Origin of the sequence: Peribacillus sp. NPDC096622 (genome assembly GCF_044762665.1) — a bacterium.
GTDB lineage: Bacteria > Bacillota > Bacilli > Bacillales > DSM-1321 > Peribacillus > Peribacillus frigoritolerans_B.
Genome location: NZ_JBIWES010000021.1, coordinates 1 through 57088, shown reverse-complemented (window position 1 = coordinate 57088; position 57088 = coordinate 1). Strand labels below are relative to the sequence as shown.

At 41.4% G+C, this 57088-nt stretch carries 58 protein-coding genes, 2 tRNA genes and 1 rRNA gene; 3 read left to right on the top strand and 58 right to left on the bottom strand.

The window, feature by feature from the left end:
- Nucleotides 1-426: 426 nt before the first annotated feature.
- From lysS to spoIIE, 16 genes are all read right to left on the bottom strand, one after another.
- A complete protein-coding gene (lysS, locus tag ACIQYG_RS23800) occupies nucleotides 427-1926 on the bottom strand; it encodes a lysine--tRNA ligase (RefSeq protein ID WP_402843200.1) in 1500 nt (499 codons plus the stop codon).
- Nucleotides 1927-2113: 187 nt separating this feature from the next.
- Nucleotides 2114-3112, bottom strand: a complete 999-nt coding sequence (gene dusB / locus ACIQYG_RS23795; RefSeq protein ID WP_402843194.1) for a tRNA dihydrouridine synthase DusB — start codon at nucleotides 3110-3112, stop codon at nucleotides 2114-2116.
- Between the two features lie 24 nt (nucleotides 3113-3136).
- Nucleotides 3137-3349, bottom strand: coding sequence for a helix-turn-helix domain-containing protein (locus ACIQYG_RS23790; RefSeq protein ID WP_402843191.1), 213 nt, complete (start codon nucleotides 3347-3349; stop codon nucleotides 3137-3139).
- Complete coding sequence (gene folK / locus ACIQYG_RS23785) at nucleotides 3301-3828, bottom strand: 2-amino-4-hydroxy-6-hydroxymethyldihydropteridine diphosphokinase (protein ID WP_402843188.1); 528 nt, start codon at nucleotides 3826-3828, stop codon at nucleotides 3301-3303. Before folK ends, ACIQYG_RS23790 begins: the two co-directional genes overlap by 49 nt.
- A gap of 2 nt (nucleotides 3829-3830) precedes the next feature.
- Nucleotides 3831-4190, bottom strand: a complete 360-nt coding sequence (gene folB, locus ACIQYG_RS23780) for a dihydroneopterin aldolase (RefSeq protein WP_402843185.1) — start codon at nucleotides 4188-4190, stop codon at nucleotides 3831-3833.
- A 1-nt stretch (nucleotide 4191) separates the two neighbouring features.
- Nucleotides 4192-5028 carry a dihydropteroate synthase gene (folP, locus tag ACIQYG_RS23775; RefSeq protein WP_402843183.1) on the bottom strand — a complete coding sequence of 279 codons (837 nt, stop codon included), beginning with the start codon at nucleotides 5026-5028 and terminating at the stop codon, nucleotides 4192-4194.
- Between the two features lie 163 nt (nucleotides 5029-5191).
- Complete coding sequence (cysK, locus tag ACIQYG_RS23770) at nucleotides 5192-6118, bottom strand: cysteine synthase A (RefSeq protein WP_402843180.1); 927 nt, start codon at nucleotides 6116-6118, stop codon at nucleotides 5192-5194.
- Between the two features lie 130 nt (nucleotides 6119-6248).
- Nucleotides 6249-7145: a peptidyl-prolyl cis-trans isomerase gene (locus ACIQYG_RS23765; protein WP_402843177.1), complete on the bottom strand. Its 897-nt coding sequence runs from the start codon at nucleotides 7143-7145 to the stop codon at nucleotides 6249-6251.
- 18 nt (nucleotides 7146-7163) lie between these two features.
- Nucleotides 7164-8045 carry an Hsp33 family molecular chaperone HslO gene (gene hslO, locus ACIQYG_RS23760; protein ID WP_402843175.1) on the bottom strand — a complete coding sequence of 294 codons (882 nt, stop codon included), beginning with the start codon at nucleotides 8043-8045 and terminating at the stop codon, nucleotides 7164-7166.
- A 26-nt stretch (nucleotides 8046-8071) separates the two neighbouring features.
- Nucleotides 8072-8851 carry a type III pantothenate kinase gene (locus tag ACIQYG_RS23755; protein WP_402843172.1) on the bottom strand — a complete coding sequence of 260 codons (780 nt, stop codon included), beginning with the start codon at nucleotides 8849-8851 and terminating at the stop codon, nucleotides 8072-8074.
- A gap of 166 nt (nucleotides 8852-9017) precedes the next feature.
- On the bottom strand, nucleotides 9018-11078 hold the full coding sequence (gene ftsH / locus ACIQYG_RS23750; protein WP_402843169.1) for an ATP-dependent zinc metalloprotease FtsH: 2061 nt from the start codon (nucleotides 11076-11078) through the stop codon (nucleotides 9018-9020).
- A 117-nt stretch (nucleotides 11079-11195) separates the two neighbouring features.
- Complete coding sequence (gene hpt / locus ACIQYG_RS23745; RefSeq protein ID WP_048690059.1) at nucleotides 11196-11735, bottom strand: hypoxanthine phosphoribosyltransferase; 540 nt, start codon at nucleotides 11733-11735, stop codon at nucleotides 11196-11198.
- Between the two features lie 32 nt (nucleotides 11736-11767).
- Complete coding sequence (tilS, locus tag ACIQYG_RS23740; protein WP_402843167.1) at nucleotides 11768-13162, bottom strand: tRNA lysidine(34) synthetase TilS; 1395 nt, start codon at nucleotides 13160-13162, stop codon at nucleotides 11768-11770.
- Between the two features lie 93 nt (nucleotides 13163-13255).
- Nucleotides 13256-14254: a protein kinase domain-containing protein gene (locus ACIQYG_RS23735; RefSeq protein ID WP_402843164.1), complete on the bottom strand. Its 999-nt coding sequence runs from the start codon at nucleotides 14252-14254 to the stop codon at nucleotides 13256-13258.
- On the bottom strand, nucleotides 14220-14957 hold the full coding sequence (locus tag ACIQYG_RS23730; RefSeq protein WP_063235926.1) for a VWA domain-containing protein: 738 nt from the start codon (nucleotides 14955-14957) through the stop codon (nucleotides 14220-14222). The genes ACIQYG_RS23735 and ACIQYG_RS23730 overlap by 35 nt, the downstream gene beginning before the upstream one ends.
- A 190-nt stretch (nucleotides 14958-15147) precedes the next feature.
- Nucleotides 15148-17622, bottom strand: coding sequence for a stage II sporulation protein E (spoIIE, locus tag ACIQYG_RS23725; protein WP_402843160.1), 2475 nt, complete (start codon nucleotides 17620-17622; stop codon nucleotides 15148-15150).
- Between the two features lie 327 nt (nucleotides 17623-17949).
- Between spoIIE and ACIQYG_RS23720 the strand changes: the two genes are divergently transcribed.
- Nucleotides 17950-18023: transfer RNA gene (locus ACIQYG_RS23720), tRNA-Met, on the top strand.
- 20 nt (nucleotides 18024-18043) lie between these two features.
- Nucleotides 18044-18115, top strand: a tRNA-Glu gene (locus tag ACIQYG_RS23715).
- 165 nt (nucleotides 18116-18280) lie between these two features.
- Here ACIQYG_RS23715 and ACIQYG_RS23710 read toward each other — a convergent pair.
- From ACIQYG_RS23710 to metG, 30 genes are all read right to left on the bottom strand, one after another.
- On the bottom strand, nucleotides 18281-18736 hold the full coding sequence (locus tag ACIQYG_RS23710) for a S1 domain-containing RNA-binding protein (protein WP_214794723.1): 456 nt from the start codon (nucleotides 18734-18736) through the stop codon (nucleotides 18281-18283).
- 81 nt (nucleotides 18737-18817) lie between these two features.
- On the bottom strand, nucleotides 18818-19204 hold the full coding sequence (locus ACIQYG_RS23705; protein WP_101225919.1) for an FtsB family cell division protein: 387 nt from the start codon (nucleotides 19202-19204) through the stop codon (nucleotides 18818-18820).
- A 14-nt stretch (nucleotides 19205-19218) separates the two neighbouring features.
- A complete protein-coding gene (gene yabQ / locus ACIQYG_RS23700; RefSeq protein WP_402843157.1) occupies nucleotides 19219-19851 on the bottom strand; it encodes a spore cortex biosynthesis protein YabQ in 633 nt (210 codons plus the stop codon).
- A complete protein-coding gene (gene yabP, locus ACIQYG_RS23695; protein WP_034316308.1) occupies nucleotides 19848-20156 on the bottom strand; it encodes a sporulation protein YabP in 309 nt (102 codons plus the stop codon). Before yabP ends, yabQ begins: the two co-directional genes overlap by 4 nt.
- A 76-nt stretch (nucleotides 20157-20232) precedes the next feature.
- Complete coding sequence (locus tag ACIQYG_RS23690) at nucleotides 20233-20496, bottom strand: RNA-binding S4 domain-containing protein (RefSeq protein ID WP_034316386.1); 264 nt, start codon at nucleotides 20494-20496, stop codon at nucleotides 20233-20235.
- A 23-nt stretch (nucleotides 20497-20519) separates the two neighbouring features.
- Entirely contained in the window at nucleotides 20520-21992 is a 1473-nt protein-coding gene (gene yabN / locus ACIQYG_RS23685) for a bifunctional methyltransferase/pyrophosphohydrolase YabN (protein WP_402843154.1), read from the bottom strand.
- Nucleotides 21985-23607: a putative polysaccharide biosynthesis protein gene (locus tag ACIQYG_RS23680; RefSeq protein WP_402843151.1), complete on the bottom strand. Its 1623-nt coding sequence runs from the start codon at nucleotides 23605-23607 to the stop codon at nucleotides 21985-21987. Before ACIQYG_RS23680 ends, yabN begins: the two co-directional genes overlap by 8 nt.
- A 176-nt stretch (nucleotides 23608-23783) precedes the next feature.
- A complete protein-coding gene (gene spoVT / locus ACIQYG_RS23675) occupies nucleotides 23784-24320 on the bottom strand; it encodes a stage V sporulation protein T (protein ID WP_402843148.1) in 537 nt (178 codons plus the stop codon).
- A gap of 188 nt (nucleotides 24321-24508) precedes the next feature.
- Nucleotides 24509-28045, bottom strand: a complete 3537-nt coding sequence (gene mfd / locus ACIQYG_RS23670; protein ID WP_402843145.1) for a transcription-repair coupling factor — start codon at nucleotides 28043-28045, stop codon at nucleotides 24509-24511.
- A gap of 152 nt (nucleotides 28046-28197) precedes the next feature.
- Entirely contained in the window at nucleotides 28198-28428 is a 231-nt protein-coding gene (gene fin, locus ACIQYG_RS23665) for an anti-sigma-F factor Fin (protein ID WP_034316319.1), read from the bottom strand.
- Between the two features lie 105 nt (nucleotides 28429-28533).
- On the bottom strand, nucleotides 28534-29094 hold the full coding sequence (pth, locus tag ACIQYG_RS23660) for an aminoacyl-tRNA hydrolase (protein ID WP_402843142.1): 561 nt from the start codon (nucleotides 29092-29094) through the stop codon (nucleotides 28534-28536).
- A gap of 263 nt (nucleotides 29095-29357) precedes the next feature.
- On the bottom strand, nucleotides 29358-29996 hold the full coding sequence (locus tag ACIQYG_RS23655; protein ID WP_402843139.1) for a 50S ribosomal protein L25/general stress protein Ctc: 639 nt from the start codon (nucleotides 29994-29996) through the stop codon (nucleotides 29358-29360).
- A 173-nt stretch (nucleotides 29997-30169) separates the two neighbouring features.
- Nucleotides 30170-30922: an ATP-binding cassette domain-containing protein gene (locus tag ACIQYG_RS23650; protein ID WP_402843137.1), complete on the bottom strand. Its 753-nt coding sequence runs from the start codon at nucleotides 30920-30922 to the stop codon at nucleotides 30170-30172.
- A gap of 13 nt (nucleotides 30923-30935) precedes the next feature.
- Nucleotides 30936-31709, bottom strand: a complete 774-nt coding sequence (gene ssuC, locus ACIQYG_RS23645) for an aliphatic sulfonate ABC transporter permease SsuC (RefSeq protein WP_402843135.1) — start codon at nucleotides 31707-31709, stop codon at nucleotides 30936-30938.
- Nucleotides 31684-32850 carry an FMNH2-dependent alkanesulfonate monooxygenase gene (gene ssuD / locus ACIQYG_RS23640; RefSeq protein ID WP_402843132.1) on the bottom strand — a complete coding sequence of 389 codons (1167 nt, stop codon included), beginning with the start codon at nucleotides 32848-32850 and terminating at the stop codon, nucleotides 31684-31686. Before ssuD ends, ssuC begins: the two co-directional genes overlap by 26 nt.
- A 13-nt stretch (nucleotides 32851-32863) precedes the next feature.
- A complete protein-coding gene (locus ACIQYG_RS23635; RefSeq protein WP_402843129.1) occupies nucleotides 32864-33844 on the bottom strand; it encodes a sulfonate ABC transporter substrate-binding protein in 981 nt (326 codons plus the stop codon).
- Between the two features lie 311 nt (nucleotides 33845-34155).
- Entirely contained in the window at nucleotides 34156-35109 is a 954-nt protein-coding gene (locus ACIQYG_RS23630) for a ribose-phosphate diphosphokinase (protein ID WP_034316329.1), read from the bottom strand.
- A gap of 15 nt (nucleotides 35110-35124) precedes the next feature.
- Nucleotides 35125-36498, bottom strand: coding sequence for a bifunctional UDP-N-acetylglucosamine diphosphorylase/glucosamine-1-phosphate N-acetyltransferase GlmU (gene glmU, locus ACIQYG_RS23625; protein WP_402843126.1), 1374 nt, complete (start codon nucleotides 36496-36498; stop codon nucleotides 35125-35127).
- A gap of 581 nt (nucleotides 36499-37079) precedes the next feature.
- Nucleotides 37080-37376: a septation regulator SpoVG gene (gene spoVG, locus ACIQYG_RS23620; RefSeq protein ID WP_034316332.1), complete on the bottom strand. Its 297-nt coding sequence runs from the start codon at nucleotides 37374-37376 to the stop codon at nucleotides 37080-37082.
- Nucleotides 37377-37567: 191 nt separating this feature from the next.
- Nucleotides 37568-37942, bottom strand: a complete 375-nt coding sequence (locus ACIQYG_RS23615) for a RidA family protein (RefSeq protein ID WP_034316334.1) — start codon at nucleotides 37940-37942, stop codon at nucleotides 37568-37570.
- Between the two features lie 13 nt (nucleotides 37943-37955).
- Complete coding sequence (gene purR, locus ACIQYG_RS23610) at nucleotides 37956-38780, bottom strand: pur operon repressor (RefSeq protein ID WP_048690004.1); 825 nt, start codon at nucleotides 38778-38780, stop codon at nucleotides 37956-37958.
- 61 nt (nucleotides 38781-38841) lie between these two features.
- Nucleotides 38842-39711 carry a 4-(cytidine 5'-diphospho)-2-C-methyl-D-erythritol kinase gene (gene ispE / locus ACIQYG_RS23605; protein ID WP_048690002.1) on the bottom strand — a complete coding sequence of 290 codons (870 nt, stop codon included), beginning with the start codon at nucleotides 39709-39711 and terminating at the stop codon, nucleotides 38842-38844.
- A gap of 323 nt (nucleotides 39712-40034) precedes the next feature.
- Nucleotides 40035-40211, bottom strand: coding sequence for a small, acid-soluble spore protein, alpha/beta type (locus tag ACIQYG_RS23600; RefSeq protein ID WP_034316340.1), 177 nt, complete (start codon nucleotides 40209-40211; stop codon nucleotides 40035-40037).
- A gap of 151 nt (nucleotides 40212-40362) precedes the next feature.
- Entirely contained in the window at nucleotides 40363-40614 is a 252-nt protein-coding gene (veg, locus tag ACIQYG_RS23595) for a biofilm formation stimulator Veg (protein ID WP_034316343.1), read from the bottom strand.
- 314 nt (nucleotides 40615-40928) lie between these two features.
- Nucleotides 40929-41807: a sporulation peptidase YabG gene (gene yabG / locus ACIQYG_RS23590; RefSeq protein ID WP_402843121.1), complete on the bottom strand. Its 879-nt coding sequence runs from the start codon at nucleotides 41805-41807 to the stop codon at nucleotides 40929-40931.
- Between the two features lie 200 nt (nucleotides 41808-42007).
- Nucleotides 42008-42886 (bottom strand): 16S rRNA (adenine(1518)-N(6)/adenine(1519)-N(6))-dimethyltransferase RsmA, encoded by an 879-nt coding sequence (gene rsmA, locus ACIQYG_RS23585; RefSeq protein WP_402843118.1) that lies wholly within the window; start codon nucleotides 42884-42886, stop codon nucleotides 42008-42010.
- A complete protein-coding gene (gene rnmV / locus ACIQYG_RS23580) occupies nucleotides 42879-43442 on the bottom strand; it encodes a ribonuclease M5 (protein ID WP_402843116.1) in 564 nt (187 codons plus the stop codon). Before rnmV ends, rsmA begins: the two co-directional genes overlap by 8 nt.
- Before the next feature lie 250 nt (nucleotides 43443-43692).
- Nucleotides 43693-44847 (bottom strand): ubiquitin-like domain-containing protein, encoded by a 1155-nt coding sequence (locus ACIQYG_RS23575; protein WP_402843114.1) that lies wholly within the window; start codon nucleotides 44845-44847, stop codon nucleotides 43693-43695.
- Nucleotides 44848-45126: 279 nt separating this feature from the next.
- Nucleotides 45127-45894 (bottom strand): TatD family hydrolase, encoded by a 768-nt coding sequence (locus ACIQYG_RS23570; protein ID WP_402843113.1) that lies wholly within the window; start codon nucleotides 45892-45894, stop codon nucleotides 45127-45129.
- A 208-nt stretch (nucleotides 45895-46102) separates the two neighbouring features.
- Complete coding sequence (gene metG, locus ACIQYG_RS23565) at nucleotides 46103-48064, bottom strand: methionine--tRNA ligase (protein WP_402843110.1); 1962 nt, start codon at nucleotides 48062-48064, stop codon at nucleotides 46103-46105.
- A gap of 624 nt (nucleotides 48065-48688) precedes the next feature.
- On the opposite strand from metG, the gene ACIQYG_RS23560 reads away from it, so the two are divergent.
- Nucleotides 48689-48973, top strand: coding sequence for a transition state genes transcriptional regulator AbrB (locus tag ACIQYG_RS23560; protein WP_048689982.1), 285 nt, complete (start codon nucleotides 48689-48691; stop codon nucleotides 48971-48973).
- Between the two features lie 45 nt (nucleotides 48974-49018).
- Here ACIQYG_RS23560 and rsmI read toward each other — a convergent pair whose 3' ends face one another.
- From rsmI to rrf, 12 genes are all read right to left on the bottom strand, one after another.
- The gene (gene rsmI, locus ACIQYG_RS23555) at nucleotides 49019-49900 is read right to left on the bottom strand and encodes a 16S rRNA (cytidine(1402)-2'-O)-methyltransferase (protein ID WP_402843107.1); all 882 of its coding nucleotides are present in this window, start codon (nucleotides 49898-49900) and stop codon (nucleotides 49019-49021) included.
- Nucleotide 49901: 1 nt separating this feature from the next.
- On the bottom strand, nucleotides 49902-50162 hold the full coding sequence (locus tag ACIQYG_RS23550; protein WP_402843105.1) for a GIY-YIG nuclease family protein: 261 nt from the start codon (nucleotides 50160-50162) through the stop codon (nucleotides 49902-49904).
- Nucleotides 50149-50892, bottom strand: a complete 744-nt coding sequence (locus tag ACIQYG_RS23545; protein WP_402843102.1) for a tRNA1(Val) (adenine(37)-N6)-methyltransferase — start codon at nucleotides 50890-50892, stop codon at nucleotides 50149-50151. The genes ACIQYG_RS23550 and ACIQYG_RS23545 overlap by 14 nt, the downstream gene beginning before the upstream one ends.
- Nucleotides 50893-51069: 177 nt before the next feature.
- Entirely contained in the window at nucleotides 51070-51408 is a 339-nt protein-coding gene (gene yabA / locus ACIQYG_RS23540; protein ID WP_402843197.1) for a DNA replication initiation control protein YabA, read from the bottom strand.
- 50 nt (nucleotides 51409-51458) lie between these two features.
- Complete coding sequence (locus ACIQYG_RS23535) at nucleotides 51459-52289, bottom strand: PSP1 domain-containing protein (protein WP_048689969.1); 831 nt, start codon at nucleotides 52287-52289, stop codon at nucleotides 51459-51461.
- A gap of 1 nt (nucleotide 52290) precedes the next feature.
- The gene (gene holB, locus ACIQYG_RS23530) at nucleotides 52291-53295 is read right to left on the bottom strand and encodes a DNA polymerase III subunit delta' (protein ID WP_402843100.1); all 1005 of its coding nucleotides are present in this window, start codon (nucleotides 53293-53295) and stop codon (nucleotides 52291-52293) included.
- Nucleotides 53296-53303: 8 nt separating this feature from the next.
- Nucleotides 53304-53744, bottom strand: a complete 441-nt coding sequence (locus tag ACIQYG_RS23525) for a YaaR family protein (protein WP_402843097.1) — start codon at nucleotides 53742-53744, stop codon at nucleotides 53304-53306.
- 24 nt (nucleotides 53745-53768) lie between these two features.
- Nucleotides 53769-54098 carry a cyclic-di-AMP receptor gene (locus tag ACIQYG_RS23520; RefSeq protein WP_402843095.1) on the bottom strand — a complete coding sequence of 110 codons (330 nt, stop codon included), beginning with the start codon at nucleotides 54096-54098 and terminating at the stop codon, nucleotides 53769-53771.
- Between the two features lie 101 nt (nucleotides 54099-54199).
- Entirely contained in the window at nucleotides 54200-54841 is a 642-nt protein-coding gene (gene tmk / locus ACIQYG_RS23515) for a dTMP kinase (RefSeq protein ID WP_402843093.1), read from the bottom strand.
- A gap of 39 nt (nucleotides 54842-54880) precedes the next feature.
- Nucleotides 54881-56335, bottom strand: coding sequence for an aminotransferase class I/II-fold pyridoxal phosphate-dependent enzyme (locus ACIQYG_RS23510; RefSeq protein ID WP_402843090.1), 1455 nt, complete (start codon nucleotides 56333-56335; stop codon nucleotides 54881-54883).
- A gap of 239 nt (nucleotides 56336-56574) precedes the next feature.
- Nucleotides 56575-56793 carry a sigma factor G inhibitor Gin gene (locus ACIQYG_RS23505; RefSeq protein ID WP_402843087.1) on the bottom strand — a complete coding sequence of 73 codons (219 nt, stop codon included), beginning with the start codon at nucleotides 56791-56793 and terminating at the stop codon, nucleotides 56575-56577.
- A gap of 209 nt (nucleotides 56794-57002) precedes the next feature.
- A 5S ribosomal RNA gene (gene rrf, locus ACIQYG_RS23500) occupies nucleotides 57003-57088 on the bottom strand; the annotation flags it as partial.

Sequence of the window (57088 nt, the reverse complement as noted above, 5' to 3'; positions counted from 1 at the left end):
AGAAATGTTTGACTTGCTCATTTGCTTTTTGATAGTGTGTGCTCACTTAAAATTTAACGTTGGCGCTTTGTTTTGTTCAGTTTTCAAAGAGCAATGTCTTTCGGAACAGCTTATTTATAATAACATTTTCATTACTCTGAGTCAACAACTTTTTTTAAACTTTTTAAAAGTTTGTAATCTGTTTGCAACTCGTTCGTAACGACAGATATAAATATAACATCATTACGTTAACTGCGCAATACCTTTTATAAAGTTTTTTTGAGATAATGTTGTTTTTCTTTCAAACCCTAGAATCCAAACTTTTAAAAGATAAGAAATTATAATTAAAAAACAAAAACCGAATTGGACTTACCAGGATCAGGAGCTACACCCCAATGATCCCAGCCATCCGAATTCGGCCATGCAATCAAAACTCTTTTGCTTATATTAACGATGTCTCATTAAAGGGAATAACAGGACGTCACGTATAGAAGGAGAATTGGTCAATAGCATAACCAAACGGTCAACACCAATTCCCAGTCCGCCAGTCGGCGGCATTCCGTACTCTAACGCCTCCAAGAAATCCTCATCCATTTCATGAGCTTCATCATTACCTTGCTCTCGTTCTTTTAATTGAGCTTCAAAGCGTTGACGTTGATCAATAGGGTCATTTAGTTCCGTGAAGGCATTTGCATGCTCCCTACCTACAATGAATAACTCAAAACGATCTGTGAAACGGGAATCTTCCGGATTTTTCTTTGCCAAAGGAGAGATTTCCACTGGATGTCCATAAATGAATGTAGGTTGAATTAACTTATCTTCAACCTTTTGTTCAAAGAATTCATTTACGATATGGCCGAACTCCATGGATTCCTTAACTTCAATCCCATTTTCTTTAGCAAGCTGATGGGCTTCTTCTTTACTCATTTCAGTCCAGAAGTCCACACCAGTATATTCTTTTACAGCGTCAACCATGTGAAGTCGTTTCCATTCCGGCTTTAACTCTATCTCATACTCCCCATACTGGATGGTAGTCGTGCCCAGAACTTCTTGAGCTATATGCGCAATCAGATTTTCCGTTAAACTCATGATATCTTGGTAATCCGCATAAGCCTCGTATAATTCGATCAATGTGAATTCAGGGTTGTGCCTTGTGGATACTCCTTCATTTCTGAAAACCCGGCCAATTTCATAAACTTTCTCCAATCCGCCAACGATTAAGCGTTTTAGATGAAGTTCAATGGCAATCCTTAAATTCAAAGGCATATCCAAAGCATTATGGTGAGTAAGGAAAGGGCGTGCAGCAGCTCCACCAGCAACAGAGTGCAATAGCGGCGTCTCCACTTCAAGGTATCCATGATCATCCAAATACCTTCTCATGGCTTGTACAATGCGACTGCGCATGATCAATGTATTTTTGCTTTCCTCATTTGTAATTAAATCGACATAACGTTTCCGGTAACGCTCTTCAACATCTTTTAGGCCATGAAATTTATCAGGCAGCGGGCGAAGCGCTTTAGCAAGGAAAACATATTCTTTAGCTTTAATGGAAAGTTCCCCGACTTTGGTTTTGAAAATAACGCCAGTTACCCCTACGATATCGCCAAGATCCGTTTGATTGAAAATTTGGTAAGAATCCTCACCTATGTTATCCAAACGGACGTAGATTTGGATTTGACCGCTAATATCCTGGATATGGGCAAATCCCGCTTTTCCTTTTCCACGCTTCGTCATGACACGGCCAGCGATCGTAACTTCAATTTCTTTTTCTTCAAGATCTTCTTTTTCTAATTCACCATAAGCACTGATTATCTCCTGAGTGTTATGTGTGCGCTCGAACCTGCTCCCGAAAGGGTCTTGTCCATTATCCATCATGGCCTGCATTTTATCGCGCCTTACCTGCAGTTGGTCATTCAATTCTTCATGACTCACGAAAATCATCTCCATCTTTATTAATAAATGCTTTATATAATTAATCAGAAATTCTTTTGCATACATATTTATTCTTACATAAAGTAAAGGAATTCAACAGCTTTTTATCTTAAAACATTGTTTATGTACATATAAAAACTGCCAGGATTACTGGCAGTTTAAGATAAGCGTATTATAGGAAAATAGGAAGGTGATGTCAAACTCAGACCATTTGGATATTTTGTTGCTTCGCTTCAACTTCATCAACAAGTCCATAAAGAAGCTTAACAACATCCTCCCTTGTTTCACAATCATTAATTCCTTTGCGGGCCTGAGCATTCCCTTTAACACCCTTTAAATACCAAGAAGCATGCTTACGCATTTCGCGAACGGCGACATTTTCATTTTTCAACGCAATCAGACGATCCATATGAAGCACGCAAACGTCCATCTTTTCGCGAACTGAAGGCTCATCCATCAGTTGACCGGTTTCAAGATATTTTACAGTCCGGTAAATCATCCACGGGTTACCTAGGGCTGCACGTCCGATCATGACTCCATCAACACCCGTTTCCTTCAGCATTCTTTCCGCATCTTGTGGAGTTTCCACATCACCGTTACCGATAAGGGGAATATTAATCGATTTCTTCACTTCACGGATGATGTCCCAGTTAGCTTTCCCTTCATACATTTGAACGCGTGTTCTGCCATGCATGGAAACAGCTTTCCCACCTGCGCGTTCAACAGCCTGAGCATTTTGAATCGCAAAAACATGTTCATCATCCCAGCCTATGCGCATTTTTACCGTTACCGGCTTTTCAACAGCATCGACCACCGCTGAAACCATCTCATAAATTTTGTTTGGATCGAGAAGCCACTTCGCACCCGCATCACATTTAGTGATTTTAGGGACAGGGCAGCCCATGTTGATATCGATGATGTCAGCAGTTGTATTTTTATCTACAAATTGTGCAGCTTCGACCAAAGATTTCTTTTCACCGCCAAAGATTTGCAAACTTAACGGCTTTTCTCTTTCATCTATATAAAGCATATTCATCGTTTTAGCATTTTTAAGAACGATTCCCTTGTCACTGACCATCTCCGCACAAACAAGACCAGCACCAAATTCCTTGACGGTCAAGCGGAATGCCGAGTTACAGACTCCCGCCATCGGTGCCAGCACTACCTGATTCTTCATTTCTATATCGCCTATTCTTAACAATTTGTGACCTCCTGTAACATTCGTTCATTTATCCTCAGGCGGCTGTAGCTCCTCAATGGAAACACGAAGAATTTCCGCCACTTCCAGTAAAAAAGCCTCTGAAGGGTTACGGTTCCCTCGTTCAACTTCTCCCAGCAAGGAAACGGAAACACCTATTTCTCTCGCAAACCCTTCCTGGGTATAACCCTTTAACTTTCGAAAAGCGCGAATACGCCTTCCCCATTTTTCACCTTCCATAATCGAACTCCTTCTTTATCCGAAATCTGTTCAAGCAGGTCGCTCAAAGGTGCATGCATATTCGGAAGTGATATATCTGGGTCCACTTCCATTAAAGGCACGATAACAAAAGCCCTCTCGTGCATACGAGGGTGCGGGACTGAAAGATTCTCTGTCTCAATATTTTCATGATTATATAACAAAATGTCAAGGTCTAAAGTACGGGGGCCCCACCTGATTTCCCTTTTTCTCCCTAAATCTCGTTCAATTTTCATACAAGCGTGAAGTAATCGTTCGGGTTCTAAATCGGTTTTCACTTTAAGGACAGCATTTAAAAAACAGTCCTGGTCTTCATATCCTATCGGATCTGTTTCATATAAAGAGGAGCAGGCCACCAACTTGATATGCGGATTATCAGACAATAATTGGAAAGCCCTTTGGAATGTTTCAAGGCGATCCCCTAAGTTCGACCCTATTGAAAGGTAAGCAATATTTAACACAATCAGCGTCCCCTTACAATCTCTATAGCAACCGAATCATAGTGACCTGCTATTGGAGGATCTGGTTTATAAACCTTGACGGTGCATGTCTCGATGGAAGTATATTTATTAAGTAGTTCAGAGGCGATTTTTTCAGCGACAGCTTCCACTAACTTAAAAGGTTCTCCCTCAACAACACTTTTACATACTTCATATAACTCGCCATAGTTGATTGAGTCTTCAAGGTTGTCACTCTTCCCTGCCTTGGCTAAATCAGTCTGGACGATTAAATCCACTTTAAACCGCTGACCAAGCTTCGTTTCTTCCGGAAAAACTCCATGATAACCGTAAAACTCCATTTTATTCACATATATCTTATCCATTTCATTCACCTTTTCCTAATAGAGCATCCATCATCTTTGCAGTACGTGCCATTTCCTTCACATCATGTACTCGAACCATTTGACAGCCTTGTTGAATGCCATGGCAGATCGTGGCGGCCGTTCCTTCCATCCGCTCACTAGGCGGCAGGTCCAGAACATGTCCAATCATGGACTTTCTTGATGTGGCTAACAGTACGGGATAACCTAACGATACCAGCTTATCAAGATTCCTCATCATTTCCAAATTAAACTTTAAATCTTTCGCAAAGCCAATTCCTGGATCGAGAATGATGTTTTCATCCTTGACTCCCGCATCCTTCACCAACATGATGCTTTCAAATAAATCTTGAAGTACATCCCGAACAAAATGTCCATATTCCATGTTACCCCTGTTATGCATCAAGATGATCGGCACCTTATATTCTGCAGCAACCTTCGACATCAAGGAATCGGCTTTACCTCCCCAAATGTCATTTAATATATGGGCTCCTGCTTTTAACGCCGCTTCCGCTACTCTTGATTTATACGTATCAACCGATATCGGAACCTCAATATTACGGGATATGGCCTCTATAATCGGGGCAACTCTCTCTATTTCCTCTTCATCCGATATCCTCTCATAGTTAGGCCGGGTGGACTCTCCGCCTACATCCAATATATCCGCTCCATCGTTGACCATCTGTTCGGCATGCTTCAATGCAGAATCTATCCGATTATATTTCCCGCCATCCGAAAAGGAGTCCGGCGTAACATTCAAAATCCCCATAATTAAGGTTTTATTGCTGTAATCCAAATCAAATGAACCGCATTTTATTTTTGACGCTCCAGCTAATGACATCCAACGTTCTCCTTCACTTAAAGAAATCTATATATACGAGTTTACCCATTTACACAGGCATAGTGCAAGCTCCATGAAGAATCGGAACACCTCTGCAGGCTTTTCTGCAAAAAGAAAAGCAAAGCCCCTAAGGAACTTCGCTTCTCATTTTTAGTGTCTTGTCTTACTCAAAGTTATATAATGGCGTACTTAAGTAGCGTTCACCATTACTTGGTATGATGGCAAGTACCTTTTTGCCTTTTCCCAGTTTGTCAGCCACTTTAATGGCAGCTGCGATAGCACCTCCAGAAGAAATTCCGCCAAGGATTCCTTCTTCTTTTGCTGCGCGGCGTGCATAATCAAAAGATTCCTCTGTATTGACTTGAATGATTTCATCATAGAGATCTGTATTCAATATACTTGGAACGAAGCCTGCTCCGATTCCTTGGATTTTATGAGGTCCTGGAGTCCCACCCGATAATACTGGAGAGTCCGCAGGTTCAACAGCGTAAATTTTGATGTCAGGGAATTTTTCACGCAGGACTTCACCGGCACCCGTAATGGTTCCGCCAGTACCGATTCCGGCAACGAATGCATCCAGGCCATCATCTCCAAAGGCTTCAACGATTTCAGGGCCTGTAGTGTTCCGATGTACTTCAGGATTGGCTTCGTTTTCGAATTGCTGTGGAATGAAGTAACCTTTTTCTTTAGACAGCTCAGTCGCCTTTGCGATTGCACCCTTCATTCCTTCAGGACCAGGAGTAAGGACTAATTCTGCGCCATAAGCGCGAAGCAAGTTACGGCGTTCCAAGCTCATCGTCTCCGGCATAACCAGAATTGATTTATAGCCCTTTGCCGCAGCTACCATCGCCAGGCCTATTCCGGTATTTCCGCTTGTAGGTTCAATGATCGTATCACCTGGCTTAAGGGTACCATTTTTTTCTGCCGCTTCGATCATCGCAAGGGCGATACGGTCTTTTACACTGCTACCTGGGTTAAAATACTCAAGTTTCAAATAAATATCTGCACTGTTTTCATTTTGAAGCTTGTTTAACTTAACAATAGGTGTTTGTCCAATTAAATCGATTACAGAATTAGCTATACGTGCCATTTTCTCCACTCCCTTATCATTTCAATGCCGAGTATGTTTATTGGTTTTATAATTTTAAAGTTACCAGTTTTAATAGTTCATTGTCAATGATTATATACTATATTCTAAATTTTCTCACAAAACAATTGACCTACTTTTCTTCCTTCAATCCATAAAACCATTCTACATCAAATTCGTCCCAGAAAATTTTCCCTGAGACCGGTGCCTGAATCTGTTCAAGGGCTATTTGGCGGTGAATTTTGTCTTTAACTTCTTCATATTCATACTGCTTGCCCTCTATTCTTTCATGCAGGTAGAGAACGGCCCAGCCATCCTCCGTCTGGATTGCATCACTCCACTTTTTCACCTTCAATTTCTCGGCAGCGGTAATGTATTCCTTGGAGACTTGCTCGTTATCCTGTGATATATAACCCATGTCGCCCCCTTGATTGGCAGTAAACTCATCATGGGACTTTTCCATCGCCAAGACATCAAAGGAGACACCTTTCTCCAGCTCACGTATGACTTGGTCTGCCTGCTTTTGTGTAGACGTGGTAATATGGGATATATGGAAAGCAGTAGGGATTCTATAGATATCCTTATTATCATCATAATAATTACGCATTGCCGTTTCGGAAACCGATACGTCCTTGGTGAGGAGCTTCTCGAGGAGGAGACTCGACTGAATTTCCTGCCTCAGTTGATCGTTACTTTTGTTAAGGTTCTGACCGGCAGTCCCATACATCGTTTTCATCATTTTAAGTTCCCGATCAAGCTCTTCATCCGAAATTTTCACTTTGTACTTTTCAGCTGCCTGTTTCACTACCTCTTTATCGACCATTTCCTCAAGTACATCTTCCCCATATCTTTTTTCGAGCTCATTAATCCATTCGTCCCGGGAAATATCCTTCGATCCAACCTTTGCGGCCGTTTCTTCCCCAATGACGGATTTTGAAATGATTAGTGGTTTTATGACAAAGATAATGATAGTCAATAGGTTCAACAAGGCAAGCCCAGCAATAATCGCCCGAAGCTTTTGTTTTGGCAAACCCTTATCCCCCGTAAATTATTTTTTGGTTTCCGCTTCCAGTTCCTCGAGTTCTTCCTTCGAGAATTGGTAGGTCTGATTACAAAAATGACAATGCGCCTCCGCTTGTCCCTCTGTCTCAATGATATCCCGAATCTCAGCTTGCCCCAGGCTGATCAATGCATTAGCAATTCTTTCCCTGGAACATTGACAGGAGAATTGGACATCCATTTTTTCTAATATATTCACATTGCCCTCACCTAAAATTTCGGTTAGGATTTCTTCAGGAGTCATGCCGCTTTGAATCATCTTGGAAACAGGAGTTATCGTGCTTAGTCGTTTTTCGATTTTGGAAATCGTATCTTCGGATGTACCTGGCATTAACTGAATGATAAATCCGCCCGCTGCAAGGATTGAATTATCCGGATTCACCAGGACCCCAACCCCCACAGATGAAGGCACCTGTTCGGAAGTAACAAAGTAATAAGTGAAATCTTCACCCAATTCTCCCGATACAAGCGGTACTTGCCCCGAAAAGTAATCACGAAGACCAATATCTTTGACAACAGTCAACAATCCATCGGTACCCACCGCTCTCCTTACATCCAGCTTACCTTGCTCATTCAAATCAAAGTGGGTTTGCGGGTGAGTGACATATCCGCGGACTTCTCCCTTTGCATTGCTGTCGACCAGGATGGAACCAATCGGACCGCCGCCCTCAATTTTGATCGTCAGCTTTTCTTCACCTTTTAACATGCCACCCATCATAACGCCTGCCGTCATAGCCCGTCCAAGGGCAGCTGAAGCAGTAGGCCATGTATAATGGCGTCGCTGAGCTTCTCCTACGGTGTCTGTCGTTGAAACGGCATATGCACGAACCTGTCCTTCATAACCTAACGCCTTTATTAGATAATCCTTCATTCATTTTGCTCCTTTCATACTTTGTGTTACTTCTTCACTTGCTCACGATTACGTTTATAAATCAGCTGCAGCCCCTTCAAGGTCAAAAATGGCTCCACAACGTCAATCACAGTGGACTCATTAGCAATTAAGGTAGCCAGTCCGCCTGTCGCTATTACCGTTGGTTCTAGATTACTTTGCGCCTTAATTCGATTAACGATTCCTTCTACCTGTCCAACATACCCATACAAAATGCCAGCCTGCATGGCGGACACCGTATTTTTCCCGATAATCCCTTCCGGCCGGCTGATTTCTATTCTTGGAAGTTTGGCTGCCTTTGAATAAAGTGCCTCAGTAGAAATATTTATACCCGGAGCAATGGCTCCGCCCATGTATTGTTTATCCTCATTTATGTAGCAATATGTCGTTGCCGTACCAAAATCCACGATAATGAGAGGGCTTCCATATTCCTGAATGCCTGCAACAGCATTAACGATTCGGTCCGCTCCAACCTCACGGGGATTTTCGTATTTAATATTCAAACCAGTTTTTATTCCAGGTCCAACTATTAGCGGTTTAATTCCAAAGTATTTTTTGCACATGCGTTCAAGCGCAAACATAATTGGCGGAACTACCGAAGAAATAATGATTCCATCAAATTGATCAAACGAAAGACCTTCATGTTGCAGCAAAGACTTTATGACCATTCCATACTCATCTTCTGTCTTGTGACGGCTAGTCTCAATTCGCCAATGATATTTTAAAATATCTTCATCGTATACGCCTAATACAGTATTCGTATTCCCAACATCCAATACAAAAATCATCGTTTCATCACTCCGGTAAATTATTCTCCAACATCATACCACACTGTTATTTCCCACGCTATCAGTCGCACTTTTCGAAAGATATCCCAGAAACTTTATCATAATTAATTTAAGAGTTAAGAAAAGGGTATTTCCGAGGCGGAAATACCCTTTTGAATTTAGTCAATTAAGACTTTTTATTGTCGTCTTCGTTCGGGAAGGAAAGCGGCTGATCTTGAGGAGCACCTTCTTTGATTGGAGGGGTATTCAATCCTTCCTCCGTTATTTCAAGGTCCTCAGGTCCTCTCTTATCCAATGGATCTAATAGGGCCTCTTTTTCTTCCTTCTTCTTATTGATGTTCACCTTGACATTCTCATCAGTGGTTAAATTCCCGTTCAGAGCCGTATAATCCCGTTCTGGCAATTTACCATTATGGAATAAACCTTTGATTTGTTCCGCATCAAGTGTTTCCACTTCAAGCAGGGTTTTTGCAACCAAATCAAGTTTTTCACGATTTTCAGTAAGGATCTTCTTACATCTTTCGTAAGCTTCCTTGATGATACGTTGAATTTCAAGATCGATTTCATATGCTATTGCATCTGAATAGTTTTGATCATTGTTGAAATCGCGGCCTAGGAAGACCTGACCTTGAGAATTACCGAATTGAAGCGGCCCGAGCTTACTCATTCCATATTCCATAACCATGCTCCGAGCTATGCCCGTTGCACGCTGGAAGTCGTTATGCGCACCGGTACTCACTTCCCCGAATGTAACTTCTTCGGCTACACGGCCACCCAATAGTCCTACGATTTTATCTTTAAGCTCAGGTTCCGTCATGAAGAAACGATCTTCTTTCGGCAGCATAACTGCATAACCGCCAGCTTGACCACGAGGGACTATCGTAACTTTATGAACGACTTCGGCATCATCCAGAACCAACCCAATAATGGTATGGCCTGCTTCATGCCAAGCTACGATATTTCTTTCCTTTTTGGAAATGACACGGTTCTTCTTGGCAGGTCCAGCGATAACACGATCCGAAGCTTCATCCAAATCGGACATGTCGATCTTCTTCTTATCTTGACGGGCAGCAACAAGCGCCGCTTCATTCAGTAAGTTTTCAAGATCTGCACCAGAAAATCCTGGAGTACGCTGAGCGATCGCTTTCAAATCGACTGTTTCTGCTAATGGTTTATTGCGTGCATGCACTTTCAGCACTTCTTCACGGCCCTTAACATCAGGGCGGCCTACCGTTATTTGACGGTCGAAACGTCCTGGACGCAATAATGCCGGATCCAATACATCAGCACGGTTAGTCGCAGCGATGATTATGATTCCTTCATTACCACCGAAACCATCCATTTCCACCAGTAGCTGGTTCAATGTCTGTTCTCGTTCATCGTGACCGCCACCAAGACCTGCGCCACGTTGACGTCCGACTGCATCAATTTCATCGATGAAGATGATACATGGTGCATTCTTCTTAGCATTTTCAAACAAATCACGAACACGGGATGCACCGACACCCACAAACATTTCAACAAAATCAGAACCACTGATTGAGAAGAAAGGAGTTCCGGCTTCACCAGCTACTGCTCGTGCAAGTAAAGTTTTACCTGTACCAGGAGGCCCGACTAAAAGTACCCCTTTAGGAATACGGGCTCCAAGCTCGGCATATTTGCGAGGATCTTTCAAGAATTCAACAACCTCGACAAGTTCCTGCTTTTCTTCGTCCGCTCCGGCAACATCATTGAAGCGAACTTTTTTCTTATCATCATTATACAATTTCGCCTTACTTTTCCCGAAGTTCATGACGCGGCCACCACCGCCGCCTTGAGCTTGGTTAAGTAAAAAGAAGAAGAGGATAAAAATGATTACAAATGGAATGATGGAAGTGAAAAATGTCACCCAGCCACTTGTTTTTTCTGGAGGTTCAACAGTGATGATGTCCTTATCCAACTTGGTTACGGCATCATTTATCCGACTTTGCGAATATTCACTGAAAGGCACGTAAGTCACAAAGAATTTGTTTTCCTCATAACCTTTGAGCTTTCCTGTGATTTCAAATACACTGCTTTCGGGCTGCATCGTCAGTGCAGTAACGTCCCCATTCTCCAAATGCTTATAGAATTCATCTTGGGTCATTTTCTCCGTTGGTTCATTGTTATTATTAAAAATGCTTACAATCCCAATGATGACCAAAAAGATCAGTAAATAAAATATGGTATTACGGAAGATCCGATTCATCCCTTACCTCCTCCCACGGGTAAACAAACTATAGTAAATACTATCATACAAAATTAATGAATTACAATAATTTAACACCGCTGTTTTTATCTGGTCTTCCCTTTCAAACAGGTACGATTAATTCGAGTAAATTTCAGGCTTCAATATGCCAATATACGGGAGATTACGATACTTTTCCGCAAAATCAAGACCATATCCGACAACAAATGCATCCGGAACGATGAACCCGGCATAGTCCGGAGTGATATCCGCTTTCCTGCCTGTTGGTTTATCCAATAAGGTAACGATTTTAATTGATTTTGCTTTTCGATAACGGAAAAGTTCCGCAAGATAGCTAAGAGTCAAACCGCTGTCGATAATATCTTCGATGATTAAAATATCACGGCCTTCAACTGATGTATCAAGATCCTTGATGATTTTCACTTCACCGGAAGATACTGTGGAGTTACCATAGCTCGAAACATCCATAAAGTCCATTTCAAGATGTGTATCCACACGTTTCAGTAAATCTGACATAAATGGCATGGCGCCTTTCAGCACTCCGATGGCCAACGGGAACTTACCTTGGTAATCAGCTTCAAGCTGCGCACCCAATTCCCTGATTTTTAATTGAAGTTCTTCCTCTGTTATTAAAACCTTTTCAATGTCGTTTTGCATGGTCATTGTAATTAATTGCCCCCCATGAAGAATTAAGCTTTTTTATATTCTAAGTAGATTAAAGATTTTTCATCAGAAATAATATCCGGCTCAACATTCGATTTCTTTAAACCAGGCAGCCAAATTGCCGTTCCCGTTTGATCGATGATGACCGGCCACACATTTCTTTCTAGCATCGGGATCTTTTCATTAATAAAAATATCCTTTAACTTTTTAGTTCCACCTAATCCCTTGACGGCCATCCGTTCGCCTTCATTCCTGGTTCGGACTGTAAGAGGAAACTGAACAGCTGATTCGGGAAGAATAAAAGAATCATTTCCCCTAAGTACCGGAATTTCTTCTTTTATATAGTGCGCTTTAATCTTATATCCATTCGGAAGAATAGTCTCACCGGGAATTTGTAATTTAAGGGAATATTCACGGCTTTTTTGACGAAAAAATCTAAACGTGCAAGTTTGATATGATTTTTCCGCAATAAGGCCCTCCGGAAGATGCAATTCTGCAGATGGTTGAGGATTCAAAAACAAAACTAAAAGTTGGTCAATATGTAATGCCGAAAGCGATGAAGGTCTCTCCAAATAAAGATAGTTTAATATTAGTTGAATCCCCCTTCTTTGTAAAGGTTTAGGCATCGCGAGAACCTTATCAATCTGGATAACCGCTTGATCTTTATCCTGTCGGATCCAAACCTCGGACATTTTGCTTGAAACCAGGTTCAAAAAAAACTCTTCATCTTCATAAAGCTCTTCACTGAATCGTTGGAAATGCTCATGAACCTTTCTATTTTCTTTCTTTAAAAACGGAAGAACTTCATGTCTAAAACGATTTCTTGCATAGACACCCGTTTCATTGCTCGGATCAAACCTTGGTTCAATATTATGAAGGCCCGCATATTCGATTATTTGACTTTTCGTGATTTCAAGAAAAGGCCTGACCAGATTCCCTGTATGGAAACGCCTCTTTATGGGTATGCCTGCTCTTGCCTTACCTGTCGCCCCTCTTGTTAAACGCATGAGCATCGTTTCTATTTGATCATCTCCATGATGCCCCAGGACAAGCGTGGAGGCTTGATGCTTATCCATCATTTCTTCATAGAAAGCAAAACGCAGCTTTCTTGACGTTATTTGTGAGCTTTCCCCCGTCTGCTCCATCCGGGCAGGTACATCGATCCTTTTTCCCTCAAATGTAATGCCCCACCGTTCACATATATGCTCTACATATTTATAATCCTCATAGGATTCTTCACCACGAAACATATGGTCAACACTTGCCACGAGCATCTCGTAATGGAAAAGAGGTTGAATTTCCTTAAGGATATGGAGAAGCACCAACGAGTCCGGTCCTCCGGAAACGCCTATTAGCAACTTCGAGTTTTCCTTAATCAATTCGTTTCTATAAATTGTGCTCAGAACTTTTTCCTTTAACATACAATCTTCCTTCTTTATGGACAGGCATTAGTTTTATACGATTCAATCATGAAATGGTTTCAACTATTCCATGGCATTCACCTAATAACTATATCATAACAACTGTTCATATATGTAAAGAACATAGAGCATCGATATGATGGCAACAAGCAAAAAAGTTTCAAAAAAACCGCCGCTTTTCTTTTTTGAATTGTTTTGGGACCTTCTTGCTTGTCTCGTTGAAGGTTGCATTGTTTGTTGCTGACCCGTCGCTGCCTGGGTCAGGCCCTTTTTTTTCGAATGGTTTTGCTTACTTAGCACCGTGACCAAATCCTCCCGCATTTGGAGGGCTGAATCATAATGCCCGTTGAGCGCTTTATCCAACATCTTCCTGTAGGGGTGCAATTCCTTTTTCTGCTTAATCAAGTCGTTAAGCTGTCTATACCCCTCCCCTTTTTTGTGGAAACGTCCAGGATAGGCAGAATTGATTATAATCATCGCCACAGCGAACAAGTCATATTGCGGATCGGCCTTTCTTGATCCAAGTCCCCAGTAGCCCCTGTCAAAGAACTCGGTGAATTCTTTAACAGATCGCCCAATTAAGGTGGTTCCGCCAACATCCACGCACCGTACCTTATAGGCTGGTGAAGTCACGATCAAATTCTCGGGTTTCAAATCGCCGAATACCCAGCCATTGGTATGCAAGGCAGACAAGCTTGTTAAAAGCTGAAGCATTAGGACTCCTATCCATGATGACCCTTTCTTATCGATGAAACGCAAAAAATCGTGTCCGTGGATATATTCCATGACATAAAAAGGGAGCTGCTTTCCTGTTTTCATGAAATCATCCGCTTCCAAAAAGGAAGGTCCAAGGGTAGACCCCTGGACCTTTGAAAAGGATTTTAGGATATTCATCTCCGAAATAATGGACGTCCCATTATCACTGAGCTTTAAAGCATAATGACGATTTCCGCTTTCAACCAAATAAACGATCCCGTTCGCTCCACACCCCAATTCTTTAATTATTTTGTACTGGTTTTTATTCCATTTTCCAGTGACCAAACTGCCAGGCAGGAGTTTACATTGATTCCTCAAAGTATTGTTCATCATCATGTGATAACAATCCCCTCAATGAACGTTTTTTATTGAAATATGTTAAAGCTTCACGAATGGCTGGACCTGTCGGAGTGAGTCCCCCTGTACTAAGCTTAGGAAAAGTTGCCGTCAAGGCTTCAAGGTTGGGGGTCCAATCCAGCAACTTTTCAACGTCATTTCTTTTCCCAGGAAATACGAATACGGAAAAACGGCTGTCACCCATCCTTGCATTCATACTAAGGGAAAGATCTAATAAGGAATCTTTCACTGTAGGCAGTTTATGTTTCATGCTTGCACTGGTATCAACAAGAATCAGTACTTCGAGCTTGCTTGTTTCCCCAAGCTCATCGACCACCTCCATCACTTCTCCTCGTTTATCCGGCGGAAGATCCTCCATCGTTTTCGAATCTCCAAGTATTTGTTGAAGTTCGCGATTGATAACTCCCTGTATAGTTTGTGTCATTGCCTTTTGGGTCACCATCTGTACGGTTTGGGACAACTGCTGTGCATAGACTATTTGACTTACGCCACCTCCTGAACCAGCAATCTTCTCGATTTCCTTAAGTCCCTTTTCATCTATCACATCATTTTCCATTACACCTATGACATTGATGGTTATGCCTTGCTCCCTTGCTAATTCAGCCATGGCAGACGGCTCCTCACCATGATTTGAACATCCGTCGGTTATAAGCAAAATCTGTCTTAATGTTCCTGCTTTCATGTTTTGCTCTCCCTTCCTATCAATTTGTTACCATAATTGACTAAAAGAGGGGAAATTATACGAAAAAGACATCACATCAAGTCACATATGGAGCGGAATGATTGAAAAGAGTTCATCTCTTTACCTTTTATCCTTCTTCCATCTACACCACCTCATTTTTGGTTTTGTTTATTTTATATATAAACGGCCCCTACTGGGCCTTTTTGCGTTTTGGGGAAACGGGAATGGATGCCCATTTCGGTGTGTTATGCTTAATTTTCGATGTTACCACTGTCATGTCATCATCTATGATCCCTTTTGTACGGATAACCTCCTCCAATATTAAATCAGAGATTTCCTGCGGATCGTCCGTTTCCATTTCCTTGATTTTTCGTTTAAGCCAGAACTCGATATTTTCGACATGTGAGGGGCCATCGAACACTCCATCACTCATCATGATTAATATGTCCCCTGCCTTCAGCTCTTCTGATACTACATCAACATCGAAATCCTGGATGATCCCCATAGGGAGGTTACTTGATTCAATTTTTATTATCCTATCCCCCCTTTTAATGAAACTCGGTATCGAACAGATTTTTAAAAACTTAGCCCTTGCGTCCTGAAGATCAATCATTGCCAAATCAAGAGTCGAAAATATTTCATCGGTAGTGCGTAGAGATAATACGGAGTTTACGGATTTAATGGCTATTTTTTCTTCTATTCCCGATTGTAAAAATTTTTGTAGCAGCTTTAATGTTTCTGTACTTTCAAAATGGGCCCTTTCCCCATTTCCCATTCCATCACTAATGGCTATTGCGAATTTGCCGCAGCCAATTTCCATGGTCGTATAACTATCTCCTGATACAAGCCCTCCCCCCTTGGCAGCATGAGCCACACCCGTTTCGACCGTGAATTTTTTTGCTGACCTAAATATCACCTCACATTGCCCGCTTGGATACGTTGCACACTCTTCTGAATGAACGACTATCGTTTCCCCTAAAATGTCAGAAAGCATAGGTGCAATCAACTTTTCACATTCCCCTCTGCCCTGGCAGTATGGGACACTCATCTCTATATCAACATTTCCTTGTTCTAGACTGTATATTTCAACATGACCTATGTGCAGTCCAAAATCCTGGATGGCTTCCAAAATGGATTCTTCGTGTACATGATGATTCTTCCTTTCCCTTTGAATTTCTTTCGCAAAATCATCCATTACTGCCGAAACGCCCCGCAGTTGATCCGCTACTAGCTTCCGACTTTCCTTCACCTGCCTTTTTAATTTTTGGTTAGCTTCAAAATAAGTAAGCTCCTGTGATATCGCCCCGATGACCTGAGGCCCGCGACTGCAATATTTCCCCCATTCTTTCGAAGTTTTTTGGGGGAGTTGACCATTATTTTCACTTAATTGAAGCATAATTTCCTGCATGCCGTCATAGGTTGTATTAAAGTTCTTGGACCAGCATTGCTCCTTTTTAAAACAAAGCTGGCACGTCTTTTCCGTTACATTACTTAAGAAGTAGTCGAATTCTTTCTCATCTTCCTCCAATCTCCCCCTTTCATCCACTTGCGAAAAGCTATTAGAAAGCGCCTCAAATACATGTGAGAATTGCTCCACCCTTTGAGCGGTGACATCCCTCACTTTTCGGGCATACTGCTGCTGTTCATCAGAATTCTCGACTGTTCCCGGTATATGTTTCGCTATTTTGTTGATGATGGATGACGGTGTCAATATGAATAGTGCCACAGCTATAAGTGATTCATAAAGGGTCACCATGATATTATTGGTGCCCTCACCATATAAACCTATCAGTAATGTAGCAATCAAGAGGCCGCTAGCAACCCCTATCTTCCTTCCCTCCTTCAACAGACCGCCCAGAAGCCCTGAAAATGCGAGAAGGCTCATTTGATATAGACTGGCAATGCTTGCCAAGCTGAATATCAATCCAGTAACTACACCTACAGTGGAGCCTATGGCGGCCCCTCCCGCCAGCCCGAAGAGGAGAACCAGGTATCGCGAGAATATATGGTCGAGTGATAAATCATATATCATCCAGCCGATGGTTCCGGTCATAACCGAAGCCAGCAAGATGATGATGCTGACAATTTCCTCCGTCTTTAATGATTGGGACTTTGTCCTAACGGTCAGCATCGGGATGGACTGTATGAAGATTAAAGTTAAAATCATCGCCAGTCCCGCCTCTACCCCTATCATCATCAGGTCGTACAGCTGAATCGTTCGAAATACCAGATATTGCTCGGCCAGGTTGACCAGGAATAGTGAAGCGAAGACGTACATCGACATTGTCTTGAATTGTCCTTCCACGGCGGGCTTCTTGATCTTATGAAATAACAGGAGCAGGAACGCCGATGCAAAGATGACTAAACTATTCGAATAGTGAACGGTCAGCCCACCTGCAATCAATCCGAATAAAGCCAGTGGAGCCCTATCACGTCTCATGAGAAAAACAGCTGCGAAAAACGGAAGTCCAAATGGTGCCAGCTGCGAAAGAATTAAAGCCCGTCCTAATAAAAAACCTATGATTGCTAAAGATATACCTTTTTTTATGAATATGTCTTCACTCTTCATTTGCAGTTGTTGGATCCAATTGATGGCCCCTGCCTTCGCTTCTTTTAACTGAACATCTCCAAGAGGTTCCATCATAGGTCTTTCTACTTTTTCCATTTCAACACCCCATTCATATTAGTGATTTTTATTATAAAGAGGGCTTGTCTATTTTTTTGTCAGAATTTTATAAGCGGATAAGAAAAACGTTCGACGAAATTCTTCTTGAACAATCATTTGTATACAGGTTTTTGTGCCTTTTTTTCCAATACAGAAACGGGTGTTCTTTTTTTTTTGAAGAAAAGCAAAGTTTTTAGGTTATTTTTGCGGAAAATAACACGAATAAATAATCAGGAAATGGAAACCGACAAACTTTATTTTTTTTGTTGACATTTTTTCTTCACGAATGTAAGATATAACTTGTGCTTCAGTAGCAATTATCATTATGGCGGCGTAGCTCAGCTGGCTAGAGCGTACGGTTCATACCCGTGAGGTCGGGGGTTCGATCCCCTCTGCCGCTATCTTTTATCATGAAAATCATGGCCCGTTGGTCAAGCGGTTAAGACACCGCCCTTTCACGGCGGTAACACGGGTTCGAATCCCGTACGGGTCATCAAATACCAAAAGCGCCCCTGCACACTTATCTCTGGTAAGTGTGCAGGGGCGCTTTTGGTATATCGTTGATAATAAAAGAAGACAAGCCGGCAAGCTTGCCTTTATCTACACTATGAATAATTTCACAGGGAAAGTTGCTAAACTATTATTTTCAGCAGCAGTTTTATCCGCGTCTTCCTCCTCGACCTCCCCGTTTCGTTTCGGTGCTACGTTTTAGGGTCGTTAAGCGGTCTTCGCTATCCTTTAAGAATTTAGCCATTTTTTGCTCAAAGTTTTCTTTTGGTTGGAAACCATTTCCTTTCGAGCGGAAGTCTTTGGAACGGCTGTCATTCCCTCTTCCTTGGCGCGGACGTGGTGTGTATGCAGGTTTTTGCTCACCTTCAGGACGGTCTATCGCTTTTTTTATGGACAAGCCAATCTTGCCATCTTTAACGTTGATGACTTTCACCTCAACTGTATCGCCCACTTTTAAATGATCATTGATATCCTTGACATAGTTATCAGCCACTTCACTGATATGGACAAGACCGGTTGAACCTTGAGGTAGCTCTACAAATGCACCAAAATTAGTTATGCCTGTTACTTTACCTTGTAACTTGCTGCCTACTTCGATTGACATAAAAAAAATGTTCCTCCTTAGAAATGTTAAAAAAATCTCTTCACACTATATTATAACGAAAGTAAAAAAACAGTGTCAATATTAGTCACTATCTTCCTTCCCTTTTGGAAGGGTAAAAATGATCTCACCTTTTTCAGACAAGAAATAATCCCGTCTTGCTATTTTCGCTATATAGTCGTCGTCATTAAGCTTTACGATTTCTTCTTTAAGAAGGGTCTCGTCTTTTTTCAATTCAGCTAACTTTCCCTTCAATTCTTCCTTTTGTTGAACTTTCTCATCCAGTGCAACATTTTGCGTTATGAGGGTGGAAACGGCAAAAATCAAAAAGACAGCGGCGAAAACTGAGTATAGAGTTAATCTACGCATTAGACCACGCTTCTTTTTTTCTACGGTTTGTACTTTTTTCTCTTGTTGAGCGACGTAGGGATTTTCTATTTTTGCCACTTTCCTTTTACGCAGGCTACTCATTTTTTTATCGCTCCTCATTTCTTTTTATTTTTCCATCCATTTATTGTTCTAAATATAGAATTCTTTATTTTCAATAAAATCCCTTTTCCTTTATTATAAAACTTCCCGACGTTTTTCGTAACAAAAACCGGCAATAAATTCCATATATAAGTCAGAATCCATTTTAAAGGTCTCCAGAATATATTCAAAATAAAGAGAAGTAATTTCCCCGCCCATTTTAATAAGGCCAAAACGAACTTACCTATCCCGATGATGATGGCTAATATGGATACTATTACCCATTTTATCGGTAGAAATATCAGCATGTGAACCGAATTCGCTATAAATCTCGCCAACTTTATCACAAGTATTATCAAAAACTCTAAAAAACGTAGATAGAAGCCTTTGAAAAGTGCTTGATAAGCTGAAAAACCGCATAATAAGGCCAAAAATAAATAGAGGCGAAACTCTCCCTCATTCACTAAAAACAAAACATAAAAAATAAGGAGACCCTGAATGATCCAGAAAAGGAAGTCATGGATGAATACAATCCACCTTTTCCTTTCTGAACGATTCAGGAACCGGCTATACGTATCCAGGGCAGCTCCAAAGCCACTGCCCATGCCTATCATCGCAAGCAACGTATAAAATTGGATCGTTAAGGTCATTTGAACAACTTGCCAAAGAATCCTTTAGCTTTCTCCCCTGATTGCTCATCTAAATAAACAAGGTCGAAAATCTTTCCCTTAATGGAAACGATGCCTTTATCAACGTCCAAATTCTTCATTTGCAAGTTTTGGCCCCGGATTGATAAGAATCCCATTGACGTTTCGAGCAGAAACTCTTCATTATCAAAACTTTCAACTTGTTTGACACCGGTAATATCAAGTAAACGGCGGCCTTTCATCGTTACATCATGCTCTTGGGTCGTTCCCTTTGTGTAACCAGCATTCGGATCAATATATTGGCTCATTTTTTCATCCCTCACAGTACCACTGATTTTGTACAAGTGTATGTCCGTAAGATTGGAATTAGAACCAAGCCTGTCCTTACTCCTCCGCTAGCTTTTCTTCCTTTACGATGGTATACATATCTGCAGCCGCTTCTTTTTTCGTCGTTTCTTGAATTTTATCGACACGTACCGTAACAAGCTTTTGACCGAATCTTACTGTCAACTCATCGCCATCTTTCACATTCGAACTTGCTTTGGCCTGTTGTCCATTAATCGTGATTCTCCCTTTATCCGCAACCTCCTTTGCAAGTGTGCGGCGCTTGATCAACCTTGAAACTTTCAGGAATTTATCCAATCTCATCGACATTCAAATCTCTCCCTTAATTAAAGTCCTTTAGCTTTTGCTTCATCCCAATATGAATCCAGTTCTTCCAATGTATAATCCTCAAATTTTTTGTCTGCCCTTTGAATGCACTCTTCTATATATGTAAAACGCTGGTGGAATTTTTGATTTGCTTTGTAGACGGCTTCTTCCGCTTGTATGTCATAATAACGTGAAATGTTGACAAGCGCAAAAAAGAGGTCGCCCAGCTCTGATTTTATTCTTTCAACATCCCTGTTCGGACTCAATATTTCCTCTTCCAATTCCTGCACTTCTTCCCTGACCTTTTTCCAGGCTTCGGAAACCTCATCCCAATCAAATCCGACCTTCGCAGCCCTTTTTTGGTACTCTTCGGCCCGAAGTAAGTTTGGCAGCGATTTCTCAATACCATCCAGTATGGATTTCAGAGCTTTTGTTTCGCTCCCTTTTTCATCTTCTTTGATTTTCTGCCAGTTCACTAATACATCTTCCTCGCCGCTCACTTCAACATCTCCGAATACATGAGGATGGCGCCGAATCATTTTTGCCGTAATGCCTTCAATCACATCATCTATCGTGAACATGCCCTCATCTTCGCCGATTTGTGAATGAAGCATCACCTGAAGCAGGACATCCCCAAGTTCACCAACCATACCCTCATCGTCACCTTCGTCGATGGAATCAATCAGCTCATATGCTTCTTCTATTAGATATTTCTTCAAGCTTTCATGAGTTTGTTTCTTATCCCAAGGACATCCGTCAGGACCTCTAAGTTCTGCGATGACCCGCCGCAGCTTAGAAAACTCTCTATATCGTAAAGCTTCATCTTTTACTGGTGGGACATAAACACTCGTCAAGTTACTTAACTCCATCTGACGGTCGAGTTCGAAGAGGGCGCATTTTGTCACTTTTTCCTGACTGCTGCCTGCCGCAGTTACGATATATACCACGTAGTCATCCGGGAGCTTTTCCATCAAAGTCAGCTTCACATCGGATGCACTGAATGCGTCATACACCTGTCCGATTATCATATGCTGGGTAATGTGTAAATCATCCGGTGAAAGATCTGTTCCATCCAATAGCTGAAACCCTTCTATCGGATCGATCCTAACAGCCTGAAACAATGGATCAAGGAAACTTTGCCCGCCTTCCAGCTTAATGGCTATTCCAAGAGCCGGACCCTTTTCGAGCAAAAGCTGCACCGTTTTTTCCGCAACCATAGGATGCCCCGGAACTGCGTATAAAATGGAACGGTTTGAAGCCTCTTGTAATAATGTTCCGGCAATTTCTTCATATACAGCTTCAAATTGGTCGTGCTTTTCATATATCCCGTCAAACGCCGTGAAATTTATTCCTTCCCTTTTCAAATCCCCGATTACCGGATGATCAACCGTTCTGACGTAGCATTGTTCTGTTTGTATCAATTTTTTATAAATCCCTAGTGGAAGCTGCTCTAAATCCCCTGCACCAAGGCCTATTATCGTAATCTCATTCATGATTTCTTATACTCCTATTCGTTATTATAAATCGTTTAAGCTTTGAACCTGCAGGTATAAGTGAAAGTTCTTCTTCACCAAATAAGCCTGCCCGAATGGCGGTCATCACAAAAACGGCTGCACCGATCCCTACACCGATCAAAGCTTGGATCGTAGCTAACAACCGGCTCTCGCCTGAGGACATCAATTCGAATAAACCATTGAATAAAACAACCGCAGCCCCCATGTAAACCGTACTCTTCAAGATAATTAACACGTGTCGTTTTTCAATTAATGTCTTTTTAATATGTACTTTCAATACAACATAAAATAATACAGTCATGATCATATACGCAAGTACTGTTGCCGAGGCTGCTCCCGCAATTTTGTAATGGGGCACCAGAACAAGGTTCAAAGCCCACTTGCTGCCCACCCCCACAATCGTAATGATCACCGGCACGAACGAATGGCCTAAACTTTGAATCACTGCCGCTTCCGCCATAATGAGGGATGTAAATAAAATCGATAAAGAGAAAATTGCTAAAGTAATCGTCCCTTTGGCATCAGTGAACAGCATATGATTGACAGGCTTCATCGTCACCACCAGCCCGATCGCAGCAGCGAGCCCGATCGTCGCACTTACACGAAGCGCCAATTTGATCTTATTCAATAAATCAAGTTCACTTTTCCTCTGAACGAATCCGGATATTACAGGTACTAGCGCCAATGCAAAAGAATTAGCCACGACTGTACCTAGCTGAAGCAACGGCTGTCCTCGATCATATACCCCTTTCCATTCTTTGGCTTCCCCTTCCCCCATTCCCGTTTCCCTTAGCAGGGAATACAAGTGCAGTGAATCGACAAACTGAAACAAGATAAGGATCAAACCAGTTATGCAAAAGGCCAATCCTTGGAAAATCAGGGCTTTGGAAATTTTGATGAAATTCACCGGTTTGATTCTCATTCGTAAAAAAAGCTTCCATTCTTCTCTTAAAATAACGAAAGCAATTAGCAGTACCAGGCCTGTCATGCCGCCGGTCACCGAACCGAGGACCGCCCCCTTGCCGACCACATAATGAGAGTAGCCCTGATACACGAATATTGTGGAAAGGATCAGAATCGTCAACACACGGATGCATTGTTCAGCGACCTGCGAACTTGCCGTCGGTAACATGTCGTTTATTCCTTGAAAATAGCCTCTTAAAACAGATGAAATCGGCATTAATAAATAGGAATAGGCAACGATCCTCAGCAGACCGGCTAAATGCGGATCCTTCATCCATCCTGCAATCCAATCAGCGCCAAGGAATAGTGCAGCAAACATCATGATGCCTATCGAACTTAAGACAACGAATGATGTCACTAATATGTCCTTGACCGCGAAGTTATTTTTGGAAGACTCCCGTTCTGCAATTAGTTTGGATATGACTACCGGAAAGCCGATTGTTGATAATGTAAAGGCAACACCGTAGAAGGGATAAACCTGTTGATAGATATAAAATCCGATGTCACCAGCAATGTTCTGATATGGTATGCGATAGGCCGCGCTCAAAACTTTTACGATAATCGCTGCTGCGCTCAAAATCAACGCACCTCGAAAAAGTTCATTTGATGTTTTAACAGGCTTTTCAGCCATATTTTTTCCCCTTTTCACTCATATGTGGTAGTTATTATAGCATAATTCCAATGGGTATTTTTCAATTCCGGCCATACTGTCAATCATTTTCCATATCCACTTCTTTTAGAAAGTGCAAAAAGGACAGCGCGATTGCTGCCCTTTCCACCTTTAAAAATATAATGGCATGTCCAAGGTTACTGCTCCATTTGTCTAGCTAGGAAACTTGCTGCTGTTTCAACCGATTTCTGTTCCACTTCACCAATGGTACTATCTTTAGAGAAAATCAAGACGGCACCAATCGGGTCGCCACTCGCAATGATCGGAGCTGCAGTATAAGATTGGACCTCTTCATCATTGGAATCAACGAATGAAATTTGTCCGTTCGGAGACTCCAGGACAGGATTTCTTTCTTCCATGATTTTTTCCACTAGATCACTGACGCTTTTATTTAAGTATTCTTTTTTGGAGCCGCCTGCCACTGCAATGTAAGTATCCCTGTCACAAATCATAACTGGGTTTCCAAGGCTATCATATAGTGCTTCTGCATATTCCCTTGCGAAATCTCCTAATTCACTAATAGGAGAGTATTTCTTTAGGATGACTTCTCCATCTCTATCCACAAATATTTCCAGTGGATCTCCTTCACGAATACGGAGTGTCCTGCGAATTTCTTTCGGGATGACGACTCTTCCTAAATCATCAATTCGGCGAACGATACCAGTTGCTTTCATCTAATGTTGCCTCACTTTCATCTAATTGATTTGATAAATCCTCATTTTGTAGCAAAATCATCACCAGCTATTGTACTTAGTATTTTTCTAATGGTAAGTTCTATGCACTTTGAAAAAATTTTTCTTTTTGTTGCATTTTTTTACCATGGTACCTAAAAAAATTTCTTCTAGAGGACAATCATTCAATTTTAGTTTTTTGTGGCTTGCGTCTCTTTTTTTACATACTGCAAACCCTTGGCCATTTCAAATAAGATATTAAGCCACTTGCTTTGTTCCACGCCTTTTATGTGCAGGACCAGCTTCATTCGATTGCCGTCCATGCCGAAGCCCACCATACGGCCATACTTCGATCCCAGCTCGAACACCTTTTGTCCATCCACTTCGCTGCTGACCTTTTCCCTAAGGAGAATGCTGATTTCCTGCTTTAATTGTTTAATGCTTTCAATTCCAGCCTTTTCAGCATATACCTTCATTTCGGCAATCATGAATAAATAGGAAACTTCCTCTGGATATTCTCCGAAACGATCGATCATTTCCTCTTGTAATTCTTCAACTTCTTCAAGCGAAGCTATACCTCTGAACCTTTTATACATTTCTATTTTCTGATGTCCATCCATTATGTAGGCATCAGGGATATAAGCATCCACTTCAACGTCGATTTCCAGGGTGCTCTTTTCTTCGGCTGGTTGGTCATTACGTTTCGCATCTACAGCTTCTTTCAACATTTGTGAATACAGATCAAAACCAACCGAATCGATGAAGCCATGTTGTTGGGCCCCTAGAATGTTTCCAGCTCCCCTGATGGATAAATCACGCATCGCGATTTTGAACCCTGAACCCAATTCTGTAAATTCCTTAATGGATTGAAGACGTTTTTCCGCCACTTCCGTCAACACTTTATCTTTCCTATAAGTGAAGAACGCATATGCCACCCTGTTGGATCGACCTACACGGCCACGCAGCTGATAGAGCTGTGAAAGTCCCATTCTATCCGCTTCATTCACTATAAGCGTATTGACATTGGGGATATCAACACCCGTCTCTATAATGGTTGTACTTACCAAAACATCATATTCGCCTTCTAAAAAGCCGAACATGACGGCTTCCAGTTCTTGCTCTGTCATTTGCCCATGAGCAAAGGTGACACGGGCATCAGGTACCAGCATGGAAATTTCTTCTGCTTTTCTTGCTATATCCTCTACCCGATTGTAAAGGAAATAAACCTGACCACCCCTGGCCAATTCCCGTTCTATCGCTTCCGTTACCAAAGAGCCATTATACTCCATGACATAAGTTTGGATCGGGAACCGGTTCTCAGGCGGTGTTTCGATGACGGACAGATCCCTCACGCCCAACATAGACATATGTAGGGTCCTTGGTATCGGTGTCGCAGTCAAAGTCAGTACATCCACATTTGTTTTTAACCGTTTGATCTTTTCCTTATGTGTAACGCCAAAGCGCTGTTCTTCATCAATGATTAGCAATCCCAAATCGCGGTACACGATATCTTTTGATAAAATCCTATGTGTGCCAACCACAATATCCACCGTGCCGGCCTTCAATCCTTTAATCGTTTCCGTTTGCTGTTTTTTAGTCCGGAAACGGCTCATAAGGCCAATCGAAATGGGATAATCCTGAAAACGCTCCCTTAATGTTTCATAATGCTGCTGGGCGAGGATTGTGGTCGGAACAAGAAATGCAACCTGCTTCCCATCCATTATGGCTTTAAAAGCGGCCCGGATCGCCACCTCTGTCTTCCCATATCCAACATCGCCACATAATAAACGATCCATCGGCCGTTCCCGTTCCATATCCTTTTTGATTTCGACTATGGAACGTAATTGATCTTCCGTTTCGTTATAAGCGAATGATGTTTCGAATTCTCTCTGCATATCACCATCAGGTGAAAAGGCATAGCCCTTTGCCGCTTCTCTTTCTGCGTATAACTTGATTAAATCATCGGCAATGTTCTCAACGGATGATTGAACCTTACTTTTGACACGTTTCCATTCCGTTCCGCCTAGCTTATAAAGCTTCGGCTCTTTTCCTTCAGAACCGACATATTTTTGGACAAGATCAATTTGGTCGACAGGAACATACAATTTGTCATCCGCTTGATAACGAATATTCAGGTAATCTTTATGGACCCCATTTATCGTAAGGGTTTCAATACCCAAGTATTTTCCGATACCGTGGTTAACGTGAACGACATAGTCACCGACCTTCAGTTCGGAATAACTCTTGATTCGCTCCGCATTCGATAGTTTCTGTCTCCGTACCGATTTCTTTGACTTCTTATTAAACAATTCCGTTTCCGTAATGATACTGAACTTTTGCATAGGCAATTCAAAGCCGCTATTTAGACTGCCGCGTAAAATCTGTACTTTACCTGGAAGAATGCTGTCAGCATTAAACAGTTCTGCGGCCTCTATATCATAATCGGCTAAAACCGAATGCAGCTTTTTTACCCGTTCTTCATCCTGTCCAAGTATGACGACTGTATATTTCCCTTTTTTCCAACGTTCCAGTTCAGCTTTGAACACATTCATCTGTCCATGGAAACTTTGCATTTGTTTACTGGCAAAATTCAGGATATTCTGAGGATTCGTATGCGGTACATGCCGTAAAAACAATGATAGGTATACAAACGGCCTGCTGGATTTCACTATTAATTCCTGCATGGGATGAGCCAACTTTATGTCGTGGATAATTTGTCCCTGACTTAAAAGGTCCGTGTACCACCCAGCCTCTTCCTTTTCCAACGAATCATTGATTTCCTGGATTCTACTGATTTCATCCAAGAAAACCAAACCATTTACCGGTAAATAATCTATTAAACTAGCTGGATCTTCATACGCCAAACTTAAGTATTTAAAGATTTTGTCGGGTATATTCCCCATTTTCAGCTGTTCAAGTTCATAACTGATCGTTTGAACCAGCTGTTCCTTGGTTTTCTCGTCTTTAAGTTTCTTCAAGCTTTTACTTAATCCGCTCTCGAGCCTTGTTATGATTCTTTCGATATGCTCCGTCTCTAGCAAAGCCTCACTGACGGGGCCAATCGTCACTTTCTTGAGCTTCTCGATGGATCGCTGATCTTCGCTTGAAAAAGTCCTTATTGAATCTATTTCGGTATCGAATAATTCAATTCGTATTGGATTAGGTTCGGTGATCGGGTAAATATCGATTATACCGCCCCTGATACTGAATTCACCTGGAGAAGCAACCATTTCGGACCGGTTATAACCCATGGCAATGAATTTATTAAGCGTTGGTTCAAGCTCGATGTCTTCCCCTAGATTAAAAGCTAGCTGATGTCTCTTCCAAATATCCTTTGGAGGAAGCACACGACGCACTCCGGGAATCGGGGCAATGACAATCCCTTTCTTTCCCTCCGCCCAAAAGTTCAAAGCCTCTACACGTTGGGCCCTTAATTCCGGGCTGGCAACACTCAAATCAGCCGCAATCAATTCATTGGCTGGATATATATATAATTCTTCCTCGGGAATGAAACTGGATAAGTCCTCATGGAATTTCTGTGCTTGCAATAAATTATGGGTAACTAATAAAATAGGCCTGTTCGTCTTTTCATATACGGAAGCCAGCAATAACGATCTCGAGGAACCTGTCAGACCAGAGACGATTTGCTCCTTAAGCCCTTCATCGATGCCGGCTATTAACGAATGAACATCATCTTGTTTGGAAAACAAGTTCTGCAATCCATTCATTTTCTTTCCCCCCTCTCTTTAACGTGCGAAAAACATTTACTTTATTTGAACTTGGCCATCACCAAGATCCTCTTTATTAACGGCAATTTATGTGCCCTGGTATTCCAGACAAACGGAAAAATGCTTTGGATTTTGTCCAAAGCCCTCTCCCGCTAATGAATAATATAATCGTTTTCATATAAATCAGGGTTTCTTTGCAGCGATTCATGGCAATCTTCACATATTGCCCTTACATGCATATCCCCTTCAGAATCATAAACGATCATCTCTTGTCGCTCTTCATCGGTAAGTTGATTAAAACCTAACTGCTCCGTACTCAGTGAGTGTGCCTCGATTGAGCCCAGCTTAGTTCCGCAATGTCGGCATCGATAATGGAGAGCCATTTGGTAACCCCCTATTTTTGTAATAGTGTTAGTATGTACAAAAGTAGAGGGGTTTTATTCAGCGAAACAGGAAGATATTATTCTTTACTTATATCTACTCTCTGCTTATTGGTTATATTCGTTCATGACCTGTATAAATGGTTTTTCCAACCAGGCTTCACATGAAGCTGCACTTTTTTCGATCGTTGCCCCGACTTGATCCCATTCTTCAGGCGAAAAACGCCCTAATACATAATCAGATACCGGAATACGGCCAATCGGGCGGCCAATGCCTATTCTGATTCGATTGAATTCCTGTGTACCCAAATGGGCAATTGAAGATTTTATCCCATTATGACCGCCTGCACTTCCTTTTTGACGAAGGCGAAGCTTTCCTGGAGGCAAATCAAGGTCATCATATATAATGACCAAATCCGCGATATCCACCTTAAAGAAATGCATGACAGCCGAAATGGATTCTCCTGATAAATTCATGTAGGTTAAGGGTTTAAGCAATAAAACCTTTTCTCCCTTTACCATTCCTGAACCATATATCCCCTTATGTTTTGCTTGATCAAGAGGGATCGACCATCTTTTGGATAACTCATCTATTACTTCAAATCCGACGTTATGCCGAGTTTTTTCATATTGTTTACCTGGGTTCCCTAACCCTACAATAATTTTCATGATTCACACTCCGTCATTACGGTTATTTAGGGAGTTACGCTGGGACGAAGTTTTTCCAAGATCATTGACCTTAGAAAAATAGTACCCTAATTTCAAGCTGGACTGCAAGCGACAGGAGAACTAATTAGGTAAAATCCAAATTAAAGGAATCCATTACAAAAAAAGTCCGTCCGGTTTAAATGAATGCATTCCAGAGATTGAAAAGACGTAACTCGTTAAGAGCTACGCCTATTATATCACGATTCACTTGTTTAATCCCGGCATCATGACTCTGGTGATGCCTTGGTTTCCCTGCCTTCTTCATTTTCAGGGATGCCGCCATCCTGCTGTTCACCTGTACTTATTTCCTCTTCCTGACGAGGAGCCAAAACAGATGCAACAACTTCTTCACCATCGTTGCCGATTGTAACTTGCTTATTCGTTTGGATATCGGATATGTAGATTGTTTCCCCTACCTGAAGTTCGGTAACGTCAACATCGATGGAGTCAGGAATGTCATTAGGTTTAGCCGTAACCGTCACTTCATGAAGAGACTGCTGAAGGACCCCACCGTCTTTCACGCCTTTGCAAACACCGACAAGGTTAATGCGAACTTGTGCCTGTAATTGAGCGGACATATCTACAATTAAAAAGTCTGCATGATAAATCGAGTTTTTTATTGGATCCTTTTGATAATCAGAGAGCATGACTTTATAACTCTTACCTTCCAAGTCCAAAGAAATGATTCCATTACGGCCTATTTCCTTGATTGTCTTTTGAAGCTCAATATTATTGACTGAAATGGCCGTACTGTCATTTTTATTGCCATATACTATCGCAGGGATTTCGCCGCTTTCTCTCAAATTCCTTAAATTAGAGTGTTTTGAACCCGTACGTTCTTTTGCAGCTAATATATTACTCATACATCCTCCGCCTTCCTAAATATGAATTACAAGTTTCTCTATATTTAACATTTCCCTAAATGGCGAATCATTAAACATGAAAGGTAAAATCCGAAGGGAGCAAGAAGGCGATAAACATATGGTAAACATAGGAATCCGCTGCAAAATCTTTTTTCATTCTTTTTTTCTCTAACTCAAGCGTGAATCGCTTTTTTTTCCATTTCCCCCTCGACTTGCATTACTCGGTCTAGGATTTGGGCTGCTAGTGATGAGTATTGAATACTATCCTTTTTCCGCGGTCTAGGCAGATTGATTTCCTTATTCATGACGACTTTGCCTTCTTCGATTAATATGACACGGTCGGCAAGCATAACGGCTTCTTCAACATCATGTGTAACAAGTAAGGCAGTAAAGTCCCTTTCCCTCCATAGTTCTTCTATCAGCCTTTGCATGCCAATCCTCGTTAAAGCATCCAACGCCCCTAGTGGCTCATCCAAGAGGAGAATGTCAGGTTGGTTAACCAATGCCCTCGCCAATGCAATCCTCTGTTTTTGCCCCCCAGATAAAACGGACGGCCAATCATTTGCTCGATCTGCAAGGCCCACTAGCTCCAGCAATTCCATTGCGTTTGGCTTCCAATCCCCTTTCAAGCCTACACCAATATTTTGAAGGATTTTTTTCCAAGGAAAAAGCCTGCCATCCTGAAACATCGTTCGTGATGATTTATTTAAGCCATTCAACGGCTTTCCATTCACCAGTATTTGCCCGCCCGTCGGCTTTTCCAGTCCTGCCACAAGACGAAGCAAGGTGCTCTTGCCACAACCACTCTTACCGACAATGGCTATGAATTCCCCCTTTTTAAATGTCAGGTCCATCCCCTTCAATACTTCAAACTTCCCAAAATCCTTTCTTACACCATGCAACTCCAACGAATTTCCATCTTTCATGTTAATGACCTCCTCATTGGTATGACGGATGCCACTTTAAGCATCTTTTTTCAATCACTTTGGCCGCAACGTCCGATATTTTTCCTAATAAGGCATATAAGAGAATACTAAGAACAACTATATCCATCCTCATGAATTCCCGGGCATTCATAGCCATATATCCAATTCCGGAATTAGCGGAAATTGTTTCCGCGACAATTAATGTGACCCACATGATTCCAAGTGAGAAGCGGATACCCACCAAAATGGATGGAAAGGCTGCAGGGAGGAGTACATTCCAGAATAAAGAAAAACTACTTAACCCATAAACCCTCGCCGCTTCGATTAATCCCTTATCCACCGATTTCACACCATGAAATGTATTTAAATAGATAGGAAATAGAACCCCTAAAGCGACAAGGAAGATTTTCGCTTCTTCCTCTATACCAAACCATAGAATCACCAGCGGTATTAAAGCTAAATGGGGAATATTACGCAACATCTGAAGCGAGGTATCGAATAAAGTTTCAGCAATGGATGATAATCCATTTAATAAACCTAGTACAAAACCAATGATCCCGCCTATTAAAAAGCCGATGAAGGCACGCTGAGCACTGATGCCGATATAATCAATAAGTTCACCTGTCCCCAATAAAGCAACACCTGCTTGAAACACTTCAGTCGGGGCAGGCAATATCCGATCCGACAAAATCCCCCACAAAGACAGCAGCTGCCAAGTTACCAAAAGGAAGATGGGCACAAGCCATGATATGAGGTGGAACCTATTGAACTTTTTGTTTAACTTCATCTTCAATTTCACTTCCTTTTGTAGGGTAGTGGTCATTAGCCAATATTTCCCCGAATGGGCTCGTAGCATTTGAAACGGGTCCGTGCAGCCGTTCAACAGGGAGTAAAGGGAATAATAATTCCGCAACTCTGTACGCTTCTTCAAGATGGGGGTATCCAGATAAAACAAAGGATTCTATTCCGATTTCTTCATATTCCTTCATTCTGGCAGCAACATTTTCTGCACTCCCGACTAGTGCCGTACCGGCGCCCCCGCGCACAAGACCTACACCTGCCCATAGGTTAGGGCTAATTTCAAGCGAATCCCTGTTTCCGTTATGGAGTTGCGCCATCCGCTTCTGGCCTACTGAATCAAATCTTTCAAAAATCTTCTGTGAATTTTCAATCATTTCGTCATCCACATATTTAATGAGTTCCTCAGCTGCCTGCCAAGCTTCTTCTTCCGTTTCTCTTACAATGACATGCATCCGTATGCCAAACCTGACCTCACGTCCATATTCTGCTGCCTTTTTACGTACCTTTTCAATTTTTTCAGCTACTTGTACCAAGGGTTCACCCCAAGTCAAGTACACATCTATATGCTTTCCTGATATATCGATGGCCGGGTCGGAGGAACCCCCGAAATAGAGTGGCGGGTACGGTTTTTGTACAGGTGGCAAAAGGATGTCCCCGCCTTCGACCTTTAGGTGCTCCCCTTCAAAGTCCACTTTACCCCCGGACATTTCCTTTCTCCAGATATCAAGAAATTCATCTGTCTGCCCATATCGTTCCTTATGATTCAGAAATACGCCATCACCCGCCAATTCGACCGGATCCCCTCCAGTTACTACATTGATCAAGAGACGTCCATTCGACAGCCGGTCGAAGCTCGAAGCCATCCTGGCAGCCAAGGTTGGCGACATTAAACCTGGGCGGACCGCAACTAAAAATTTCATTCTTTCCGTGGCGGAAATCAACGAAGAACCCACTACCCATGCATCCTCACAAGACCGTCCCGTCGGAAGCAACGCTCCTTCAAATCCCAAATGATCGACCGCCTGTGCTATTTGCTTTAAATAAGGAAGCGTGATTGCCCTTCCTCCCTTTGTTGACCCTAAATAGCGACTTTCCCCGTGTGATGGTAAAAACCAAAAAACTTTCATTTGTATTTCCCCCTTAATGTTTTTTAAGATTTGCTGAAGCATCCAGAATATTAATCTTGCTTGGGATTAACTTAAGATTGTAAAAAGTATCGGCAATCTTTTGTTGATCATCCAAAACGGCATTGGAAATCTCCTCGAGTCCATATTCTTTTCTTTTCAATGTTTTTTCCAATGCCTCAACACTCATTCCAATTTCCGGAGATAGAAACTCAGCGACATCTCCTGGGTTCTCTTCAATCCACTTATCAGTCTTTATCAGTTCTTCTTTGATAATCTTCAACGCCTCTTCATTCCCGGCAAATGAATCAGTTGCCAAGAAGAATTCACGATTCGCCACAAGTCCATCTCCATCCAGGATCGTTTTCGTTTCAAGTTCCAATTCCGCCGCTGATAAAAATGGATCCCATATTACCCAGGCATCAATTTGATTTCCTTCAAAAGCGGCCCTCGCATCTGCCGGCGGTAAGTAGACCGGGGTAATATCATCAAGAGTTAGTCCTGCTTCCTCTAAAGCTTTGACCAATAGATAATGAACATTGGAGCCTTTATTCAAACCAACCTTCTTTCCCTTTAAATCTTTCACATTTTTGATGGGTGAATCCTTTTGTACGACTATAGCCTCTCCTGATGGGTTTGCCGGTTGATTGGCAATATAGACAAGCGGAGCCTTGGCTGCTTGTGCAAATATCGGCGGCGCCTCCCCTGTGTGCCCAAAATCAAGGCTTCCGACATTCAAGGCTTCAAGCAGCTGAGGTCCTGCAGGGAATTCAGTCCAATCGACGGTATATCCCACTTCTTTCAAATGTGTTTCCAGACTCCCTTTTGATTTTAAAATATTTAATGTCCCGAATTTTTGATAACCGATTCGGATGGTTTTATCTGATTCTTTTGCGTCAGCACTATTGGAACTATTCTTTTCCTGCCCACATGCACTTACTATCAGCATGAAGATGCTGAAGATGGACAGCAGCCATATCTTTCGTTTTCTCTTCATATTCTGCACACCCTTCTTAAACAATTTATATAAAAATAAAAGGCTCCTTTCCTTCACCAATTGGACAATAGGGCAAAATGATGCCTAATGTTCAATTGGTGAAGGAAAGGAGCCTTCGGTAGTCCGATCGGCGTTAACCAGTATGCACTTGCGTAGTACAGTTTTTCATTCCATGAATTTGAATTGAATTTGTATAGTTATTTTATTATTACTATTCTCATCTGTCAACTAAGAATTAAAAATTTTCTGAAACCTTTAAACGAAAACACGGCGAGCCCGAAAGGCCCGCCGTGTTTTCGTTTATTTTGTTATCAATCGAATAATGTGCTGACTGATTGTTCCTCATGCACACGAATGATTGCCTCTGCAATCAAAGGTGCTACAGAAAGTCCAACAATTTTATCGATCTTCTTATCTTCAGATAGTGCAATCGAGTTAGTCACGACCAATTCCTTGATCGTTGAATTTTGAATCCTTTCGATGGCAGGACCTGAAAGGACTGGGTGAGTACAACAAGCGTACACTGCTTTAGCCCCATTCTCCACAAGGGCATTGGCCGCTAATGTAATAGTTCCTGCAGTATCGATGATGTCATCAATCAGTATTGCTGTCTTCCCTTCAATATTACCAATGATGTTCATGACTTCAGCCACGTTCGGTCTTGGGCGGCGCTTATCGATAATGGCGATCGGTGCTTTTAGGCGATCAGCCATTTTACGGGCACGTGTTACACCACCATGATCTGGGGAAACGATGACGATATCACTTAAATCTTTTTCCTTGAAGAAATCAGCTAAAATCGGAACGGCAACAAGGTGATCGATTAGAATATCGAAGAAACCTTGAATTTGAGGTGCGTGAAGATCTAATGTGATTACACGGTGGGCACCAGCCGTTTCTAAAAGATTTGCGACAAGTTTAGCTGTAATCGGTTCACGCGCACGCGCTTTACGATCTTGTCGGGCATAACCGTAATATGGCATTACAATATTGATCGTTTTAGCTGAAGCACGTTTAAGAGCATCGATCATAATTAAAAGTTCCATTAAATTTTCATTCACTGGTTGGCTTGTTGATTGGATCACGAATACGTCACAGCCACGAATACTTTCTTCAATATTAATTTGAACTTCACCGTCACTGAAACTTGTTACGCTACATTTTCCAAGTTCAACACCGATTGCAGCAGCAATTTCCTGAGCTAAATCGAAGTTTGAATTTAAAGAGAATACTTTTAAATTAGGATCTAAATACTGATTTGACATGATGACCTCCGTCGGTTATTTATTAAATTTCAAATTCTTGACATAATCTTCTTTGTTAACTTGACGAGCCCGAGCAACGGATAGGGCTTCCTGCGGTACATCATGCGTGATGGTTGAACCAGCAGCTACATATGCCCCTTCTCCTACTGTCACAGGTGCAACCAGATTAGAATTGCAGCCTATGAAGACATTGTCTTCAATCTTCGTCAAATATTTATTTTTCCCGTCGTAATTCACGGTAATAGATCCGCAGCCTATATTAACATTCTCCCCAACCTCTGCATCACCAATATAACTCAAATGTGACGCTTTGCTTCCTTTGCCAAAAACGGTCTTTTTAATTTCGACAAAATTACCGATCTTAACGGAATCCTTAATATCTGATTGAGGTCTAACATGTGCGAATGGACCGATTTTAACAAAACTTCCAATACTGCTTTCGTGTACAACCGATTGGAGGACTTCCGTTCCATCACCAATTTCACAATTACTGATTTCCGTATTCGGGCCAATCAAGCAATCCTGCCCGATAATACTTTTTCCTTTAATGAATGACCCAGGGTTAATGACTGTGTCCTGTCCGATTTGCACATCCGCTTCAATGAACGTTGTAACCGGATCGATGATCGTTACACCGTTCCTCATATGCATTTCATTGATGCGTTTCCGTAAAATTTGCTCTGCCTGCGATAAAGCCACACGGTCATTCACACCCAATGTCTCCTCGAAATCACTGGATTGGAAAGCCGTCACCACTTCGCCTTCTTCTTTTAAGATTTCAATAACATCCGGTAAGTAATATTCTCCCTGGACATTTTCATTTGAAACTTTTTTCAGCGCGCTAAATAATGCTTGGTTGTCGAAGCAATATGTACCGGTATTTATTTCCTTAACATATCTTTCTTCTTCAGAAGCATCCTTATGCTCGACGATTTTTTCTACAAGTCCGCCTTCACCGCGAAGGACCCTTCCATAGCCAGCAGGGTTATCTGCATATGCTGTTAAGATTGTTGCTTTCGCCTGACTTTGCTCATGCAATGCTATAAGCTCTTCCATTGTTTCCGCTTTAATCAGAGGCGTATCTCCGCAAATAACAAGGGTCGTGCCACTTTTTGCGGATAAAACGCTTTCCGCTTGCATTACAGCATGTGCCGTACCTAATTGCTGTTCTTGTAAGGCATACTTGCATGAATCACCAAGTTGTTCTTGAACCTTTTCAGCACCATGGCCGATGACTGTTACAATATCTTCTATTTGAAGTTGATTGACTTGATCGATAACATGTTGTACCATTGGTTTCCCGCAAACAGGGTGCAAAACCTTATAAAGCTTAGATTTCATCCTAGTACCTTGCCCAGCGGCCAATATTATTGCATAGCGATTACTCATAACAGGCCTCCATTTTCACCTTTTTATCCACTAAAAATATTATCTCAAATAGTGATTCTTTTCAAGGTAACAATTAAAAGTACATATAATTGTCAACCAATCAGGTGAAAAATTTCCGATATCCGACAGCCCTTACAAAGGTTAGCAATGGATCTTGGGGCTTTATTTTACATGAAATTAATGATGTATACCCGGTCAATGTACAGAAATCACATATCCTCCCCCTTTATCCCAAAACACTGCCACGACCGCGCCACGCCCTATGTACAAGCCATTTAGAAGCACTGCACCCGTTGTTAACTCCCATTCCGAGATCAGGTTACCGGTTCATTTCATCTTAGGTCATTAGGAGGTCCCACTTACAATATCCGGTTAAACAAAAAGGTTTAAAAAATAAAAAGGATGGGTACTTAAACTTTAGATAAAAACGTAAGTTTTACAATTTATTAAAGCAAATGTCTGTATGATGGGCGAATAAGTTCTAAACTTATCTGTTTTTGAATAAATAAAAAAGAGCACTACTTATGAAGTAGGCTCTAGATGCACGAATTATAAATTTAAAGTTTAAAAGTAAGGTTATTTTAAGAAGCACCTGCTCCAGCTTCCTCTAATTCAGTTTCAAGTTCTCCCAATCGATGATATTCTGTCAAGACAGCTTCTTGAATTTTCCCGCGTGTCGAGGAATTGATTGGATGAGCGATATCCCGGAATTCTCCATCTGGAGTTCGTTTACTTGGCATTGCTACAAATAAACCATTGTTTCCGTCGATCACACGAATATCATGAACCACAAATTCATTATCCAGTGTAATTGATGCGATAGCTCTCATACGACCATCCGTATTCACACGGCGTAATCTTACGTCAGTTACTTCCATTTAAGCTCACCATCCCTTTTTGTTGTTGTTAAAACTTAAAGTACATATTCAACAAAAAAACGTGAACTCCTTCTATTATCTGTAATTTTTTTAGAAAATTCAGCCTAGTTTTTAAAAACATTAAAAATTATCCTTATATTACAGGAAAATTACCCATTACGAATTCCCTTGAAAAATAAAAAAACGCCCGTTTATTTAACGAGCGCTACCACTTCTATTTCCACTAGTGCATCTTTAGGAAGGCGAGCAACCTCTACACAAGAGCGAGCAGGTTTGTGAGCAGAAAAATATTCTCCGTATATTTCATTAATCGAACCGAAATCGTCCATACTTTTAATGAATACTGTAGCCTTAATGACAGTTTCCAATGAAGCCCCAGCTTCTTTCAATACGGCTTGGAGATTCTTAAAGACCTGGTGTGTTTGTTCCTTGACATCCCCTGTCACCATCTCACCAGACGCAGTAAGCGGGATCTGTCCAGAACTGAAAAATAACGTATCCACGATCACGCCTTGTGAATATGGTCCGATCGCTGCCGGTGCTTCATCAGTATGTATCGTTTTCATGAAATGATTCCCCCTATTCCTTTTTCGTAAAATAATTCCCACGGCTGACCTTGATTTTCTTGTCTCTTTCGACCACCTGCGTCAACTTGATTAAAGAAACATAATCCTCGACAAGGCACTCCTCCGTATGTTCGGATTCGACCAGCACCGCAATTCCGGCAACTGTTGCCTTAAATTCATCCAATAGACTGACCATACCGTTAATGGTACCTCCAGCCTTCATGAAATCGTCTACAATCAATACATTCGAACCCTCAACCAAGCTTCTCTTAGAGAGTACCATAGTCTGGATCCTCTTTGAAGAGCCAGAAACATAATTGATGCTCACTGTAGAACCTTCCGTTACTTTATTATTCCTACTTACAATGACAACTGGAACATTCAAATAATTTGCCACGGCGTATGCTAATGATATCCCTTTGGTTGCCATCGTCATGATGACTGAGACATTTTTCTTGGCATACATTGAAGCGATTATCCTTCCAACCTTATTCACGGTTTGCGGATGTCCTAATATGTCTGTCATATATAGATAACCGCCAGGAAGTAGCCTTTCGGGACTAGCGATCGTATCGCATAATCCGTCAATGAAGGCATTGACCTCTTCTTCCTTGATGGAAACAATATATTTCACTCCACCAGCCGCACCTGGAACGGTTGTTAAAGAACCTATCCCGCGTTGTTCAAAGGTATCTTTGATGATTGTCAAATCTTCACTTATCGAGGACTTCGCCGAACTATATCTTTCAGCAAAATAAGTCAGCGAAACTAGCTCCCCTGGATGTTCTAATAAATAATTGGTCATATCGACTAGCCTCTCGCTGCGACGAAATTTCATTGAGACACCCCCTTTGTGAATTCCGAATATTATATAGCAACTATACCACTAATGTACGTTTCTATTCAAGATTGTTTCGATCACCCAACAAACGGACCGCATAGACCTGATCACAGAATCCACGAAGACCATTGTAAATCCTTTGCATGCGCGAATCATGTTCCACCAAACCAAAAACGGTCGGACCGCTTCCGCTCATCAAGACCGAATCTGCTCCAAATGTCTTCATTTGATCTTTAATGTTCGCAACCTCCGGGTATAACTGCAATGTCACTTGTTCAAGAACATTCCCCAACCCTTCACATACATCGTGATAATTGTTTTCCATAATAGCCGAAATCATTCCAGGTACATCCGGATGCTCCATTTTTGAAGTTTGGAGCCTTTTGTATATATCGGCAGTCGAAACGCCGATCGTCGGTTTGGCCAAGATGACCCAGCACTTTGGCGGTGCAGGAAGATGCGTGATTTTTTCCCCGCGCCCTCTGGCCAATGCCGTACCTCCATATACACAAAATGAAACATCAGAGCCAATTTCAGCTCCGATTTCCGCAAGTTCATCCATGGAAAGACCAAGCTTCCACAGTCTATTTAAGCCTCTCAAGGTTGCTGCGGCATCACTGCTTCCACCAGCAAGTCCTGCGGCTACAGGTATATTTTTCTCTATAGTTATGGAAACACCTTTATTGATTCCAAAACGTTCCTTTAGAATAAATGCAGCTTGATAAGCTAAATTCCGATGATCATCCGGAACAAATCGATTATGGGATAGAATTTGAATATGATTTCCCTTTATTTCCTTTAGTTCAATTCTATCGGCAAGGTCGACTGTCGTCATGATCATTTCCACCTCATGATACCCATCAGGCCGTTTGAAAAGCACATCCAAAGCCAAATTAATTTTAGCCGGGGCTTTTTCCATAAGCTTCAATATGTCCACCTACTTTAACGTTCTTAAAAGTTCTTGTCCTATTCTATCATATTTGTTTATATTCTAAAGGTTTTTTCATCGTAATTTCAATGTAATGAAGCTAAGAGTGACCCTTAGAGGAGAATAGACACATGTAGGCACATTGGAGAGCAACCACTTCCTGCATCCCAAAAGACTTGCTACATATCCATATAGCATTCACCGATACATAAAAAAACCAGACTCCTTAACTACAATGTAAGCAAAAATGAATAGAGCTATACATTGTATAAAGAGTCCGGCTTCTTTCAACATGACGGCATGATACAATTTAGTGTCTTATCTTACTCTTTGTTCACCAATTGACGTTGTGCTTTTTCGATAGCAAGTTTTACCATGTTTCCTGCGTCCCTGGCCCGGATTCCTCCCCAGCCTTCTTTCTGGACAACATCGTAAAATCCAAGTTCTTTAGCCAATTCCTCTTTAAGATCATTTGACATAATCCCTTTTTTCCTGCTCAAGCGAAGCAACCCCTTTCACATGCCGTCACATGCCTAGTGTTTGCATCATACGCTATTTCATTACATCCTTTTTAAACCTTTATTGGGGTTCACAGGATATTCCATGCAAAACAAAAAGCAGCAAACAAAGTTGTTAGCTGCCTCGTCTAAGTTACATCTCTTGTTGTTTGTTTAAAAATGTTAGTTCTACGGTTTCCGTTAAAACATCCGCATAGCTGTAAGATACTCTTTCAAACGCATTTTCATCTTGGTCGAGCTCAATTACAAAAACAGCCGGATAAGTTTCCGCCAAAGTTCCAAATCGTTCTACAGTCTTTCTTCTTCCACCGTTTGCTTTTAAGAGCAATCTTTTACCTAGGTTTGAATCAAGTGCAGTTTTAATATCAGCTAGAGTTTTTGGCATTTTCGGTCCACCTCACTAAGTTAAGTATATCACAATTTACAAATATACGCAAACAAAATAATAAATTATATCAGCACTTAAAAATGTAGTCAATATATTTTTATCTGAAATTCGGCAAAATCGCGAACAATTTTATTATATCCTGGGAAATGAAAAATTATGTAAACGAACTATTCCATTATTTATTAAGCCGAATTTTCGTAATTAAATCATTCCATAGTGACATTTCTCAACAAAAAATCCGTTTTTTTGTGAGGATATCCGAAATTTTACCCCACCAAAAGCAAGCTGCATTCTTTCAAAATGCAGCTCGTTCATTCTTCCTGAAATGGCTTGAAAGGCAACCCGGTCCGTAACACTCCTTTTGTCTCAATCCCCCCCAGCCCCTTCTCTCCCGTTAATGTATTCCGAAGGACATCCCATACATGAATATGATCGGAAAAAGGCGTAAAACTTATCTTTCCGACGATATATACCGGATCAAGAGCATGTATATTAACACGGGAAGGAGAACTTGCGAAATTTGCCCCCGCTTGGATCAGCGATTCAAAATGCGACTGACAAGCCCCGGCAAATATAATCAGTTGGTCTAAATGAGAAACCCTCCTTCGCGCTTCTCTAACTGTCTGTACAAAATCCTTTGAGTGACGATAGGCATTAATATCGGACATCGGTCCTTTTGATTTTGAATAGGCATCATGACCGGTGACAACAAGAATGTCCGGCCGATAATGATCCAACAACCCCCCGATTCTTTGGGGCATTTCCTTTTCATTGCAATAGATGCCATTGACCGGAATGCCGAATTTCTGATAAAGATCCATGCATTTCCTTAAGTAAGATGCATCCCCATCAACATGGAGGACTCTCCCTGGTATTTGAAAATATTCACCGCTATACCGATAGCCATTACTGGATTGATAGCCATTTTTTTGTTGTTGCAGCTCTAGATCTTGTGTTAATAAGCGGTCAGATTGTTCTTGAAGTACCTCATTCGACCTTTGTCGATCATTTCTTTCATTATCATTAATAATCATTAAATCTTGAAAAGGTGCATCTGCAATCAGTCGGATATCTTCCCCATAAAGAACAGCTTCACGCCTTCCGTCAATATCACGGATATCGATTACCCGGAACAACACGTCGCATTTATAAGAAATCCGACCAACAATATCGTTTATTTGAATATTCATGGCCCCACCCCATGAGAAGACTTATTTTCAGCCCGCCCTAGTTTATTTTCATTCTTAAGTTATGCGAACCATTCTTGAATGGTGAAAGGTGGAGATTGATTACATTTTCGGGTACGTTCCGTCGGATGGGGCAATTTCAAAATAAAAAAAGCCGGAAGCTGGGAGTGACCCCATTCCGACTTGAATCTTTCACATTTTCTTTATTTGAAATTCGGCAATAACGCATCACTTAAGCGGCCAAATTCTTTGATGCTCAGTGTTTCGCCCCGTCTGGAAGGATCCACTTCCGCGGCTTCGAGGGCGGCAAGTATGTGTTCCTTTTTCGATTTACCATCTGGCAGCTGACTGGTTAAGTTATTTAAAATCGTTTTCCGACGCTGTGCAAAGCACGCCCGGGTCACAGTGAATAAGAAATCCTCATCAAGGACTTCGACGATTGGCTTCATGCGCCTAGTAAGGCGGATTACAGCTGAATCAACATTAGGCTGAGGCATGAATACCGTTTTGGGAACGATCATCACTGTTTCGGCTTCTGTATAATATTGAATGGCAATGGATAAAGAACCATATTCCTTTGTCCCAGGTTTTGCGGCAATTCGATCAGCCACTTCCTTTTGCAGCATGCACACAATGCCTCTAATGGGCAAGTCCTCGGACAATAGCTTTAAAATGATCGGCGTCGTGACATAGTATGGCAGATTTGCAACGACCATCAAGTCCGAGAATCCAGCAAATTCATCCTCGATGACCTTCTTGACATCAGCCTTAAGAACATCCCCGTGAATGATGTTTACATTGTTATAGGGAGACAGTGTATCCGATAAGATGGGCAGTAGACGCTGATCAATCTCAAAGGCAGCAACCTTTTTGCTGCTTTTCGCCAGTTGTTCCGTCAATGCCCCGATTCCCGGCCCAATTTCGATGGCGCCGCTTTCCTCCGTCAAATTGGCATGTTCGACAATACGTTTCAAGATATTCGTATCGATTAAAAAGTTTTGGCCTAAGCTCTTTTTAAAGGAGAATCCGTATTTCTTTAATATTTCTTTCGTTCTGACAGGGGTTGCAATATCCTTATTCATTTTTTTCCTCCTGAATTATCTGTACCATCGCTTCCTCAAAAGCCTCAGTTGATATTTGGAACATTTTTAGTCTCTTATATAACTGTTTACCATTGGTAAACCCGATTTTTAAAATAGATCCAAGTTTTTCCCTACGTTCCTTGGCACCGGATCCCCCGATTAAACCTGCATCTATTAAATCCTGCTGTGAAATCTCTTCTGAAGCCTCTTCATCCATTATTTGGGCGTCCTTTAAAGCATTACGAATTGCCTCAGGAGAAGCATGTTCCACACCAATTCCTCTACCTGACTTAGGAAGGGCTTCCTTCTTCGTTAAAAAGGCGTGTTTACAGCCTTTTACTTGTTCTGAAATTATATTCCTGATTTTTTGACCAGGAAAATCAGGGTCTGTGAAAATGATGGCTCCACGTGTCTTTTGTGCAAGCCTCACCTGTTCAATACAGGACTCATTCACCGCTGATCCGTTGGTTTCTATTGTATCAGCATTAACAGCCCTTTTTATCGCCACTGTATCGTCTTTTCCTTCTACAACAATAATTTCTTTAATCTTTTTCATGGTTTCCTCCATACAGAAAAGCGCAAGCCGCTTTGATTAGCTCTTGGATAAACGTAACCGGTCCCCCGTAAAATTTTGGGTAGAGAATCCATTCAAGATCATTTATGAAAGTTTACACGCATATATTGAAATCTTATGGAATGATGAGACGTCTATCTTATTAAAACAGTTTTACATGGGGTTTTTCAACAAATGGAAAATAAAACGCAAAAAACAGGAGACGAATTCATCTCCTGCGAGAGAAACCTTATTAGTCCAATACGCGAATCTTTACTCTCTTAACACCCCAGCGATAGGCATCATTTTTTGAGGAAAAGAAGACGTCAATCTTATTTCCCTTTATTGCTCCGCCTTTGTCAGCCGCTACAGCATAGCCATATCCCTCTACATATACTTTCGACCCCATAGGAATTACGCTTGGATCGACAGCAATGATTTTCGCACCTGGATTACTCTTTAGATCTACTCCTGTGGACGTGACTCCGGAACAGCCCTTACAACTGGCAGTATAAGCTGTTGATGATACGTATATTTCTTTCCCACTTGAAGAACTAACGTTAGTTACTCCCCGTGATGCCTGGGCAACCGTCGTTCGAGTTCCGACCGTTACAACTTTATCCTGCTTTTTATTAACTACTTTTTCTGAAAGTAATTCTCTTTTGACCTCTTTGCCATTTTCTTTAATAACTTCATATTCCTTGGAAACGAGCCCGTCTTTTCCTTCTTTGACAACTTTCTCTTTCCCTTTTGATAAAGAGTCATCTTTTTTAGTTATGACAGCAAAGTCAACTGGTTCTTCCACTACATCGGTGACTTTTTCAATTCGAACTACGTTTACCGTATTCTCAGCTTCAACTTTTTCGGTTAATTCTGGCTCAACTCGATCCAAATCATTGAGTTTTACTCCTTGTTGCTTTAAAAAGTCAGCGACAGTAGTCGAAGTTGACCATACCTGCTTTTCGTCTCCACCTACCACTAATTTCAGTGAAAAGGCTTTGTCTATGGCAACTTCCATATTCGCTTTCAGCTTCGTATTTTTTGAAGGGGTGATCTTATCCTGTTCCTTCACACTAAGATTTTGGTCTTTTAAAAGTTCATCCACCGAATCGGCGGTGGACCAGACTTCCTTCTTCTTGCCATCCTGCACCATGATGATTTTTTGTGCAGGCTTCCAAACCACCTCCAAATCATCATCAACCTTTGTGGATCTTGATGGGTGGACATAGTCTGCGGCTTGAACGGTAATCTCTAAATCTTCCAACATATCATTTACAGTAGCCGCGTGTGTACGCACTACCTCTTTTTTTCCATCTAGCATGATTGTTACTGTATCCTTTGTTCCCTGATATATTAGTATTCCCAATGCTGTAGAAACCAGAATAGCACTGCAAATGGCAATGGCCATTCTCTTCTTCCCAAAAGGTTTGGGAATAAGGTTTTTCATAGTTTTTAATAGAATGAAAAACTCCTCCTTCCTCCCGGTGATTATATAGACTTAGTTATCAAGCTGTCAACCCATTCACTTCTCATTCAGGAAATTACTACCTATTATGCATATTCCATATTGAAAAGGAAAGGGCGACTTCTCGACATAATAAGCCTATAGTTGGAGTGAGATTTGTAGAAACCTTAAAAAAGTGCGATTTTAGCTAGCAAACCCCGGGAGATATTGTAAAAAAAAATGTCAGTTAATGCCGAATAATTTCTTGGCATTTTCCGTTGTCGCCTGGGAAACTTCCTCTATTGTAAGTTGTTTGATTTCTGCAATTTGTTCAGCAACAAGTTTCACATATGAAGGTTCATTACGCTTCCCTCTATAAGGATGGGGAGCCAAGTAAGGGCAATCGGTCTCAATCAGTAAACGGTCTAAAGGTACGGCTGCTGCCACTTCCTTTGGTTTTTTTGCATTCTTGAAGGTCACAGGTCCACCCAATGAAATATAAAAATTCATATTGATGCACTCCAAAGCCGTTTCTGCACTTCCGCTAAAGCAATGCATGATGCCTCCAACCCTTGATGCCTCTTCTTCCTTTAGTATGTTCACGATATCCGCGGTCGCTTCCCGATTATGGATGATAATGGGCAGCCCCACCTTTTTTGCCAATCGGATTTGCTTCCTGAACACCTCCATTTGAACATCTTTCGGAGATTTATCCCAATGATAGTCCAGGCCCATCTCACCAATGGCAACAACCTTTGGATGATTGGATAATTCCTCGATCCATTGTAAGTCCTCTTCTGTCATATCTATAGCATCCACAGGATGCCATCCGACTGCGGCATACATGAAATCATAAGTTTCTATTAATTCCATTGCCCTTATAATGGTGGGCCGGTCAAAACCAACGACTACCATATTATTGACCCCTGCTTCCTTAGCTCTTTCTATTACGTCTTCGAGATCCTCGTTGAATTGTTCCGCATTTACATGTACATGTGTGTCAAATAACATTATTTTTCTTCCTTTCTAGCACTATTTTATAAAAAAATGAAAGTTTTATGTTTCACATTTAGGTAACAAACAGATTACAAAGGAGCCAATATGCCCAACAAATAAATGTAGAACCAAAAACAAACCTATATTACGTTACTTTTTCCAAAAGCGTAAAGAAAAAAACATAAAAATGTTTCATATGAAACACCTTTATGTTTTCATCCGTTTATTTCACTTTTGAACCATTTGGAATCGATGAATCTATTGTAGCGACAGAGAGCACACCATCCTGGCTTCCCGCCAAAATCATTCCTTGAGAGAGCTCGCCACGAAGTTTAACAGGTTTCAAATTCGTTACGCATATCACTTTTTTTCCTACTAAATCTTCTGGTTTATAGTGCTGTGCAATGCCTGATACGACTTGCCGTTTCTCATAGCCCAAATCAAGCTGAAGTTTAAGAAGCTTATCCGCCTTCTTTACAGGCTCAACTTCCATTACCTGAGCAACACGAAGCTCGACTTTTGTAAAGTCATCGATAGTGATTTCATCAACCTCCGGAATCGTCTCTTCCACTTTTTCCTCGGCCTTAGGGGCATCACCCTGCATTTGTTCTTTAATATATAAAACTTCCTCTTCCATATCCAAACGAGGGAAGATCGGGTCTCCCTTCAAGACTTTTGTTTCAGCAGGAATTTGACCGAACTCAGCTAAACTGTCCCAGGATTTTAACACATCATCCTCGATGTTAAGCTGAGCAAAGATTTTTTCCGGCGTTTGCGTCAAGAACGGTTTTAAAAGGATTGCCGTCCTGCGTAATGATTCCGCCAAATGAACCATGACGCTGGCAAGGACTTCTTTCCTTGATTCATCTTTAGCAAGAGTCCACGGCTGGGTCTCATCAATGAATTTATTAGTTCTGCTCACGAGTTGCCAAATGGATGTTAGTGCAACTGAAAATTCCATGTTTTCCATTGCTTCCTCATACTTGCCTACCGTATCTTGGTTCATTTCAAGCAAAGCCTTTTCGAATTCTCCATTGGATCCTTTATAATTTGGAATCACACCATCAAAATATTTATTGACCATTGCAACTGTTCGATTTAATAAATTCCCTAAATCATTTGCCAGGTCAAAATTGATCCGTTCCACAAACCCTTCCGGTGTAAATACCCCATCGGAACCAAATGGTACTTCACGCAATAAATAGTAGCGTAAAGAATCCAAACCGTAACGATCAATCAATGTAACGGGATCCACTACATTTCCTTTTGATTTGGACATTTTACCATCTTTCATGAGAAGCCATCCGTGGGCAAAGACTTTCTTCGGAAGCGGCACGTCAAGAGCCATTAACATGATCGGCCAATAGATCGTATGGAAACGAACGATTTCCTTTCCGACCAGATGTACATCGGCCGGCCAATAATTCAAGTATTTAGAATCATTATCCGTTCCATACCCTAATGCCGTTATATAATTGGTCAAAGCATCTATCCATACATAAATAACATGCTTTGGATCTCCCGGCACCTTGATGCCCCAATCGAAAGTAGTACGTGAAACGGCCAGATCCTCCAATCCAGGCTTGATGAAGTTATTGATCATTTCGTTTTTGCGGGATTCCGGCTGAATGAAATCCGGGTTTTCCTCATAAAACTTAAGTAACCGATCCGCATATTTACTCATCTTAAAGAAATAAGATTCCTCTTTTACCTTTTCAACAGGCCTGCCGCAATCAGGACAGTTTCCATTGCTTTCTTCCACTTGACGTTCCGTGAAGAAAGATTCGCAAGGTGTACAATATAACCCTTCATATTGGTCCAAATATATATCACCTTGGTCCAATAGCCTTTTGAAAATCTTGGCTACGACCTCTTTATGGCGATCTTCCGTCGTCCTGATGAAATCGTCATAAGAAATATCAAGCTTTTCCCATAGTTCTTTAATCCCTGATACGATATTATCTACATATTGCTGTGGAGTGATTCCTTCCTCAGCCGCTTTACGCTGGATTTTTTGACCATGTTCATCAGTTCCTGTTAAATACATGACATCGAAGCCACGCATCCTTTTATAACGAGCCATGGCATCCCCTGCCACTGTCGTATACGCGTGCCCTATATGTAAATTACCACTCGGATAATATATGGGTGTCGTGATATAGAATGTTTTTAATTTATCTTGCACTTCGTTCCCTCCTCATCATTTGAAAAACCGGCTATGGGACTGACCCAAGCCATAAGAATATATATTTAAGCTTTATCTCTATTTTAACGCTATATACAATTCTGCGCGACAATAATCACTAATCTAATCATCATGTTAATAGAATAAAAAAATGATAAGTAAATCTCACTATAAAAATAAGGGGACTTCCCTTCTGTCAGCATTACCTCTTACCTCAACAAAATATACCTAAATTTCTATTTTTGTGCAACAACTCACATATTCATAAACTTTTTAAGAAAATTATCCTTAATTCAGAACTTTTGTTTTGAAACTAAAATATATTTAATCATATAATGGTGAAGTATGTTTTCATATGCATACTTTGTCGAAATGTGGTGAAGTGAGTAGTTCTTTGTAATCCTGCATTTCTTTACTTTTTTTTAAAGGCATAACCGATTTTTTCTCTTTAAAAGCCATTTCGTTATACAAATGGGCCATGCTATTTCTTACAAAAAAATGAAAATAAATCATTGACGAATTTGGGAATGGCTGGTATTATAAATTTATAAAAAAATTTGTCGAATAATGGCGAAAAAAATAGAAATAGGGTACTAGATTGTAACTGAGAGGAGAATTTTTTAAATGAAATCTACAGGTATTGTTCGTAAAGTTGATGAGTTAGGCCGGGTGGTTATTCCAATCGAACTTCGTCGTACATTGGGTATCGCTGAGAAAGACGCTCTTGAAATCTATGTTGATGATGAGCGCATCATCTTGAAAAAATACAAACCAAACATGACTTGCCAAGTTACAGGTGAAGTTTCCGATAACAACCTTACACTTGCCAATGGTAAATTGATTCTTAGCCGTGAAGGTGCAGAATTACTTATTCAAGAAATTCAACAAAACTTCACTGCTTCTAAATAAAATGATAAAAAAACTTCCGGTCTCCGGAAGTTTTTTTTATGCTTATTATTGTATATCAATGTGAAACGCTTGATATACATCTCGTTTTTGCATATTGCGATCTTTTGCGACCTGCTTGATTGCGTCCTTTGAACTGAACTGCTTGGTTTCTATATAATGATTAACATGACCGACGATATCAAGGGCCATCCACCAAGCTTCTTCCGATTCATCCTCCGACCATTGCCCGCCTTCTATTATCAAACAGAACTCACCCCGAATTTCGGATTCCACCGCCCATGTCAATGCTTCACTAACAGTCCCTCGAATGAACTCTTCAAATTTCTTGGTTAATTCGCGGCATAATACTATACGACGGTCACCTAAAATTTCATGCATATGTTTCAATGTTTCTTTCAATCGATGGGGCGATTCATAAACGATCCAAGTTGATTCCATTTTTTTTAATTTTTCCAGTTCCTGCTTTTTTTCCTTCGCTCCCCGTTGTAGAAAACCATAGAAGTAAAAAGGCTGGGGAGCCAGCCCAGATGCAATCAATGCAGTTAATGCAGCATTGGCCCCCGGCAACGGAATGACTTTAAACTGTTCGGCAATGGCATCTTTGACCAGTTCATATCCCGGGTCGGATATCGTCGGCAAGCCAGCATCACTTACCAATGCAATGACCTCTCCAGATCGAAGCCTCTCAAGCATTTGCTTCCCGCTATATTCCTTATTATGTTCATGGTAACTTACGATAGGTGTCGAAATTTCAAAGTAGTTGCATAATTTCTTCGTATTTCGCGTGTCCTCAGCAGCAATGACATCCGCTTCCTTTAAAATTCTTAAAGCCCGGAAACTCATATCCTCAAGGTTGCCTATCGGTGTAGGAACCAGATACAGAGCCGGCTCCAATCCTTCTTTTTCAAAACTCTTTTGCTGCCACATATCATGTATCCTCCTTTGCCATCCACTTTTGCTTTTGTTTTCTTGTTAATTGCTTGAATTTATATTCAGCCTGCATGGCCAATGTCCGTGTTTCGAATATTTCATGATAAATGAGTTCAACCGGGGTCCGGCCTCGTGTATACTTAGCACCCCTGCCTTGATTATGAGCGTCAATCCTACGGAGCAAATCATTGGTATACCCAGCATAATAGCTGCCGTCCCTGCATTCTAAAACATAAAAATAGTGCTTATTCCTCTCCATATAGAATCCTTCTGATTTCCGGATTATACTCATTTTGATCATTATATACAACAAGCGGGGGAAGAATCTTCAAATCAGGGTTGCCGTCCTTTATCCCTTCTATGAGAATCGTATTCGCTTCTTTTGAACTTTTTGGATAAACGAATTGCAGTCGCTTCGGTTCAATTCTGTACATCCTCATAAAATGCAGGATATCCATCAGACGGCCCGGTCTATGAACGAATGCGGCTTTCCCACCTTGACGCAGTAACTGGCTTGAAACACGCATGACGTCCTCAAGATTACACATTATTTCATGTCGGGCAATTGCAAAATGCTCATTTTTGTTAATTTCCTCGATGGATGGTGTCGGGAAATAGGGTGGATTGCAAGTAACGACATCATATTTGCTATACCCTATCTGTTTTGGAATTTCTTTTATATCTCCATGAATCATCTCGATTTGGGAGGATACACCATTATAGTCCATGCTCCTCTGGGCCATGTCATATAACCGCTCTTGAATTTCAACACCGGTAATTGTCCCTTTCGTTCTTGTACTCAGCAGCAAAGGTATGACCCCATTGCCCGAGCAAAGATCGACAATTTTCCCTTTTTGGATCGGTACATTCACGAACCTTGATAATAAAACGGCATCTAATGAAAAAGAGAACACCGATGGGCTCTGGATGATCCTTAAATTCTCAGCCAATAGATAATCCAGGCGCTCATCTCCATTAAGTTCTACCATTGCTGTTACCCTCCTAATCATGTATGGAAAAAGCATGTTTAGGGACCATGCTTCTACATCACTATCGTACAAAAAGGGGTCTGACTCATAGTATGCGTCAGACCCCGAATCACTATATATTGTAAACGGTCTATCTATCACGTAAAAGAGATGGAACATCTTTTATATTATCCATTATCACTTCTTGTTTAAAAAAGATAAACAGAACAGGCAATCCCCTTCTTTTCGTAAACTGCCAAAATGCAGATTGCAAATATGAAAGCCTTCTTGATAGATACGGGCTAAATTATCATAGCCTTCCCCGATATCCATAACCTTTTCCGCACTAGCAGTACGGTTTTTCACTTTTTGTTTGACCTTTACTGCAGCAGGCGCACTTTCGACTTCCACAAGGCCCAACCGATGGCGCAAATGCTCGTTCTCCAGCTTGAGCGACTGATTTTCCTCAAGGATTTCAGCTAAGTTCTGCTTCAATTCTCCAAGCTGCTTATATAATTGGCCTATCTGGGTTTCCATATTGGTCACCGACTCAAAAATATCTTTCTTATCCACGCTCTCCCACCACCTTAATAATCTGTGGCTTGAATAGAAACGGCTCCCTCTTTTAGAATCTCATCTAGAGTATACTCTAATACTCTTTCTTGCCCGATTAGTTCAATCTGAAGTACGCGTTCTAGAATATTAAGCCCCACTACCTTGCCTTTGCCACCAGGCGTATTAATCATTTCACCTAAATCAGGAAGCATTTCCTTCGCACTTTCATACTCATCATTTTCATATTTCAGACAGCACATCAATCGACCGCATAAACCTGAGATTTTTGTAGGGTTTAATGATAAATTCTGATCCTTCGCCATTTTGATGGAAACCGGTTCAAAATCTCCAAGAAATGTGGAGCAACAAAGCATTCTGCCACAAGGTCCGATGCCACCAAGCATCTTTGCCTCATCCCTTACCCCGATTTGGCGCAGTTCTATGCGAGTTCTGAATATGGCAGCTAAATCTTTGACTAAATCACGGAAATCCACGCGACCATCCGCTGTAAAATAAAACACGACTTTATTTCTGTCGAAAGTATATGACACATCAACCAGCTTCATATCCAGCTTATGCTCCACAACCTTTTGACAACATATAGTGTAAGCCTCTTCTGCAGCCGCCTTGTTCTCGTCTACAATCAGCTTATCTTTTGCATCAGCGACTCGAAGTACTTTTTTCAATGGCAGGACAACATCGTTTTCATCTACTTGTTTACGGGCTGTAACGACTTTACCGAATTCAACACCGCGGACAGTCTCCACTATTACAAAATCGTCCTTAGGAATAGCGAATTCACCCGGATCGAAGTAGTATATTTTGCCCGCCTTTTTAAAACGGACACCTACAACATCATACAAATCATGATCCCTCCTGCAAATTCAGCACAAGCTGTTCCATCAACAGCTGTGGATTCGTGTTGGACATCAGCTTCCTTTTTGCTTCCAAAATGCAACCCATATGTTCAGCAAGGCGTCTTGGGGAAAGATGAAGAGCGTGAGTTTCAAATTCCTTCAGTTTATTCTGGAACACAACGAAGTCCTTTTTGTCCAACTGAATGTATAATAAATCCTTATATATAAGAAGTAACAAATCAAGACCTCTGTCAACCTGTTCTCTTTCTTTAAAGTGTGTGAACCAATCCGTCTGAAGATACAGCATTGCCTTCAAGGAATTAAGTTTTAACACTTCATATAATTTTACCACTATTTTTTGAGCTTGTACAAACCATTCATCATGGCTAAGCTCGATTCCAGCTTCCACATTCTGTGTTATGTGGGCGATAACCGAGGCCAGCTGCGGTTCTAACTCCTGTTCCATCAGCTTCCGTTTTACATTCTCCGGAGATAATGGCTTGAACGAAATCACTTGGCACCTTGATAATATAGTCGGAAGAATCCTCTGAAGCTGTTCGGTCATCAATATTGCTACAGTATCAGCCGAAGGTTCTTCTAAAAATTTCAATAGACTGTTGGCTGCCCCCACCGACATTTTGTCAGCATCGGCAATCATATAAACCTTCCGATCTGCCTCTACGCTTTTTTTCGAGAATTCTTCCTGAAGCCCCTTGATTTGTTCTTTCTTTATTGAGAGGCCGTCCTTTTCTATCAAATGGACATCAGGATGATTCCCACTTGAAATCCGTTTGCAATTCCGACAAAGTTCGCATGGCTCATAACCTGCTGTCGGGGCTTCACAAAGTAAGCTTTTGGCAAAGGCAATGCTTATGTCTTGCTTACCTGTCCCTTTTTCCCCTTCAAATAAATACGCATGAGCCACCCTGTTTTTCGTTATGCTATTTTGCAGCATCGTCATTACCTGCGGCTGAATTTCACTCATGTCCTGCCATGTTTTATCCAAAACCATCAACTCACTTAAGTATATAAATTAATCAGAAGACCTTTAATTTCACCAATCATTTCCAATATTTCAAGCGAACTTTTCTCTTTACTAAGAATTTCCTCGCTTAACTCAACTAATCTTGCATCTATCGTTTCCACGGTTTTCAATGGCCGGCTCTGTCCATATTCGTTCCAGCTCGTGGATTGCTTCAGTTCCAGTCCATATTCGACAGCTTCTTTAACAAGCCGTTTCACCAATGCTTTATATTTTGCCAATTCCCTAAAAGTACGTGATCTTACTAAACGCTGACCCGCCCCTTCAATATCGCCTATCAAACGGTTTAATGTTTGGATTTGCATCTTTTGATCCTGTGTCTGGACCATTTGTTGAAATCTGCCATTTCCAGTTTGAAATTGTTTGGCATCCTGACGCGATTTATCCAGCTTAATAGGGATGTCATGGTTGATTTTCATAATGAACCTCCCTGAAACTAACCGTTAAAATTGTAAAAAGGTTTCAACCGGCAGAACAAAAATGGTCGCACCGCCCACTTGAATCTCCACTGGGTAAGGTACATATGACTCGGCATTCCCGCCCATCGGCGAAACCGGTGATACTAATTGGGATCGTGACTGACAATTCTGTTTGATGATATCGATGGCTTGGTCAACACGTTCATCCTCTGTGCCAATCATAAAAGTCGTATTACCTGATTTTAAAAACCCGCCGGTGCTGGCTAGCTTGGTCGTTCCGAAATTATTTTCCACTAATTGATTCAGCAGGCGATGACTATCCTTGTCTTGAACGACAGCAATGATCATTTTCATTCTCATCATCCTCCGGTTACTCTGAATTTTTACTAACTCCATTATAGCAACTAGTCCTTGCCTGGAATAGTATTGGTTGAATAATATGGAAACCTATATATTCAGTTTCCCGCTTTCGCTAAAAAATCCAACAAGCTGGCTTTCGTTTCCTCAAAGACTTCATCTATTGTCCGGCCTGCATCCACGATAATGAAACGGTCTTTCCATCTATTTATAATGAACTGATACCCCTCACAAACTTTTTTATGGAAGTCAAGGGCTTCAAGATCCAGCCGGTTCACTTCCCGTTCCCCATTGGACTGGATACGTCTCAATCCCTCCTCTGGGTCGATGTCAAAAAAGAGCGTGGCATCTGGCATCATATCTCCAATTGCAAATTTATTGATATTGTAAACTTCTTCTATATCCAAACCCCTTGCATGACCCTGATAGGCTAACGAGCTATCTATAAATCGGTCACAGAGGACAATTCCCCCTCGTTCCAACTCAGGCATGACCACTTCCACTAAATGCTGACGCCTTGCTGCTGCGTATAATAAAGCCTCTGTCCTCGAGTCCATGGCTGTATTATCTTTATTAAGGATCACTTCCCTAATTTGCTCCGAAATGGGAACTCCCCCTGGCTCACGGGTTAATAGAACTTGATAGCCTTCTTGTTGCAGAGCCTTGCCAAGCATTTGGGTAATGGTTGTTTTCCCGGCACCCTCAGGCCCTTCCATTGTTATAAAAATACCACGTTTCATCGATGTACCTCCAAGGTTCTTTGTTTGTAGTATATCATTTTAACCAGTCTGCCCGCTTTCATAAACGATCAATTCTCCGTTTGAAAGGGAGGAACCGCCATGAAACCTTGATCCCATTTCCAGCAGTCTCCGTAAATTGGATATATGCTCAGGAGTAATCATTTCCCCGGACATAATTAAAGGGATGCCCGGCGGATAAGGAATGACCATCTCGGCAGATACCTCACCGGCTGCTTTCCCTAATACGACAGGTTTGGATTTACTATGCTTCATGACGGAGTAGGGCATTTCAAGCCCTGTCATTGACCTTCCATCAGGCCAGAAGACCCCAAGATCTGCTTCCTTGTTTCCAGTCCTGTCTTCAGTGGCACTTTTTATAGTTTGTACGATTTCATGAAAAGGAAAATCGGTACCTATTTTTAATAAGGGTAAAATCATTAATAAATTATCAGGATCAGCCAATTCCGTAAAAATGCCTTCGGCTTCACATAGCTGCTGTAACTCAAATCCGCTTAAACCATTTGTTGATTGAATGACTACTTTCAACGGGTCTGCCAAGGTGCCTAGTGGCGCCTCCAGCACCCTTACGGTTTGGAGGGCTCCTAATTCTCCTCTGAAGTCTGATATCTTTTCAACAAGGGATCTTTTATCTTCTGAAGTAAAAGCGGCTAAGTAGGCCCTCGCCAAGTCGAGCGAACCCATAATTGGGTATGATGGGCTGCTCGACTGAAGCATTTGTAAATAGAATGATACTTGATCGACATCAACCAAGGATGAATTCACATGAAGATATGACCCCATCGTCATCGCCGGCAGTGTTTTATGCGCTGAATGGACAACAGCGTCTGCCCCTGACAATATGGCCGACTTGGGAAATGGACTCCCTAACTGAAAATGAGCGCCATGTGCCTCGTCCACCAGTACAGGAATCCCCTTTTGATGTGCGAGCCTTACCATTTCCGTCAAGTCTTCACCAATTCCATAATAATTAGGATAGGTAACAATGATGGCTTTTACATCTGGATGTACACTCAAGGCTTCTTCAATTAAATTTGATCCTACACCGCCAGCAATGCCCCATTTTTCATAATAATCTGGTTGTAAAAAAACCGGTTGTACATTCGCTAACATCAATCCATGTAAAATTGATTTATGGCAGTTTCTTTGGACAAGGACCTTATCACCTTCCCGGCAGGTTGCAAGAATCATGGCAATGTTGCCTACGGTTGACCCATTAACGAGAAAATAACTCCGCTTTACCCCATATAGATCAGCGAGTAGTTGCTCGGACTTTAAAATGGCACCCTCTGGAGCATGCAGGTCATCTAAACCGCTTATCTCCGTGGCATCAATACCAAGCAGGGGGTTGTATAAGGCTTGGCCCTTTTTATTAAACACCCATCCATTTTTATGCCCTGGGACATGCAGGGATATGGGGCTTTTTTTATGAAAAGCACTCATTGCATCGAACAACGGTGTTTGTGATTGATTCATTTTTCTCTTCCCTCATATCATAGTATTTTTTCATTTTATCAAATAAGTACGATTTTATCTCATATTGCGTCGACAGAAAGGCAATTATGCATCACTGAACAGTCTGTTTGGAGGGAACATACAGAAACATGGGAGCATGTTGCCAAGCATTCTTCTAAAGTACCAAAAAAAGAATCAGAGACTAAAGAAACACACATTTCTTTTTTCTCTGACTCTTTAACTTTCCACAAACTATTTTTTCATGATAATATTTCAGGATTAGTGATTTTTCTTAATTGCTTTAAGTAATATTGGTACTTGGGATCGTTCGTATCCGTCCCGATCATATCCCTTTCGCATTCCTCACAAATAAAAGTCGTATATAGATGTATACCCATCCCTTTTACTTGTTCACAAACCGCGCACGTTTCCCCTGCCGTTGTTTTGGTTGTTGTTGTCCCCAACATCTCCACCTCCATACCTGCATTCTCCCCAAAAACCATTGTTCGCATACATTAATTTAAATAGTTTAAGAGAACCCGGGGATGCTTTTAACAATGTATGATGAAGAATTTCAATACGTGTATGTCTTTATAAAAGTTTCCATAATTGATAATCCCTTTATATCCAATGATTTTTCTTTGCATTAAGCAAAAAAGACCAGCCAGATGGCTGATCCTTTTAAATGGCTTGGCGGCGTCCTACTCTCACAGGGGGAAACCCCCAACTACCATCGGCGCTGAAGAGCTTAACTGCCGTGTTCGGAATGGGAAC

Bases quoted from the DNA above. Each gene is read 5' to 3' on its own strand.
- lysS (WP_402843200.1), bottom strand. From the start codon at position 1,926: ATGGAGATGATTTTCGTGAGTCATGAAGAATTGAATGACCAACTGCAG.
- ACIQYG_RS23790 (WP_402843191.1), bottom strand. From the start codon at position 3,349: ATGGAAGGTGAAAAATGGGGAAGGCGTATTCGCGCTTTTCGAAAGTTA.
- folB (WP_402843185.1), bottom strand. From the start codon at position 4,190: ATGGATAAGATATATGTGAATAAAATGGAGTTTTACGGTTATCATGGA.
- folP (WP_402843183.1), bottom strand. From the start codon at position 5,028: ATGTCATTAGCTGGAGCGTCAAAAATAAAATGCGGTTCATTTGATTTG.
- cysK (WP_402843180.1), bottom strand. From the start codon at position 6,118: ATGGCACGTATAGCTAATTCTGTAATCGATTTAATTGGACAAACACCT.
- hslO (WP_402843175.1), bottom strand. From the start codon at position 8,045: ATGAAGGATTATCTAATAAAGGCGTTAGGTTATGAAGGACAGGTTCGT.
- ACIQYG_RS23755 (WP_402843172.1), bottom strand. From the start codon at position 8,851: ATGATTTTTGTATTGGATGTTGGGAATACGAATACTGTATTAGGCGTA.
- ftsH (WP_402843169.1), bottom strand. From the start codon at position 11,078: ATGAATCGGATCTTCCGTAATACCATATTTTATTTACTGATCTTTTTG.
- hpt (WP_048690059.1), bottom strand. From the start codon at position 11,735: ATGCAAAACGACATTGAAAAGGTTTTAATAACAGAGGAAGAACTTCAA.
- tilS (WP_402843167.1), bottom strand. From the start codon at position 13,162: ATGTTAAAGGAAAAAGTTCTGAGCACAATTTATAGAAACGAATTGATT.
- ACIQYG_RS23735 (WP_402843164.1), bottom strand. From the start codon at position 14,254: ATGATGATGAACAATACTTTGAGGAATCAATGTAAACTCCTGCCTGGC.
- ACIQYG_RS23730 (WP_063235926.1), bottom strand. From the start codon at position 14,957: ATGAAAGCAGGAACATTAAGACAGATTTTGCTTATAACCGACGGATGT.
- spoIIE (WP_402843160.1), bottom strand. From the start codon at position 17,622: ATGGAAAAAGTAGAAAGACCTATGATGGAACCTCTTGGAGATGTTCAG.
- ACIQYG_RS23710 (WP_214794723.1), bottom strand. From the start codon at position 18,736: ATGTCAATCGAAGTAGGCAGCAAGTTACAAGGTAAAGTAACAGGCATA.
- ACIQYG_RS23705 (WP_101225919.1), bottom strand. From the start codon at position 19,204: ATGAGTAGCCTGCGTAAAAGGAAAGTGGCAAAAATAGAAAATCCCTAC.
- yabQ (WP_402843157.1), bottom strand. From the start codon at position 19,851: ATGACCTTAACGATCCAATTTTATACGTTGCTTGCGATGATAGGCATG.
- yabP (WP_034316308.1), bottom strand. From the start codon at position 20,156: ATGAGCCAATATATTGATCCGAATGCTGGTTACACAAAGGGAACGACC.
- ACIQYG_RS23690 (WP_034316386.1), bottom strand. From the start codon at position 20,496: ATGAGATTGGATAAATTCCTGAAAGTTTCAAGGTTGATCAAGCGCCGC.
- yabN (WP_402843154.1), bottom strand. From the start codon at position 21,992: ATGAATGAGATTACGATAATAGGCCTTGGTGCAGGGGATTTAGAGCAG.
- ACIQYG_RS23680 (WP_402843151.1), bottom strand. From the start codon at position 23,607: ATGGCTGAAAAGCCTGTTAAAACATCAAATGAACTTTTTCGAGGTGCG.
- spoVT (WP_402843148.1), bottom strand. From the start codon at position 24,320: ATGAAAGCAACTGGTATCGTTCGCCGAATTGATGATTTAGGAAGAGTC.
- mfd (WP_402843145.1), bottom strand. From the start codon at position 28,045: ATGAATGGATTGCAGAACTTGTTTTCCAAACAAGATGATGTTCATTCG.
- fin (WP_034316319.1), bottom strand. From the start codon at position 28,428: ATGGCTCTCCATTATCGATGCCGACATTGCGGAACTAAGCTGGGCTCA.
- pth (WP_402843142.1), bottom strand. From the start codon at position 29,094: ATGAAAATTATTGTAGGGTTAGGGAACCCAGGTAAACAATATGAAAAA.
- ACIQYG_RS23655 (WP_402843139.1), bottom strand. From the start codon at position 29,996: ATGAGTAATATATTAGCTGCAAAAGAACGTACGGGTTCAAAACACTCT.
- ACIQYG_RS23650 (WP_402843137.1), bottom strand. From the start codon at position 30,922: ATGAAAGATGGAAATTCGTTGGAGTTGCATGGTGTAAGAAAGGATTTT.
- ssuC (WP_402843135.1), bottom strand. From the start codon at position 31,709: ATGAAGTTAAACAAAAAGTTCAATAGGTTCCACCTCATATCATGGCTT.
- ssuD (WP_402843132.1), bottom strand. From the start codon at position 32,850: ATGAAAGTTTTTTGGTTTTTACCATCACACGGGGAAAGTCGCTATTTA.
- ACIQYG_RS23635 (WP_402843129.1), bottom strand. From the start codon at position 33,844: ATGAAGAGAAAACGAAAGATATGGCTGCTGTCCATCTTCAGCATCTTC.
- ACIQYG_RS23630 (WP_034316329.1), bottom strand. From the start codon at position 35,109: ATGTCAAATCAGTATTTAGATCCTAATTTAAAAGTATTCTCTTTAAAT.
- glmU (WP_402843126.1), bottom strand. From the start codon at position 36,498: ATGAGTAATCGCTATGCAATAATATTGGCCGCTGGGCAAGGTACTAGG.
- spoVG (WP_034316332.1), bottom strand. From the start codon at position 37,376: ATGGAAGTAACTGACGTAAGATTACGCCGTGTGAATACGGATGGTCGT.
- ACIQYG_RS23615 (WP_034316334.1), bottom strand. From the start codon at position 37,942: ATGAAAACGATACATACTGATGAAGCACCGGCAGCGATCGGACCATAT.
- purR (WP_048690004.1), bottom strand. From the start codon at position 38,780: ATGAAATTTCGTCGCAGCGAGAGGCTAGTCGATATGACCAATTATTTA.
- veg (WP_034316343.1), bottom strand. From the start codon at position 40,614: ATGCCAAAAACTCTAGCTGATATTAAAACTGCACTTGATTCAAACCTA.
- yabG (WP_402843121.1), bottom strand. From the start codon at position 41,807: ATGAATATTCAAATAAACGATATTGTTGGTCGGATTTCTTATAAATGC.
- rsmA (WP_402843118.1), bottom strand. From the start codon at position 42,886: ATGAATAAGGATATTGCAACCCCTGTCAGAACGAAAGAAATATTAAAG.
- rnmV (WP_402843116.1), bottom strand. From the start codon at position 43,442: ATGAAAAAGATTAAAGAAATTATTGTTGTAGAAGGAAAAGACGATACA.
- ACIQYG_RS23575 (WP_402843114.1), bottom strand. From the start codon at position 44,847: ATGGCCATTGCCATTTGCAGTGCTATTCTGGTTTCTACAGCATTGGGA.
- ACIQYG_RS23570 (WP_402843113.1), bottom strand. From the start codon at position 45,894: ATGTTATTTGACACACATGTACATGTAAATGCGGAACAATTCAACGAG.
- ACIQYG_RS23560 (WP_048689982.1), top strand. From the start codon at position 48,689: ATGAAATCTACAGGTATTGTTCGTAAAGTTGATGAGTTAGGCCGGGTG.
- rsmI (WP_402843107.1), bottom strand. From the start codon at position 49,900: ATGTGGCAGCAAAAGAGTTTTGAAAAAGAAGGATTGGAGCCGGCTCTG.
- ACIQYG_RS23550 (WP_402843105.1), bottom strand. From the start codon at position 50,162: ATGGAGAGGAATAAGCACTATTTTTATGTTTTAGAATGCAGGGACGGC.
- ACIQYG_RS23545 (WP_402843102.1), bottom strand. From the start codon at position 50,892: ATGGTAGAACTTAATGGAGATGAGCGCCTGGATTATCTATTGGCTGAG.
- yabA (WP_402843197.1), bottom strand. From the start codon at position 51,408: ATGGAAACCCAGATAGGCCAATTATATAAGCAGCTTGGAGAATTGAAG.
- holB (WP_402843100.1), bottom strand. From the start codon at position 53,295: ATGGTTTTGGATAAAACATGGCAGGACATGAGTGAAATTCAGCCGCAG.
- ACIQYG_RS23525 (WP_402843097.1), bottom strand. From the start codon at position 53,744: ATGAAAATCAACCATGACATCCCTATTAAGCTGGATAAATCGCGTCAG.
- ACIQYG_RS23520 (WP_402843095.1), bottom strand. From the start codon at position 54,098: ATGAAAATGATCATTGCTGTCGTTCAAGACAAGGATAGTCATCGCCTG.
- tmk (WP_402843093.1), bottom strand. From the start codon at position 54,841: ATGAAACGTGGTATTTTTATAACAATGGAAGGGCCTGAGGGTGCCGGG.
- ACIQYG_RS23510 (WP_402843090.1), bottom strand. From the start codon at position 56,335: ATGAATCAATCACAAACACCGTTGTTCGATGCAATGAGTGCTTTTCAT.
- ACIQYG_RS23505 (WP_402843087.1), bottom strand. From the start codon at position 56,793: ATGGAGGTGGAGATGTTGGGGACAACAACAACCAAAACAACGGCAGGG.